This is a genomic window from Bernardetia aquimarina (assembly GCF_042180575.1).
Taxonomy (GTDB): domain Bacteria; phylum Bacteroidota; class Bacteroidia; order Cytophagales; family Bernardetiaceae; genus Bernardetia.
This window is the reverse complement of sequence record NZ_CP170094.1, coordinates 1730144-1787814: the sequence shown is the minus strand read 5'-3', so window position 1 is coordinate 1787814 and position 57671 is coordinate 1730144. Positions and strand designations below refer to the sequence as shown.

Sequence of the window (57671 nt, the reverse complement as noted above, 5' to 3'; positions counted from 1 at the left end):
TCTTTACAACAGATTATAAAGTCTTGGAAAAACGCTTTAATAAAGAAAATGCCCTTCGTTTGGAAATCACAAATGGACTTTTTGAAAAACAAGCACAACCAGTTTTATCGAAAGTGGATTTCAAAAAAGGAGATTATACTGTTGAAGAAAATGGTAGAATGTATTATGTAATTGTTGAGGAAGTTGAACCTGCGAGGGTGAAAAAATTAGAAGAAACTCGTGGTGTAGTCATTTCTGATTATCAGCAGTTTTTAGAAAAAGAATGGATTACAGAATTACGTAAAAAGTATGAATTCAGTACAGATGAAAAAGTAATGCAGGCTGTTTTATTGAAGAATAAAAAGTAAAGTTATTATTTTCATTGTAGTAGGGACAATGCATGCATTGTCCCTACACAAATACCATTAAAAAAACACCTTATTTTATTCAATTTTTTTGAATAGAATGAGGTGTTTTTTATGATGTTAAATGAAAACTATTTATTACAACAATTACTATGAAAGTTTCTCTCTATATCTTTAGCAAGTAAAATATAATCATCATCTTTTTTTTCTAGCCTTCCTGTAACTGTGAAAGTATAGCATATCATACATTTTTTTATTCCTTCTAATATATCTTTTTTACCTTCTTCATATGCAACATAAATATCTTGATTGAGAAGGTTTTTTTTAATAATTTGATTGTTAGTTTTAATATCTTGGACTAAAAATTGAGGGCGACAATCTCCACAGGCATACATTTGATAAGAACAAATGAGCGTGATATTTTCGTTTATGAGTTTAGAACAAGATGTTGCAATAATGAAAATCACAAAAAGCAAAAAAATGGGTAACTTTAGATTTGTCATAGAATATAAAATTTAATCCTCCAAAGCACTAACCAAAAATGTATTTTTCAATCCCAACCAAATCATCAAAAACACAAATGCCCATGTCAAATAAATTTCATAATAATCTCTAGTCAGTGTAAACTTATTTTCTTTGATTTCGGAACGTTCTAATTTATCAATACTAGAAAAAATTTCGCCTAAGGATTTATTACTGGTAGCTCTAAAAAACTTCCCTTCACTAATTTCTGCAATCTGACGCAGACCTGTTTCATCAAGTGTATTATCGATATACTGAACTTGTCCAAAACGATTTCTGTAAGGAACTTTTCCTTTTTTTCCGACTCCAATCGTATAAATTTTGATGCCATAACTATATGCTAATTTTGCTGCTGTGATTGGGTCAAGACTTCCTGCATTGCTTTCTCCATCTGTCAAAAGTATCATTACTTTTGATTTAATTTTCTCATTTTCTCGCATTCGGTTTGTTCCTACTCCGATGGCACTTCCAATGGCTGTTCCACCTGTTTGTATCATTCTGAAGTCTATTTCCTCCAAATAACCATACAAAAGTTCGTAATCTGTCGTGAGTGGAGCAAGACTAAAAGCATCGCCAGCAAAAACAACTATTCCGATTCGGTCTTGCAACCGTCCTTTTATAAAATTATTAGCGACCATTTTGGCAGCTTCTAAACGATTAGGTTTGAAATCCTCAATCTGCATAGATTCCGAAATATCCATCACAAGCATAATATCAATTCCTTCTGTGTAGCGTTCAGGAGGTTGTTCTGATGTTTTTTGAGGACGAGCAAGTGCAATCAAAATAAAAACTAAAAACAAACCAAAAAATATTTTTGGAACATGTCGTAAGATTGTCCAAAAATCTGATTTTAGGTTTTGGTCTGGAAAAGCCACTTCTAATTTCTGACGAAAACGCACAAAAATAAGCCATTTTAATAAAAATAAAAATGGAATTCCAATAAGTGCATATAACCAAAATGGACTTTGCCAATCAAAACTTTGAAGTGTTTCGAGTGTAAACCATTTAAAATCTAACCATTCAAAACTTGATTTATCAAACATTTTCTTTATTATTTCTTTTTTGATTTAATTTTTGATTTCTTTTTTTGACTTGTTTTGCAACAGGAGAATTATGTTTTTGAGTAAATTCATCTTCTGAGGTTACTTGCAACTCTGCCAAACGTTTTTCAAAAATATTGATGGCATAATTTTTTAGATTTTGCAAGGCAAGTTCTGTATTATTGTCTATTTGTCCACCATAAATCGCTCTATCAATTACTTTAAGGTTTTGTCCTAATGATTCATTTTTAGTCAAGCGAGAAATTTCACTTGAAGTATAAGTCGTAAAAGGTTCGTTTTTGAGCTTTTCGATATAGGCTTTCCACATTCCTAGTGTGTGGTCAGTTGCTTCTGGATTTTCAATTTGTCGTAACTGACTAGCATATTCTTGTATAAACTTTTCATGTTGGCGTTGTAGGCGTTTCAAACGATATCCTCTTCGGATACTTTCTCCAAAAAATACAAAGAATAAAATTACGATGACTACTAAAATAACGACAATCAGAGCATATAAAGGATAATTCGTAAATCTTGGAATCTCTAAAAAAGTAGTATTTTGATAAAAAGTAATACTATCTTTTTGAATCATGTTCTGTAAATTGGCTTTTGAGAGAACAAATTCGGTTTCTTTTGTCGAAACTTCTGTAAAATATTTGAGTGTATCCCCAGTCTTCTGGTCAAGAACAAATACAGGAAGTTTTAGTGTCTGAATGGTGTCTAATTCAAAAGTGCGTAGCCAATAAATAGCACTATCAGTAGCAATTCCATCTGAAGTAGTTTGTGTAGGAAAAGCATCTGTTCTGACCCACTCAAAAGGCTCAAAATTGTAATTAGAATCAGCAAAAACGACCTCTTTATTATAATTATGAGTAAAAATTACTTTGAAAGGAATGTGTTTGCCAACCTTCAAACTGTCTTTCGAAAAAGAGCCTGTAATGGTGGGCAGTTTATCATCTTGTGCAAAACTAGAAAAATTACAAAACGTAAAATTTCCAATTAAGAAAAATAAAATGAGTAGAGAAAAAAAGTGTTTTTTATTTATTTTCATATTTTATCGTTACTTTCTACGGTATCGAAACCCTTAGGGCTTTCAAAACCCTAAGGGTTTAAAGTTCAAATTCTTTCTATATTACAAACTTAACTTATAGAGTTTCTTTTTGCAATAGTTGTAATAAGGTAATAACTTTTTTTGTGGAAATGGTTTTGGAAAGTTAGTCATTTTTTTAGTATTCTGTGCTTCTTTAGCTTACGCTTTAGTGTGAGAAAAGTATTTTTCAAGATGCAACGTATAGAATCCTTTTTGTATCTACCCAAAAACTAAACTTAATTTTGTATGCCAAATTATTACCTAACGATTGATTCAAAAAAAATATTTATTTTTCTATTTTTTTTCATTGCGATTATTCAAAATACAAATGCTTTAACTCCTTCTTTTGAGCTAGGGACAGAAACTAAAAAGTATGAACTCAAAACTTCTGACACAAAAAAAGTGGCTCTTCCGACTTTTTAGCGATTATATGAATTTGACTATCATTCTCAATCTAAAATTTTGAAAGTTTCTAAACCCATACCCACTCCTTTTGAGGGTCTTAATTTTATTATTAATTCCCTCTACTATTCCGTTAGAATATCTATCTTTGAAGAAATTAATAATATCATTTTTCCAAGAATTAAACGTATTTATAAATCTATTTAGAGCCTTATGATTTATTTTTTGAGCTTCTTCTATCCATTGGTCTAGTAGTTTTTTAGCTTCTTGTTTACTCAAATCAGTATTAAATATATTTTGTAATTCCACTTTCATAAAATACACCTGTCTAAGCGTTGAGCTAAACCTAAACGCTTTAAGTAAAACTCGTCTTTCTTTATAAGTAAGGTCTTTCCATGCCTTGTATAAAAGCCATTTTATTTGCTTGAAATGAACGTTTTTATCATCTTTTCGTCGTAATTCTTTACGAATGCTATCTAGCACTTTATTACAATGCTGAAAAAAATGAAAGCGATCTATTACTACATCAGCGTTAGGAAATACTTCTTTTGCTGTATTTGAAAATCCCTCCCACATATCACAAGAAAATACTTCTATACTAGTACAAAAAACTTCGCCTTTGGATAAAAAATAGGCTTTTAAATACTCTTTATTACGGTATTCTAAAATATCCCAAACTTGACCTGTATCTAAATCTACTAAAACAACAGCATATTCCTTTTTTCCTTTTTTGTAAGCAAATTCATCAATACCTAAACGTCGAGGAAAATAATCTAGGTGTTTTTTTATCTCACGTTTACTATAGGTTTTAAAAATACCATCTAAAACATCCCAAAGTATGTTTTCTCGGATAGCTACTTCTTTGAAACTGCTATCTTTCAAACATAAATAAAGATATTTTTCCAAACGATGAGTTTGATTTTTTTGCTTAGAAACAAAACTAAAAACTTCTTGAAAGTAACGAGTACAATCTTGACAATGAAATTGACGAGAAGTTAAGTGTAAATAAACCTCTTTGTCTAAAATATTTCGGTCACGAACAATACGTTCTGAAGTAGAAGTCACTTTATTGCACTTTTTCAAGCAATTAGGACAAATAGAATCGGCTAAATTACTTTCTCCATAAATAGTTAAGCGAAGTGGAGAAGATTCTATTTTCGTTACTGAAAAATCTGAAAAACCTAATAAAATTGCTATTGTGTTAGTATCCATAGAAAGGCTAAATTAAGAAATTATCGCTAAATTGTCGGAAGAACCAAAAAAGTTTTTCAAAATACAGAGAAATCAAGTAAAAGAGCTATTTTTGAATCTAAAAGTACAAAATCGAAGACTAAAAAAAGAAAAATTTCGTTTCGAAAAAAACTTTCTATCTTAAAGCTAGTTCTAAAAAGCAAGGCAGCTAAAAAACATCGTCATAAAACCAAACAAAAAAAACAATCTAAAGGATGGAATGGTCAGCATACGGCTGGACTTATTAGTTGGGCTAGTATTCTTGTAGCAGTTATGACTTTTGTTACAGGAGGTATAATAACTGGTGTTTTATTTTCTTGTGTGGCTTTGCTTGCTTTTTTGTTGGCTTCTTCATCAAAACAGATGTCAAATAGTACCAAAATTATAATTTGGATTTTTATTGGATTACTCTTAGCTTTATTTTTTGCTTTTGAGTTTCCTTTATTGACTGAATTTATACTTTATTTGCTTTAGTTTTTTTAATTGTGCTTATATTTTTTTCAATTTAACCCCTAATTTATTTTATGAAAACTACCTTTTTAACCCTCGTTCTTTTAGTATTCGGATTTTCTTCGTTTGCTTTTATGCCTTCTTTTCCTGCTGAAAATACTTCTGAGTCAGAAAAAAACATAACTTCTGAAAAACCAAAAACTGAGTCAGAAAATAAATCAGAATCAGAAGCTAAAGCAGAAACTAAAACTGTTACAGCAAAAGAACTCAAAGAAAAGATGGAAGCTAATTATGAAGCTAACAAAAAAGATATGAGTTTTAAAGAACGTATTGCTAATAAACTTCTTATCAAAAAACTTAAAAAAGCTGAGAAAAAGCAAATCAAAGATTCTAAAGAAACAAAAATCGATAGTGGATTTGCTACTCTTCTTAAAATAATTGGTATTATCTTCATCGTAGTAGGTGTTATTGGTATTGTAGCTTCATTAGGAGGTTCTTTTGGATACGGACTTGGGCTTATTTTGGTTGGTCTTTTATTCTACTTATTGCCATCACTTCTGTAATTTGAATTTTAATAAAAAAAAGCAGTGCAATTTTTAATTAAGTTGTATTGCTTTTTTTAGTATTATTTAGTAATTATTTTTTTACCTTTTAATCCTATTATAATATGAAATTTTTTTCTATCGTATTATTTACTCTTTTAATTAATTTTTCTGCTTTCGCATTTATTCCTGCTGAAAGCAACTCTAATCTTTTATTTTCTGAAAAAAGTAAAACAGAAGCTAAAACAACAACTAAAGAAACAAAAGCAAAAATAACTTCAAAAGAGCTTATCGAAAAACTAGAAGCCAATAAATCAAACATGAACTTTAAGGAGCGTTTGGCTACAAAATTGATTACCAAAAAGCTCAAAAAACTAGAAAGAAGAAATGCTAAGAAGAACAAACGCTCTATCAAAGAATCTAAAGATGGTACTGTTCTAGGAGGTATTTTTACATTAATAGGAACAGTTTTAATTATTTTGGGAGTTGTAGGGCTATTTGTATCTACCGTAACGGCTGGAGTAGGTGCAATTATTTTAGGAATTATTTTTATTTTACTTCCTGCATTGATATAAAGGTGTAATTCTTTATTTCATTTCAGAAAAGCAATGCAATTTTTAATTAAATTGCATTGCTTTTTTTGTCGATTTTGAGTATATTCTACCAATTTATAAATAACGTTTTTAATGAATTTTTATCAAAACAAATTAGCTTTAAATAGATTTTAGACTTGAAAGTTAGTCGTGCCATACAATACAAAAAGACCTTTCCAATAAACAATAATCAGTCATGAAAATAATTGAATTACTCAAAACATTAAAAACACAATCCATACAAGGAGATTTAGAAGGAACAATAAATCAAATTCAATTTGATTCTCGTAAAATAGAAAAAAATGATATTTATGTAGCCTTGAAAGGAACAGTTGCAGACGGACATCAATTTATAAAACAAGCCATTCAAGACGGAGCAAAAGCGATTGTTTGTGAAAAATTACCTGTTTATTTAGAGAAAGAAATCACATATATTCAAGTAGAAAATACAGCAAAAGCATTAGGAATATTAGCAGGAAATTTTTACGGAAACCCTTCCAAAAAATTGCAATTAGTAGGTGTTACAGGTACAAATGGAAAAACAACAGTCGTAACAATTCTTTACAAGTTATTCAAAAAATTAGGTTATAATGTAGGGCTTATTTCGACAATTCATAACAAAATAAAAAGTCGAATTTATACTTCTACACACACAACCCCTAATCCAGTAGAACTCAATAAATTACTTGCCGAAATGGTCAAAAAACGCTGTACGCACGTTTTTATGGAGGTAAGTTCGCATGCTGTGGTACAAAAACGCATTGAAGGGCTTCATTTTAAAGGGGCAGTTTTTACTAATATTTCACATGACCATTTGGATTATCATGGCACTTTTGCAGAATATATCAGAGCCAAAAAAGGGTTTTTTGATATGCTTTCCACTACTGCTTTTGCGCTAGTCAATCAAGACGACAAACGAGGACTGGTTATGCTTCAAAATTGTAAAGCCAAACATGTTACTTATTCGATGAAATCTATGTCGGATTATAAAGTCCGAATTATGGATAGCTCTTTTGAAGGAATGCAGTTACAAATAGAAGAAAAACACAACGGAATAATAAACGGAAAAGAAACATGGACAAAACTAATTGGTCATTTTAATGCCTATAATTTATTAGCTGTTTATGGTGTGGCAATGCTTTTGGGAGAAGATGAGGATGAAATTTTGACTGAATTATCAAATATAAAAGGGGTAAATGGTCGTTTTCAGCGTTATACATCTTCATTGGGAGTTCATGCGATTGTGGATTATGCTCATACACCTGATGCACTTGAAAATATTTTGAAGACAATAAGTGAAATCAAAAAAACGCATCAACATCTAATTACAGTAATAGGTTGTGGTGGAAATAGAGACAAAACAAAACGCCCAGAAATGGCAAAAATAGCCACAAATTATAGTGATTGGTCTATTTTTACATCAGATAATCCACGAACAGAAGAGCCAGAAACAATCATAAAAGATATGTTAGAAGGTGTAAAAGAAGTAGAACCTTCAAAATACCAAACGGTAACTCTGAGAAAAGAAGCCATTGAAAGAGCGTGTAGTATGGCTGCGAAAGATGATATTATTTTGGTAGCAGGAAAAGGACATGAAACCTATCAAGAAATAAATGGAGAACGTTTTGAATTTGATGATAGAGTTATTTTGAAGGAATCTTTGGAGTAATTTTGTTGGTTAAACACAAATAGAGTAAATTAGAAATCAATCATGTATTTCTAATCTAAATTACAAAATTATGCTTCGCTTTCTTTATGGTTTTTTTATACTGTTAGGTTGTGTTTTTTTAGGTGTTGGAATCTATCAGTATTACAAAACTAAAGATTTATTGAATACTGGTATTAACACTACGGCAACTGTAATAGGCTTTGTTCGTCATTCGGAAGGTAATGGAGCTAGTTTTGCGCCTATTTTTGAATATTATACTCCTAATAAAGAAAAAAGAACTTTCAAAAGTGAAGTAGCTTCTAATCCTGCTCTTTATGATATTGGCGAAAAAGAAAAAATCATTTATGATATAGAGGACAATGAAAATGTCAAAACACTTTCTTTTTGGGGACTTTATTTATGGACGGTTGTTTTCTGTTCTGTTGCAACTCCTTTTTTGATAATTGGACTTGTATATTTTTTGCGCTTGTGGCGTTCAAAGTAATTTTTTTTTATTAAAAAAAAACTGAATAGGAGGTAATTTTAATTATTCTAATAAAATCATAGGAGTTTGTGTAATTAGTATTTCTCCGTTATTCAACTCTATTTCTATATCAAATTGGATAGAATCATTTTGAATAATATTTACATTTGGAAACCAAAATTTCAAATTAAAAGGATTATTTTTTTCAAATCTAACAGTGGTTACACTTACAGTACTGGACATGTGTTAATTTAGGTTGTATTTTGAGTTTTAGATTTTTGCACTAATTGGGTTATTATTTTTAATATTTTGTCTATAGAAGTAGCATAAAATACTACTTTTCCATATCCGATTCTAAAAACAGACTCGTAAAAGGATTCATTGTCTTTTTTTACTCTTTGTTTTGTTTTTACTCCTTCTAAGATACAGAGTAAAAAAGATGCAATTACTAATGCCATTAGAACACGAATTTTTCTTGGGTTTACCATTCCTAACTCCTCTAAATGAAATCCATTTGTTTTCAAATGTCTAAATAAACACTCTATTTTCCATCTGAGATAATAGATAGCACTAATTTTCTCCTTTGTTAAACGATATTTGTTGGTTAATAAAATGACAAACTTTTCACTTTCTTTTGCTGCTTGAGCATTATAAGAAATCACTATTTTTAGTTTTTTTGCAAAGTCAGTTTCAAATTCTTGGCTTACTAGTTTGCCTGATTTAGCTTTTTTAAGTAAGCTGTGGTATTTTTTAACTTCTAATTGATAATCTCCCTTACAAAGACGAATAATGTAAGTATATCCTTGTTCTTCTAAATACCTAAACCAAACTCTACCTTTATACTCTCTATCAGCTAAAATTGTAAATCTTTTTAAAAAAGGATATAACAATAAAGCCGATGCTAATAAACTTTTACGATGAGCAACAGTAGAACTACCTTTTCGTTCTAAATTGATCCAAAAAATAGGAATAGCCATTTTTCTATAAATAACACTTAAGACCAAAACATGATAGGTATATTCCCCTAATTGCCAAACACTACCATCCATAGCTAGATAGAAAATTTCTTTTTTTATGTCTTTTCTATTCAAAAAAGAGCCTATACTAAAAACTAGAATCAGCTTCCATAGTGTTTTTTGAACATAGACATCCAAAAAATAACGAGTAAGCCGTTTATAATGAGAATCAATTTGAACAGTAGGAGAATTTAAAAAAATACCTACTTGATTTTTTAATTTGTTTAGATTAACAGTTTCTTTTATCAGAATACAGCTAATAAGCAACAAAGTAGCGTGAACATAATGGATAGGAATATCTGAAAATTCCTTTGTATATTTGTTCAGCAGGACGGAATAGAGTTTTTTGGTTTTCACACTTCTAAATTAACTCTTTCTGTCCTTTTTTTGTCAAAAATTTAACTCATGTCCAGTACTATAGGTTACACTAGCACTATCTACTTGAGTTCTTTCTACATCAAGAAAAGAAAAAGTAGAGCGAACATGTCTATTTATTAAATTTCCTGCTGGAATTGTATCGTTCAATGGTAAAAGTGTTTTTATCTTGATAGTTGAAGGATACGTATTTTTTAGATAAACTGAGGAAGCTGCACAATCACAAGCATAAGCAGAAGAAAAAAGAGAAAAATTATTTTTGTTAATATTTGGCTGAAAGGCTACTTCTCTAGCTGTAAAATTAACATCAAAACCATAATAGTCATTTTTTGGTATTGAATTATTTTCATCAGTTCCATAAAAAGATTTTCCTGTATGTTGAGCATCAATAATATCGATAATCTCAACAGGAGTATCTGTTACTTTCCCACAATTACAATCATCAATGAAAGAGGAACAATTATAAAAACTAAAAGCGAATAAGAACAGCAAAATAAAACTTATTTTTTTGATATATTTCATGATGAATGATTTTAATAGAAACTGATTTTGATAATAATACGATTTTAGAATGGATTTTGTCGTAAAATAGCTTAGATTATTTCTTTTCTATAATTGGTTTTTATTCTCTTTGAGCCTATACCTATATAAAAAGAAAGTAGAAATTTAGATTAGAAATGAAATTATTTTATTCTAATTTTGTTTTACTTAAAAAAATCTACTCAAAATTAAACCTGCTTTTATGTCTAATTCTTTCAAATTACTAATTTCTTGTGCTGTCATTTTTCTTTTTTTACAATCTTGTTCTAGCAGTCAGAAAACAAGTGCGCCTATGAATGAAAGCTCAGAAACAACTATAAATCAAGACAAAAAAGAGCGTACAAAAGAAGATATTGCAGCAGGAGCTACATCAGAAGAAGCAGAAGACCCAACTGTGGTTGTAGAATCAAAACCCTTAAATCAAGTCATAATTCCAGAACAAAAATTTACTATTGAAAGAATTATCAGTTTGAAAGATGAGGTAAGTGAAAGTGATATTTCTAGTGAGCTTACAAGTGAAAATGAGCAATTAAGCGTTTCGAACAAACATGCAAAAGTATTATTATTTGCCAAAAAGCTACAAAAAGGAGCATATCCAATAGCAAAAAATAATCTTCCTTACGCAACTGTACATGTAATGCTCACACAAGGACAAGAAAAAATAGAGGGAGATTTAGAAAATGGAACAGTAAATCTTCTACTTTTAGATTCAGCAGGAATAACAAAAGGGAGTTTTGAAGGAACGCTCATCAAAAATAATGAGCGTTATTATATTGGAGGAAACTTTAGCAACTAATGTTGCAAATTACGGATGGTATAAGATAAATGAGGAGTTAAAAATAAATATCTTTGAACAAAAATCACAAAGATTGATTCCTCCGTAATCCGTAATCCGTAATCCGTAATCCGTAATCCGTAATCCGTAATCGAATTTAAAGCACTTCTATCATAAAATTATGATTTGTATAAATACAAGTATCAGCAGCGATTGTTAAGGCTTCTTTTACCATTTCTTCGGCTGTCAAATGTGGGGCATGGCGTTTGAGAGCAAGAGCAGCAGATTTTGCATACATGCTTCCAGAACCGATTGATTCTACATCTTCATCTGGCTCAATGACATCTCCCGAACCCGAAATATTTAAGATTCCGTCTTTATTAACGACAATCATCATAGCTTCTAATTTACGAAGGTAACGGTCTGTTCGCCAGTCTTTTGCAAGTTCTATGGCAGAGCGTCTTACATTTCCTCCATACGAATTGAGTTTTTCTTCGAAGCGTTCTAAAAGTGTAAAGGCATCGGCTGTTGAGCCTGCAAAACCTGTGATTACTTTTCCATCAGCAATTCTACGAATCTTTTTGACAGTAGATTTTGCGACTGTGTTTCCCATTGTTGCTTGTCCGTCTGCACCGATGGCAATTTGTCCATTGTGAGAAACGGCAAGGACAGTTGTTGATTTTATTTTTTGCATAGTTTTTTGTTTGATGTCGTTGGTGAGGATACCATAGCAGTAAGGTTAAAAATTTATTTGTCTTTCTGTTCCATAGGAACTACATATTGGTAGGATTTCAAGATTTTTAATACAAAATGCGACCAATATACAACTCCTACGGAGTAAATGATTTTTAACTTTTCTGTTTTTATCTACCAATATAAAACTCCTAACGGAGTAGAGGGCAAAATTTCTCCATAGCCTTACGACTATGATGAACACCAACAACGGCATAAATATTTCTTAAACCTCGTTTGATGACTGCATTTGAGTCTCAACAACGGTTCGTTTATTAATTAAAATTCTTCATTAAAATCAGTATCAAAATTGAATATTTTTCTTTTATATTCGTACTGACGACCAAAATAAACGTCTTTTACTCGGTTATCTGCTGATACTTCTTCTGGTGTTCCATTGATAAGTGGATTTCCTTCAAACATAATATAAACCTTATCACAAATAGATAATGTTTCGTTTGCATTATGGTCTGTAATAAGTACCCCAATATTTTTTTGTTTTAATTTTGCTACTAGCATTTGAATATTTTCCACAGCGATAGGGTCGACACCAGCAAAAGGTTCATCTAACAAAATAAAATTTGGATTGGTAGCAACTGCTCTAGCAATTTCGGTTCTGCGACGCTCTCCACCAGAAAGTAATTTTCCTTTGGTTTTTTGGAAACGCTTCAAACGAAACTCTTCGATAAGCTCTTCCATTTTGTCTTTTTGCTCTTGTTTAGACAAATTTCGCATTTGTAAAGGAGCAAGAATATTTTCCTCTACTGTAAGTTCTCTAAAAACAGAGGCTTCTTGTGCCAAATATCCAATTCCAAGCTGCGAACGACGAAACATAGGAAGTTTGGTAATATCTCTATCATCAAGAAATATTTTGCCACTATTGGGTTTTACAAGACCTACAATCATATAAAATGAAGTTGTTTTTCCTGCACCATTTGGACCCAAAACACCTACAATTTCGCCTTGATTTACTTCTATCGAAACGCCATTGACGACAGTTCTTCCTCCGTAGCGTTTGACTATATTTTCTGCTCTCAAAACCATAAATCAGTTACCAGTTATCAGTTACCAGTTATCAGTAAATTTCAATACAATTTCTTTGTGTAACGTGGTAGTTCTGTGTTTATAAAATATTTTCTATTCAAACTTACGAATTACTAATCGTTTTGATGCAATTCTGTTTTTACCAAAACCTTATTTTGTGAATAAATAAGTATTTTATCTCTATTTATAGAATCTTTTAAGAATTTGGAAACCGAATTGTTACTAATCAAATCTACATCAATCTTCAATTCTTTCTCTAAATCTAATTGTAATTTTATTAAATCAAATAAAGAAAAATGGGTAGCATGTTCTATCAAAAAATCTATATCACTATTTGGTTTTTGCTCATTTCGTGCGTAAGAACCAAATAAATAGACTTTTTTAAGTTTGTGTTTTTTCCAAATTTGATGTAAATTTTGTAGCATAAGTTTTTTATCTAGTTCAAGCGTCGACGCTTGAACTAGATTTTTAGATTATTCAAATAAAGCCAATTCTACCCATTCACACAAAATATGTCCTACCAAAATATGACTTTCTTGTATACGTGGCGTATCATCAGAAGGAACATTCAAAATTATATCACATAATTCTTTTAGTTTTCCTCCTTTGCTGCCTGTCATTCCTATCGTAATCATTCCAATTTCTTTGGCTGCTTCTATGGCTTTTACAATATTTGGGGAATTTCCAGAAGTAGAAATGGCTACCAACACATCGCCTTCTCGTCCCATCGCTTGTACCATTCTTTCAAAAACAATATCATAGCCATAATCATTTCCTACGGCTGTCAGATACGAAGAATTGACGTGCAAGGCTTCGGCAAAAAGTGGTTTTCGGTCTTTATAAAAACGCCCAGAAAGTTCGGCAGAAATATGTTGTGCATCGGCAGCACTTCCACCATTTCCACAAAAAAGAACTTTTCCACCTTTTTCAAAAGTTGTTTTCCAAGCCTGTGCAGCTTTCGAAATGCTTTCTAATAAAGGTTCGTTTGTCATAATTCGCTCTTTTGTAGCGATGCTTTCCTGTATGCGTGTGTTTATGAAATTTTTGTTCATTTTGTAACATTTAATTTATTTAACTCTTCTATATTTATCTAAAAATTCGCTCTTTTGTTCAATAGATAAAGAGCTATCTTTATTAACAACAGTTTCTAATTTGTGATTAAACGAATTAAATCCAACCATATACGCATTATCTATCAAAAATAATCTAGCTGCTAAATAATGTTCTTTTATTATGAGACTGTCTATGTGTTTTTCAAATGATTCCACTAATAAACCATCACAATCACATTCAGATTTTTGATAAATCTGCTTAAAATGGTAAAAGTTACTAATTACTTTTAAAGAGGTGCATTTTTTTGACTTACATTCTATCTCTTGTAGGTTATTAGCATACCAAATACTAAAACCAAATATGAAACCTATAATTAAGAGAATACTAAGAAACCAAGCTAATGGAAATGGGTAATTAACAGGCTCTTGTATTTCTTCTTTTTTAATTTTGTCTATTAAAGGAATATATAATCTGTTATTAATTCTATACTTTTTAAGTATTTTTTTATTTAACTCACCTTCATTATCATCTTGTTTGTCTATTGAAAGTTCTTTTCTACACTGTTTTATTTCTTTATCCCTATAATTAATAATAATTTCTGCGTCCTTTTTGTCTATATCAAATTTTTCTTTTAGTAATCTTTCTGTTTCCCAAAGTTCCTTATTTAATAATATCAGATTATTGTCGATAAATTCTTCTACTTCAGGCTCATATCTAGTCTGACTTCTCAACCAACTAGATAACTCTATTTCTTCTACATGGCTAATCCTAGTATTTATTATATTTTTATCTTTCTTTCTAAAGAAAAAAGTGTTTTTTGGAATATCAATACTCTTCTTAGGATTTTCTTTATCTATTTGTATAAACTCTGTTGAAAAACGTGATTTATGACCTTTAGAAGGAATATCGATTTCAATGACACAGAGATTTTTGTCGTCATAAAAGAAATTTTCTACATTTATTTTAGCCGTTATTTCTATATAATCTTCTAAACAACTGTAAACTAAGTCAGTATTAACAGACTGATTGTGTAGTCCTATTATTCGTTCTTTACCTACTAAGTCAGATGACTTGTCTGCTACGCCACACAATATAAAAGCACTTCCTTCTCTTGGAGAATTTAAAAAGGCATTTACGTCACGAGCCATTTCAACAATTTGTCGTTTGTTTTTTTTGCCATTTTCATCTTTTAAATCATAAAATTTTACTTTATAATCTAAAGTATTTGATTCATCAGGTAGATTATCAAGAATTTGCTTCCATTCTTCTTTTATTTCCATAATAGTTTTTTACAATATCTACTTATATTTTCAGTCAATAGTTCATTTTATAGACAAATTTACCAAATAAAAAACTCAAATCTGTAATACTACTTTTAAAGTTGCTACTAATGAAGGTAAAATAACAATTTTTTGAAAAAAGACACAATTATGAATGAAGTAATCCACACAGAAAAAATATCAAGGCGTTATAAAATGGGAGATGAAATTATTCACGCTCTCAAATCGGTTTCTATTTCTATTAATTTTGGCGAATATGTTGCTTTTATGGGACCTTCGGGTTCTGGAAAATCTACGCTGATGAATATTGTGGGTTGTTTGGACACGCCTACAAGTGGTTCGTATGTTTTGAATAAACGTGATGTAAGTCGTCTTTCAGAAGATGAATTGGCAGAAATTAGAAATAAAGAAATCGGTTTTGTCTTTCAAACCTTTAATCTTTTGCCTCGTGCTTCTTCTTTGGATAATGTAGCTTTACCTTTGATTTATGCAGGATATAATAAAAAAGATAGAGATGCAAAAGCCAAAAAAGCCTTAGAAGATGTAGGATTAGGAGACCGTTATCATCACAAACCAAACGAACTTTCGGGTGGACAAAGACAGCGTGTAGCCATTGCAAGGGCATTAATAAACAGTCCTAGTATTATTTTAGCCGATGAACCAACAGGAAATCTAGATACAAAAACGTCGTATGAAATTATGAGTTTGTTTGCTGAATTGCATAAAAAAGGAAATACAATTATTATGGTTACGCACGAAGAAGACATCGCAAAATATGCTCATCGTGTTGTTTTTATGCGTGATGGAAATATTGAAAGAGATGAGATTAATGAAAACCCAACACAAGTAAATATGATTAATTTGGCGAAGAAAGAATAGAATTTTTGTATTTTTGTCGAAGTATTTTATCAAACAAAATTCTTTCTCAAAAGATTATAGAGGCATTCAACAACTCTTCTTTCTATAAACAAAATAGCTATGCAAACTACAAAGACAAATATAGATGATAATAATTCTGAAAAAATAGTCCGTACAAAAAAGAATACATTAAAAGATTATTTTGCTCTGATGCCAGTCTTGACATATTTTTTTACAAAGAAAAATTCGGCAAACTTCAATATTCGTGCAATGCACACCATTAATAAAATTTCAATTACTGTTTTTTTATTAGGTATTATTTTTATTATTGTCAAAAAAATATTTCTTAATTAAATTAACCGTCGTTGAGGCTTTGCCATCAACGAGGTTTTCTTTTGCCATTGTTGGTGTCCCCACCAACGACAAAAAGAACAATAATTTTATCAAAACAGCATTCGTAATTTTTAATTCGTAATTAGCTACGCTGATTATTTCATAATTCGTAATTTTTTTGTGATATACATTCATATTCCATTCTGCAAACAAGCCTGTCATTATTGCGATTTTCATTTTAGTACAAATCTCAAACAAAAACAGGCTTTTTTGTTTGCTCTACATCAAGAAATCGAACTTCAAAAAGACTTTTTTAAAAACGCAGTTTTTCCAAACTCAGAAAAAAATATACCGTTGCTCGTGTCCCCACGAGCGACACATACACAGCCGTTGTCGGTGTCCTTACCGACGACAAAACTACAAACCATTTATTTCGGTGGAGGAACGCCTTCTATTTTAGAAGTTTCTGAATTAAAAGCTATTTTAGATAAAGTAAAATCTACTTTTGAGATTGATAAAAATGCAGAAATTACGCTTGAAGCAAATCCTGACGACCTTACTTCTTTGGATTTTTTGAAAGGACTTAGAGAAATTGGTTTTAATCGTTTGAGTATCGGTATTCAATCTTTTGAAGAATCGTTTTTGAAGTTTATGAATAGGACACACAATGCCAAAGAAGCCAAAAATTGTGTAAAATTAGCCCAAAAAGCAGGTTTTGAGAATATTAGTATTGATTTAATTTATGGCGTACAGTTACCAACAGAAAAAATAGAAGTTATAAATAATGTTGAAAAACAAAGTTTAGAACCTCATTATTTTTGGAAGAAAGATTTGGAGTTTGCTCTTTCTTTGAATGTTGCTCATATTTCTGCTTATTGCTTGACAATCGAACCTAAAACGCAATTTGGAAACAGTCTGAAAAAAGGAAAACTAAAACCGATTGATGAAGAATTTGCAGCTCAACAATTTGAAATTTTGACAGAAACATTAAAAGAAAACGGTTATATTCATTACGAAATTTCCAATTTTGCAAAGCCAAAGCAGTTTTCAAAACATAATACTGCTTACTGGCAAGATGAGCCGTATTTAGGTTTGGGAGCTTCTGCCCATTCTTACGATGGCAAAAATCGTTTTATGAATGCTGCCAATAATAGAAAATATACGGACAGCCTAAGTAAAGATAATTTGCCTCAAATTATCGACGAACTTTCTGAAAATGATAGAATAAATGAATATTTTTTGACCTCTCTTCGAACAATATGGGGGATTGACTTGAATCATTTAATCAAAAAATATTCTTACAATCTGTTAGAAAATCAATCAAAAACGGTTTCAAAATTAGTTGATGATAAAATGATTTTTATAGAAAATAATAAAATAATTTTGACAGAAAAAGGAAAGTTATTTGCTGACGGAGTTGCTTCGGATTTGTTTGTCTAAATGATATTTCCACTCATTATTTCAGATATGATTTAATTAATTTTTTTAGTTCTTCAGTTCCATATCTATCTAGCAAGTCTAATGATTTCTTTGTCAGAAGGTTTGGATTTGCTCCATTATCGAAAATCTATTGAAGCATCTTAGTATTCTTTGTATTAATAGTAGTCATAATGCTAGTGTTTAAAATCATTCCATTTTGTACATTGATATCTATGCCTTTTGAGATTGCATACTTTAATCCATTCAATTCGTTGTTATGTACTGCGTAATAAACTCCTTGATAGTTATAGTTAGAAAAGTTAGCTCCAAGAGATAATAGGTATTCAGCAGTTTTAATTTGAGAATAAGCTATTGCGTTTTCAAGGGCGACATCAATTTCAAGTTGAGTATAATTCTGTTCTAAGATAAGTTTCAATTCACTCAGCTTTCCATCTCCAGCAAGTTTTTCAATAATAGATGTTCTTTCTTCCATTGATTATAAGATTAAATATTATATTTATTTCAATATTTGATATATTAAAATTTTAAAAAATACTAAAATAATATTTTAAAATAAAAACTATTTCAAAATCTGATTAGAAAGAATATAATCCATTTTTTCAAAACTGCCTTCATTCAAAATTTCCCCAAAAAGAAACTTTCCTTCTTTTCCCAAAATCACAATAACAGGTTCGTTTGTCGTCGGAATATACAAATCTGCAAAAATAGAATTACTGCTTGGAATAATATCAGCATAAAAAGGCGTTCCTATCAAAAACTCTTCTACTTCTTTTTTCTTGTTTTCTGTAAAACCATAAAAAGTAATATTATTTTTTGAATAAATTTCGATCATTTCGTTTAGCTTTGGAATAGCTTCAATGGATTTTGTAGAAGTAGGCGACCAAAAAATAAAAACAGTCAGTTTGTTTTCTAAGTTTTCTCTCAAAATTTCATTTTCTGAAATGAGCTTAAAATTAAAGTTAGGAAAGGTTGTAAATAGATTTCTTTGCATCGTAAAACCTTCAAAAAGAGCTTGTTTTTCGCTTCTACTCATTTTTGAAAATGGATAAGCTGCACTCGGTTTCATAATTTGAGTAGTATCAATAATTTGTTTTTTATTTTTGAATGTATCAAAATCATAACTTTCAAGCTGTGTAAATTTTGCACTCGTAAAATCACCATAACGAACAAACATATTCATAATCGAATCTTGTTTTATATCTAAAGTTGAGTCAATAGAAATCTCGTTTGCTTGAAAATCATCTTGACTTTTTCTGAAAAATAGATAAATAGGTTTGGCAACCGTCGAATAAGGATTACCATAACCATTTTTAAATTCTTTTTGAAGTCCATTTTTTACCAAAAAAGTATTGGGTGCAGTCTGATAAAGAGGCGAAATATGTTGATAATTTTTGAGCCATAGTTTTCCTTCTTTAAAAATAATTTCTTTTCCTAAACCATAATTTCCTAGAAAATCTTTTGCATTTTGTGGTAATTGATACGGATTTGGAATTGGTTTAGTAATCTCTTCAAACTGCTTAAAACGCTGTCCGTATTTTCTTATATAAGTCAATTTGTGTTTCATTACACTTTCTTCATAAGCCATTTTATAGGCAATATCAAAAGTCTTGTCTATGCTCGTGGTATTATAGGCAGAAACAAAAATATCTGGCTTTATTTTCTTATTTTTTTCGTTTGAATGAATCTCAACATTTGGAATATTAAGCCAACTATATGCGCTTGTTCCTATCCGTTTTGTAATTATTGATTGTCCTTTTGTCGGTTCGCCTATGACGATTGCATTTCTATATTTTTGTAAAACTTGTACAATCCATTCAGCAGCATTGGAAGTATTTCTGTCAGTAAGAATATAGATTGGACGTTCGTAATATCGAAGTGTATAATATTTTTCATAATTTTTATCTACTTCTAAAGGATAGCCAGAGTACCAACCCCAATAATTATCTCTTTTAAAATAAGGTTTTACTTTTTCAGTTTTAGCAATTAATGAAATAGTTGGATTTTCAACTTTATGTTTGCGTGGTTTTCCATTGTCTTTTAAATATTCTCTTGTATGAAAAACTTTGGCTGTTCCCAAATTATAGGTTGTATCTGGTCGTAAAAAACGTTCTACAAACCAAAGAGGAACACTCATTTCATTAATTGTCTTATCTTTTGTGAAAAATTTACTTTCAAATTTGTAAGTAGTCGTTCCTCTAAAATCCAAAATAAGTGCATCTGTAAACAAAAATTCTTTTACTAAATCTTTCAAAAAACGCTCATCTACATAGTTAGCAGAAGGTAGAAGAGAACATTTCAAATAGCCAATATTTCCTTCTAAGATTTCTTTTTTCTCAAATCCATTTGCTAGATAATCTAAATTATGTCTTGTATAGTTATATGTTGAAATATTTCGTTCATAACTTCCTCTACGTCTTGCTCTTTTAATTATTCCTTTTCTAAATAAAGATTTTCCTTGGGCTATTCTATTATAAAAATTTTTTCTATTGTAATGTCGTAAATCCCACCAAAATCTCTCGTGGATATGGTGTATTTCTTCGGTTGATTTCTCTTTGCTTCGTTCTCCTTTCCAGTCCCAATGCCATTCGTGTTCTCTTCCACAATTACAAAAGCTAGATTTTCTATGAAAACCCTCTCCTTCAAAATCATTCCATACTCCTCCTTCTTGTGGCGCAGTATTTTCTAAAGATAAAGCCGTATTTTCATCTAACTCATACCAATAATTATTCAAATAGGCAGCATATTCTTGCAAATTATTTTCAATCAAAGAATCCAAAAAAGGATTATTTCCAATCTCTAAAATAGGTTTTCTATAAATTGAATCTGTCGTATAAAGACAAAGAGCAGAATCTAATGTAGCTTTGAATTTTTCTACTTCTTCCTTTTCTATAATTCGTTTGGGTTTGCGTTGTGCCAAAACAGAAGTAGAAAAAAGGAATACAAATAAAATGGAAAAGATAAAAAATGACTTTGAATTTATTTTTAAGAATGAGAAATACATATAGTTGTGCCTTAATTGAGAATTGATTTTGAGCTAATAATTCTACAAATCTAAGCAAAATAATTTTGTAACTAAAAATTTAGTTTTATGAATTGTATTTTTAGTTAATTTTCAATGAAACACAAAAAAATTCCTCAAAATGAATTATTCATCTTGAGGAATTATGTGTTTTGAAAGTCGTCGGTGGGGACACCGATAACGGCTAGTTGAATATATTTGAAATTAATTTATCATTAATCACTAATAATTAATCACTATTCTTAAAAGTGTTTTTTAAAGAATTTAGAATTTTTGACTTTAGAAGCCGTAGAACTTACTGTATCTTCAAACTGACTTTCTGCTTTTGCCATTCTAGTTTTGAAACTTTCTTCTTCCAAAAATGAAGGTTTTTCTTCTAAATCAATTTGTTCTTGAAGGCTTTTTGCTGCTGGCATTGCAATCCAAAGAGCCAAATAAGCCAACAATCCAAATCCATCTAAAAACAGAGTTGCTACAAAAAGTAAACGTACAATCGTTTCGTCGATACCAAAATATTTTGCGATTCCAGAAGCAACTCCAGCTACTTTTTTATCGGTCATGCTACGCATAAAACGTTTTGCTTTTCCGACCAAAGACGTTGATTGTTTTTCTTCTAACATTCCCTCTTTTGGGTCTTTCGGCATAGCGAGCCAAGCAGCACCATACAAGGGAATACCGAAACCACCACCAAGAACAGCAGCTACAAAGCCTAAGCGTACAAAAGCAGGATCAATATTATAATAATCTGCAATTCCAGCAGCTACACCAGCTACTTTTTTATCTCTTTTTTGAAGGGTAAACTTTTTGCCTACATTACGCAATTCACGTTTTGGCTCAGCTTTTTTGAGTGGTTGCCATTGGTCTTTTCTTTCGAAATAACCTAAGTCCAAATCAATTCCTTCTGCAAGAGCGATTTCTTTTGCCGTTCCTACTTGTAAGACCATCAACTCAACATCGTTTTTGTCGATTGTGCCTTTATCAATACTTAATCTTTCCAAAAGCACCTCAGCCATACGTGTTTCGATGTCTTCGATAGTCATCGAATCTTCTGGAAAACAACGTTTCAAATCCATTAAATAGGCTTTCAAAGCAGGATAAGCTGCTTGTTCGACATGAAAAGAAATAGAAGCAATATGAACTTCTAAAGTGTTGTTGATAGATGAGTTGGTGTGTAGAGGAGGCATAATAAAGTTAGAATTTAGATTTCAGAATTTAGAAGAATAAATAATTATTTTTTGCTTCTAAAATTCTTTGATGTATTGGTTTATAATTAGTTAGTGATAAGTGATAACGAAAAATTACATTTTTGAGTAAATTTATTTTTGTTAAAATTAGCATTTAGAAAAGTATTTACAATTATTGCATTACTTCTACAATCTAAATTTTAATTTCTAAATTGGTTTTACCCTGCTTGTCTTTGTTCTTGTCTATTTTGGTTTGTATTTTCTAAAATAGTAGTAGCCGAAAAAACAAGTTGATGCCAAGAATTGGTTAGTTGGTGTAAAAAATTGTGTCCGTTGTCTGTTAGTCGGTAGTATTTTCTTGGTGGTCCTCCTGTGGATTCTTGCCAAGAGTAAGTAACCAAACCCGATTTGTTCAGACGATTTAGAAGTGGGTAAAGTGTTCCTTCTACCACTAATAATTGAGCTTCTTTCAAATGAGAAAGCAAATCTGAAGCATATACTTCTTGAGTAGCAATTACACGCAAAACACAAAGTTCCAAAATTCCTTTTCGCATCTGTACTTCGGCATTTTCTAATGTAATCACATTTTTTTTGGTTAGATTTTAAATTATTTTTGTTGGAATTGAAAGAGTTTGAGATTTTTGCTTACTCTAACAATGTCCGTATGTCTTCTTATACGAAGTGTGCAGAAAAAGGTTACTATGTTATGCAAGGTAGTAGGTAAAGGAATGTGGTTTTTGATAAAAATTAACAATCAAAATAAATTTTGCAAAAAATAAATAGCATTTGCAAAAAATAATGTATATTTAGCTAACTTTGAGCAAATGTAGCTGACACTTTCTAAGTGTCATTTGTCAAGCAGAAAAAATAAAATTATGTCAAAATCAAATACGCCTTTCGGATATATCAAAACTTCTATCAATCAACCTGTTAGCATCTTAAAATATGCTATTGGTGTGATTGCGATTGCTGCTTTGGTGGCTTTTATATTTAATACTACCCAAGGTTCGGATAAAAAAGACGTAGAAAATACTTTTTTGTTGGAAGATATTCGCAAGACCAATGAAGAACATCTCAAAACGATTGCAGATTTGCAAAGAGAATTGGATGAAACCAAAAAAGATGCTGCTAAAGTAAAAGAAGAATTAATTCAGAAACAAGCGCAAATAGATTCGAAGGGCGCACAAATAGACGCAAAAGAAGGAAGTATCGGAACGCTTCAAACACAGCTTAGTGATTTGAAAAATGATAAAATGCGTTTGCATCAAATTATTGATGAGCGTGGAAGAGAGCTTGCACAAATGACAGAACGAAACAAAGAACAAAACGGACTTTTAGAAACTACACAAGATAATCTTCAAAAATCACAAGAACAAACTCGTCAAGACCAACAAGCCATCAAAAACCTTCAAGAAGAGTTGCGTGGTCTGAACGAAAAAGTAAATATTGCCTACAATCACGAAAAAGACCTTCAAAGTCAAGTAAATAAATTATTGACAGACTTGAATCAAACTAGAACAGAACTTAATCAATCAAGAATGGATTTGAGTGATGCAAAAGCAGAATTACGTATTTTGAAAGAACTCCACCCCATGAATAATAATACACCTGTTCAGCAAATAACAGTTTCTCAACCTCAAGAAGAAAGTAGCGCAAACGCCCTCAAAATGGTAGCTATCGTTTCTGTAATTGTTATGTTTATTGTTTTTGTGGTTTATATGTTGAGAGATTAGGATACAAAGTTAGAAGTATGAAGTTAGATTTTAGAAGTAGAATTAAATTTCATAATAATATGTTATTTATAGAAATTAGAAAATGAATAGTTTAGAGAATATAAAAAAAGCTATTTCTTTACAAAAAGAGTTGGACAGCCTTCGCCCATTAAGTGCAGAGCAAAATCAAAAAGTTCTACAAAAGTTTAGATTAGATTGGAATTATCATTCAAATAATATTGAGGGAAATTCACTTACCTACGGAGAAACAAAACTTTTACTTCTTCATGGACTGACTGCACAAGGGAAACCATTAAAAGACCATTTAGAAATAAAAGGACATAATGAAGCAATAGATGTAGTTTATGATTTTGTAAAAGATAAAGAAGGAATTACAGAATATTTTATTCGCTCTCTAAATGGAATGTTTATAGGAACAGAACCTACTCAAAAAAGAGCTATTGATAGTAATGGGAATGAAACCACAAGAACGATTCAAGGAGGGAGATATAAAATTCAACCTAATCATGTCAGAACTATAACAAGAGAAACTTTTTACTTTACTTCTCCAGAAAAAACGACTGATGAGGTGCAAGAATTGATTAAGTGGTACGAAACTGAAAAACTAAAAACGCAGCGCAATCCAATTATTTTAGCAGCCGAATTTCACTACAAATTTATCAGAATACATCCTTTTGATGATGGAAATGGAAGAACTGCAAGACTTTTAATGAATCTTATTTTGATGCGTTTTGATTTTCCTCCTGCTATCATAAAAACAAGTGATAAGGAAAATTACTACAATGTTTTGCGTCAAGCTGATGCTGGAAATATTACTCCTTTTATAGATTATATTGCTCAAAATATTATTTATTCTTTAGAAATAATGATTTCGGCAGCAAAAGGAGAAGATATTAGCGACCCTAATGATTTGGATAAAGAAATTACGCTTTTAGAACAGCAGCTTAAAACTGCTACGAGTGAGATTGAGGTTTTGAGAAGTAAAGAAGCAATAGAAAACATTTATAATAATTCTTTAAAAAGATTCAGAGAAGTACTTAATAAAGAGTCTAAAAAATTTGAACGATTTTATTTAGAATCTAACTCTGTGTTATGGGTACAGGGAAGTAAAGTAGAAAATGATTATTTAATTGATAAGGAGATAAACAGATGTGAAATTATTTATGAGTATAGATATTTTAAATATGACAATATGAATCACGATTACTATGATGTTAGTTTTGAAACTAAATTTGAGAGTACACATTATTTTTTTTTTAGTAAAAAAACTAAACAAGGTTTTCAAAAAAGGTATAACTCACAACTCACAGACCAAGAAATAAAAACTTTAGTAGAAGCAGAAACGAATTTACATAAAGAATTAATTGCTCAAAAAATAAAGGAATATCAGGATAAGCAACTTTAAAATCCCAAAATTTGCAATGCAAAAACAAAGTGAGTAATTTTACTATCACTTAAAATTTTGTCGTTGTCAGTGTCCTCACTGACGACTTAATTTATAAAACAACAACTCTATTATGTCAGATTTTCGTATTGAGCGTGATACAATGGGCGAAGTAAAAGTTCCTGCCGACAACTACTGGGGCGCACAAACACAGCGTAGCCGTAACAACTTCAAAATAGGCGATGAGGCTTCTATGCCAAAAGAAATTATTTATGCGTTTGCCTATCTCAAAAAAGCTGCTGCACAAGCCAACACAGAACTAGGTGTTTTGGCAAAAGAAAAAAGCGACCTTATCGGAAAAGCCTGTGAGGAAGTTTTAGATGGAAAGTTAGACCACGAATTTCCTTTAGTAATTTGGCAAACAGGTTCGGGAACACAGTCAAATATGAATGTAAACGAAGTAGTGGCTAATCGTGGACACGTTTTGCAAGGTGGAAAACTGACAGATGATAAAAAAGCATTGCACCCAAACGACGATGTAAACAAATCTCAATCTTCAAATGATACCTTTCCTACGGCAATGCACATTGCAGCCTACAAATTGGTAACAGAAAACACCATCAAAGGAGTTGAAAAATTACGTGATGCACTTCAAAGCAAAGTAGAAGAGTTTAAAGACATCGTAAAAATAGGTCGTACTCACTTTATGGATGCTACGCCTGTTACTTTAGGACAAGAATTTTCTGGTTATGTTCAGCAATTAAATAATTCTTTGCGCTGTATCAAAAATGCACTAGAAATGGTAAAAGAATTAGCTTTGGGAGGAACTGCCGTAGGAACTGGACTCAATACTCCAAAAGGCTACGACGTTTTAGTTGCCCAAAAAATTGCAAATCTTACAGGTTTGCCTTTCGTAACTGCACCCAACAAATTTGAGGCTTTGGCTGCTCACGATGCAATGGTTGAGCTTTCAGGAGCTTTGAAACGTACTGCCGTTTCGCTTATGAAGATTGCAAATGATGTTCGTATGCTTAGTTCGGGACCTCGTTGTGGTATTGGCGAAATTATTATTCCAGACAACGAACCAGGGTCTTCTATTATGCCAGGTAAAGTAAACCCTACTCAGCCAGAAGCACTTACAATGGTTTGCGCTCAAGTCATGGGAAATGATGTCGCTGTTTCGGTAGGTGGCTCAAACGGACACTTCGAACTCAATGTTTTTAAGCCTTTGATTGCTGCAAATGTACTTCAGTCAGCTCGTTTGATTGGTGATGCTTGTGTTTCTTTTACAGATAATTGTGCTGCTGGAATAAAAGCAAATCACGAGGTTATTCAAACTCACTTAGAAAATTCGTTGATGCTTGTTACTGCTCTCAATACGCATATTGGCTATGAAAAATCGGCTAAAATTGCCAAAAAAGCGCACCAAGAAAACAAAACGTTGCGTCAAGCTGCTGTAGAATTAGAATATTTGACTTCAGAAGATTTTGATAAGTGGGTTGTTCCTGCTGAAATGACTGGTTCTATGAAGTAATTCTTTGAGAGTAGTACTAAAAAAATGGGGATAAAAAAATGGGGATTAGAGAAGTAAAAACTTTTCTATTCCCTATTTGTTATTTCCGTATTCTGTTTTTTTCCTACCCTTATTTTCTCTTCCTATTTCTCAATTCCTAATTACTATGAAGCAAGAATTAAAAAACAAACAAGGAGATGTCTATTATACTGTGGAGTATTTGAAAGACCAAAATATTGTAAAATCTGTTTGGATAGGTAAGTATTTGCCTATTGAAGATATAAAGACGGCTGCTTTATTAGGTTTGTCTTTTTTTAAAAAATATAAAGCCACAAAAATATTAAATGATAATAAAAAACTAGAGGGTAGTTGGGACGAAGCCAATGAATGGATTGCTAAAAGATGGACACCTCAAGCTACAGAAGCAGGGTTGGTAAAACTTGCTCATGTTGTGGCTGACGAGATTTTGGCTAAATTTTCTGCTAAATTTATGAAAATGGAAAATGACCTACAAGACACTACTTTTCAATTAAAGTTATTTGATAATGAAAAAGAGGCTTTAGAATGGTTAGAGAAATAACATTGAAGTTTTGACTTAAAATCCAAAACCTAAAGAGCGTTCAAAAATTTCACACTTTTTTTAATAGACAGATACTTGCCTAAGTCTATTCTACTTCATTTCTTTGTGCTTTATTTTTACAAAAATACCTAATGAAACAATTATCTAAAATTATATTTTTGCTTGTTCTTATTTTTTCAACAAGCCAAGTTTTTGCTCAAACTGATTGGACAACAAGAACAGAAACACAGAAAAAAGAACTTGTCAAAAAATGGATAAATACAGAAAATAAAACGGATTCTATATTGAATAATTTAGGATATGCTTATTCAAAGGGAATAGGAATAGAACAGAGTGACAGAAAAGCATTTGAGTATTATGAAAAAGCTGCACAGAAAAATTTTGCTTTAGCTTATAATAACTTGGGCAATATGTATAAGGACGGAAAATATGTAGAAAAAGATTTGAAAAAAGCCTTAATCTATATTCGAAAAGCTGCTGAGAGCAATGAAAAATATGGAATGACTAATTTAGCTATGATGTATGAAGAGGGGCTAGAAGTAACTCAAAATATAGATAGTGCTATATTTTGGTACGAAAAAGCTGCACAATTAAATCATATTCCTGCTCAAAATAATTTGGGTTCAATTTATTTAACAGACACAACCAAACAAGATTTTGAAAAAGCACGTCATTACTTTGAAATTTGTGCAGAAAAAGGCGAACCTATCGCAATGCTTAATTTGCTTCAAATCTACAAAGGAGGTTTGGGTGTAGAAAAAGATTATGTTAAAGCAATGAGTTATGCTGAAAAAGCAGTTTTGTTGGACAATCCTATTGCTTTTTTTGAGTATGGAAATTTTTATTATAATGGAGAAGGAATAGAAAAAAATTGGTCAAAAGCATTACAATTATATGAAGAAGCTTCAAAAAGAGGTTATACATTAGCTCAAATCAATACAGCTTATATGTACGAAAATGCACAAGGAACAGAGAAAAATATAGAAAAAGCTGTTTTTTGGTATAAAGAAGCTGCCAAGACAGGAAATGAATATGCCATGAAACGCTTGAAAGAATTAGAATAAAGTTTAAATAGTTGCCTAAGTCTATCCTACTTCGTTTCTTTGCACTTCAATTTTTTATTTTAATTTTCAAAACGCTATAAAAGACGTTTTATATAATATGATTTACAATTCGTAATTAGTTTCGCAGAATAAGTATTTCGTAATCCGTAATTTCACCTATGCTACATGTATTCAAATTTGGTGGTGCGTCTGTAAAAGATGCCCCTGCTGTCAGAAATGTAAGTACTATTTTACGCTCATTTATTGACAAAAAAGACAAACTCGTTATTGTTGTTTCTGCTATGGGAAAAACAACAAATCACTTGGAAGATATTTTTAAGGCAGCCAAATCGAAACCCAAACATGAGCAGAATGACAAAGTTAAACAGATTTTAAAACAAATTGAAGACTATCATTATGCTCTTGCTGATGAACTTTTTGATGGAGAACGTGAAAAAATTGTCTATAAAATCCTTCAAAAATATATTTTTCAACTTGAAGCAACTCTAAAAGATGACGAACCTAACTGGGATAAGCATTACGACCAAGTAATTTGTTTTGGAGAGCTTATGTCTTCGGCTATTCTTTCCGAATATCTCAAAAAAGAACATGATGACAAATGTCTTTGGGTAGATGCTCGTCGTTTTGTACAGACAAACGAACGTTGGAGAGAAGGACAAATAGACTGGGAATGGTCAGAGCAGCTTATTAGAGCCGAACTTTTGCCAATGTTAGAACAGCGTTTTGTTTTGACACAAGGTTTTATTGGAGGAACAATCGGAGGAAAAACAACAACTTTAGGGCGTGAAGGTTCAGATTTTACGGCTGCCGTTTTTGCATATTGTTTACAAGCTGATGGAGTTACTATTTGGAAAGATGTTTCTGGAATTTTGAATGCTGATCCAAAAAGAATAAAAAATACTCGTCTTTTCAAACAAATCAATTATTCTGATGCTGCCGAAATGACTTATTATGGTGCAACTGTTATTCACCCAAAAACGATTCGTCCATTAGCTGCAAAGGGAATTCCTTTGTATGTTCGTTCATTTATTAACGCAGATATAGAAGGAACAAGAATTGGAAATTTTGATACAGAACCATCTATTCCGTCAATTATTGTAAAAGGAAATCAACGTATGCTTCTTTTTAAGGCTAAAGATTTGGCTGCTATCAATGAGCGTAATCAACTGGCTTATATTCATTCTGAACTCAATCGTTATACTATCAAAATCAATTTATTACAAGTTTCGGCTACTTCTTTTTCTGTTTGTACAGATAATGATGAAAGAAAACTAGCTTCTTTGAAAGAATCGTTGAGTAATGATTTTGAACTTTCTGTTTTGGACAATTTAGAACTTATTACAATCAAAAATTATGATACCGAAACTCTAAATAACTTTACAGGATTAGGAAATGCACTTATAGCACAACGTTCTGAAGATATTTTCCAAGTAGTCGTGAAAAAATAAAGTGAGAAGTATAAAGACAGATTTAAGAAGTTAGGAATTTAAAAACTGTTTTTTCTAAAACGTATTACTCTTTGAAAGGATTGTAAAGTAAAATTAAAAACAACTTTGCAATCCTTTTTTATTGAAAGAGTATATTTCAAAATTGGTCTAGCTGACTTTTTTTTGCTTAAATTTGCACTCTATTTGAAATTATTTATCGAATCATATTCATTTTATGCAGCCACAAGAAATTCCAGCGTCTTATAATGAGGCATGTAAAGCCTACGAAACAAGAAAATACGATATTGCTTTAGAAAAATTAGAAATTACTCTAACAGAAAATCCAGATTTTGCACCTGCTTTTTATATAAAAGGACTTACATATATGCAGCTTCAGGATTGGAGAGGTGCTTTTGATAATTTTAAAGCCTATTCTCAAATTACTCCTGAAAAAGGCGATACCTATTTGAATATGGGAACTGCAATGCTCAATATGAAACAACCTAGAACGGCTATTTCGTATTTTGATTTTGCTCTTTCACTAAGAATGACTGAAAACAGACCAGAGAGAGTACACCTTAATAAAGCCTTGGCATTCAGACAGATAAATGAAAACGAAAAAGCAGAAGAGTCTTTTGAAGCAGCCTTGAAAATACATCCTCATTTTGATGATGCTTTGTTGGAAATGGCAAAACTACAATTAGATTTAGAGAAAAATGAGTATGCACTTACTTATTATCAACGAGTAATTGACTTGCCAAAACAACGCAAAAGTTTTCCTCTTTGGGAGGCGTGGGTTGGTTTAGCTCTTTTACAAACAGAAGCAAAGGATTTTTCGAAAGCTCTTGTTTCGATAGAAGAAGCTACTGAATTAAATCCAAATACGATTGGTTTCTTCAAAACAAATGAAGCGTTTGACTTGCTAAGAAAAAGTGAGTATAACGATGATTTCGAAACTATTTTGGGTTAAAATAAAAATTTTCTCTTATCTAAATAGTGTACTTGTTAGAAAACAATTTGATTAAAAGGACGTTGGATAATTATAAATAATTACAAGATATACATTTTTTTAACTCAATTTTTCAACTATATTTATGGATAAGAGAACTCTAAAAACCATCACTTCAACAGTTAGTGGAGCAGAAACAGCTATTCGTTTTTTGCCAGGAGAATTACACCAAAAACCAATGTACAAAGGAGCTTTTGGAGCAGTTGCTTCCGTAACAGGATTAGTAGCTTTCGGACAAGCAATATTAAAAAAAGATGCATTTAATAAGGGCAATCGTCTAAATACAGCTATTATTCTATGCTTGAGTGCAGCAAGTGTTTTGCAAGGTGTAAAGAAAATCAAACAGGCTTATGCTCAAGAAACAGGACAATCTGATATGATAGAAGACTCTATGTCTAAAAGTTAAAAGAATTAGACTGAAAAAAAATTCTTATTTGTTGTTTACAGATAAGAATTTTTTTGTTTATAAACTTAAAGCAAGAGAAAATTTTATTTTAAATTTAACATAGTATTTACCCTTATTTTTTTATTTTTTAGAAGTGGTAGCATAATTTTTGTGTATTTTTGTAAAAAAACAATAGTTTTACTACCTTTTTATATCAGTTAGGTAATTTGATTTACTGATAAATAAAAAGTCAGATTAATAAATACCAATTAATGATAAGGTAGATAAAATTTTTTGACATTTTTTGAGTTTATTTAGTAGATAGATACTTCGATTAACAATTATTTATTCTACATTATTCAATAATAAAATTTTGAAAATGCAATTTTGTTTTTCAATTTAGATAGTTCAAGTAGCTTATTTTGAAATTGATTTTCACATATCTAATACTCTAAAAATTGCTCTATACATTTGTCTTGCTTATCAAATAGTATGACCTAAATTTTACTAATTATAGCTTGCCTTAAAATTTGTTTCTATGAAAAAAATTCTTTTTACATTTTTATTTACCTTACTTGGTGTCGCTTTTTTAGCAACTGAAGAAGTTCAGGCACAAGTAGGAAATAAATATTACTACAAAAAAACAACTCCTCGTAGAGGACCTCATAACCATCAATGGGTATGGACAAAACGCCGAGAGTATGTAAGTGTTGGTTTAAACGTCAATGCAATGAACTATTTTGGAGATATTGTGCCAAAGCCTAGTTTTTGGAGTACAGATTTACGCTTTACTCGTCCAAATATTGGAATTTTTGTTGAGAAAAAATTCCGACCTCAATTTTCAGCTCGCCTAGGATTAAACTGGGGACGACTCCTAAGTTCTGACGAAGAAACTGCAGATCCAGCAAGTCCACATGATATGTATCGTTATATTCGTAATGCTCATTTTAGAAATGATGTTTTCGAACTTAATACAACTTTTCGTTGGGATTTGATGGGTAGCGAACTTTTAAATAAAGAATTTTATCAGCGTCCAAAACAATTTGTGCCTTATGTAATGGGTGGTTTGGCTGTATTTTATCACGCACCAAAAGCAAAAGCTCCTCCGACTAAAATTGGTGGTGGTGATCCTGACTGGGGAGTTGATGAATGGACAGATTTACAACCTCTTGGAACAGAAGGACAAGGACGTGGCTCTTATACTACCGTTATACGAGGCGATTCTGTTACTAGAGATTTAGGTAAAAAATACTCTAAAGTACAAATTGCTATTCCTTTAGGTTTTGGTATTCGTAAAAAACTATCTAATCGTGTAGATATTGCCTTCGAATTTTCTTACCGTTTTCTTCTTACAGATTATTTAGATGATGTAAGTCGTAATTATGTAGATTTAGGTGTCTTTGGAGATGATGAACTTGCAAAAGCATTTCATGACCGTTCTTTAGAAGGAGATAGACCTGAAAAACTGGCTGAAATGGCTGGTAATGGTGAGCTTTATAGACTGCTAAACCGATATACTTATACAGGAGTAGATGGAAATGTTTATAATACTTTTGATGGTTTTGGAAGTGACCCTTATATAGACCCAAGTATTCGTGGAAATCAAAATGATAATGACGTTTATATGCTTACAGGATTTCATTTGATTTATATTATTCCTCCTCATGGAGTTCGTTGTCCTGTTCGTTTTAAATAAGAATCAGTAATATAACTTCAAGCAATAAAAGAATATTTTTCAAAAGTGTACAAGATTTGATTCTTGTACACTTTTTTTATAATTTTTGATGGTTATTCTAGTAAATGGCTGTAAATTTGTCAATTCAAAAATGAAGCTCTGAAAAAGAGCGTTCTAATTAATTAAGAAATAAAACTTACGATAACAGATATTATGGTGTCTATAAATTATAAATCACTTCTTTTAGTAGTATCTTTCATATTACTTTTTACTTTTTCTCAAGCTCAAGACGTAGAGTTTGGCTTTGGTATAGGTACAACAAATTATACAGGAGACGTTTCACCTTCTTATAAACTCAAAAATGCTCGCCCAGCAGGAGAGTTTTTTATTCGTCTTAATCCTACACCTGCTTTTTCGGTTCGGTTTGGTGCAATGGCAGGCATACTAAGAGCTGACGAAACTAAATCAAAAGATCCATTTTATCAACAAAGGGCAGCTAAATTTACAGCAAATATATATGAAGCCTCAGCTAGAATGGAGTATAATTTTAGAGATTATAGAGCCATGAGTGAACTCAACCGTCTTTCTCCTTATATTTTTCTAGGAGGTTCGATAGCACATATTTCTGTAAACAGTAATTATTTTGATAATCAACCTAAAGCATTAGAGTTTACTTTACCTATTGGTGTAGGAATAAAGTATATGTTGGCACATAATTACAATCTAGGATTTGAATTTGGTGCAAGACCTACTTTTACAGATGCTATTGATGGAATGATTCAAGATGGTAGTGGAGAAGAAGTAAGTAGTGTAGGTAAGTTCCAGATGACCAATTTATTTACAAAAGATATGTATTACTACACAGGAATTTCACTTAGTTTTACCATTAATAGAGTTGTTTGTCCAACAGAATTTAGGTAGCTAGTTTGATGAAGCTATTTGAATAGCTAAGATGATAAATATATTAAGTAACACTTCCTCTAATAAAGAAGTGTTATTTTTTTACCTTCAAATTTTAAGGCTATTTCTTTGAAAAATAAAGAAAAATAACGAAGTAAGTGTAAAAAATTAAAATAAAATAGCTTTTGATTTGAATTTACTGCTTAGGCTCGTTATTTTTGTCTTAAATCTTTTTCTATACTTCTTGTTCCTACTTCTATGAATTCTGTCAAAATCTTTGCTGGCTCTGCTTCTCATTATTTAGCCGAAAAAATTGCACATTCCTTTGGAAAACCTTTAGGGCTGCATAATCTTCAAGTTTTTAGTGATGGAGAAATTTGTCCTAATTATAGCGAATCTATTCGTGGTGCAGATGTTTTTATTGTTCAATCGACTTTTCCACCTGCTGATAATCTAATGGAACTCTTGCTGATGATTGATGCTGCAAAGCGTGCTTCGGCTGGCTCAGTTACAGTAGTAATGCCTTATTTTGGATATGCTCGTCAGGATAGAAAAGACAAACCTCGTGTGGCTATTGGTGCAAAACTGGTAGCCAATCTTATTTCTGCTGCTGGTGCAACTCGCATCATGACTTGTGATTTGCATGCAGGACAAATTCAAGGTTTTTTTGATATTCCTGTTGATCATCTGTATGCAACAGCTATTTTTATTCCTTATATTGAATCCTTAAAAATAGAGAATTTGGTTTTTGCTTCTCCTGATGTAGGAGGGGTAGCTAGAGCTAGAAGTTATGCTTCACAATTTCATGCAGATATGGTAGTTTGTGACAAACACCGAAAAAGAGCTAATGAAATTGCCTCTATGCAAGTGATTGGCGATGTGGAGGGTGCAAATGTGATTATTGTAGATGACCTTATAGATACAGCAGGGACAATTTCAAAAGCTGCACAAGTATTATTAGATAATGGTGCTGTTTCGGTTCGTGCTATTGCTACACACCCTGTTTTGTCTGGAAAAGCATATGAAAACATCAATAACTCACCTCTTTTAGAACTTGCTGTTATGGATACCATTCCACTAAAAGAAAAATCAGACAAGATAAAGGTATTGTCTGTGGCTGATTTGTTTGCAAAGGCTATTCGTAAAATTCACGACCAAGAATCTATTAGTACACTTTTTATATAAGTTATTGATAGATTTTTTTATGAAAATTCCTTCTTTTCTATTTTGGAGAAGAGGGAATTTGAGCTTTTAGGAGTAATTTGAATTGAAAATAGAGAAAAGAAAAATAGAAGAATATCAAAAGAAGATTCTAGCAAGAAGAATAAAGTAAAATCAACTCCCCAAGAAATTCAATAGCGAAAATAGTAAAATAAAATGAGTAGGTAGGACGTAATTTTAATAGATAACTTCGCAGATTTCATTTTTTTAATTTTAGAACAATTATTGATTTATAAGTTGAATAAAAAAATGAAGTGATTTAAAACAATAATAAATAAAAATGAAAGAACTTTATAATTATCTCAATCAATTTATAAAAATGAATGATGCTGAATGGGAGTTTTTACAAACTATCATTCAAACTCAAAAATTTGATGCAAAACAATTACTTATCCAACAAGGACAAGTTGCAAAGTCTATTTTTTTTATTAAAAATGGTTTGTTACGTGTTTTTCACTTAAATAAAGGAAAAGAAATTTCTACTTATTTTGCCTGTGATGGTCAGTTTGTTTCCACATTTGAAAGTCTTATTACTCAAAAACCTTCTATGGAATATTTAGAAGCGATTGAAGCAACAGACGTATATGCTATTTCCTATCAAAAGCTACTTCAGTTATACGAACAAAATCCTAAATTTGAGAAAATTGGACGTATGTTGGCAGAACAAAATTATTTATGTATCAAAAATAGAACATATAATTTTCAAATTCAAACTGCCAAAGAAAGGTATTTAGAGTTTATAACTACCTATCATCAAAAGATTGTTCAACGAGTAGCACAAAAACAATTAGCAAGTTATTTGGGAATAGAAGCCGAATCTTTGAGTAGAATTAGAGGGCAGTTCCTCATTACTTAACAAATGTCAATGCAAATGGACTTCAAAAATGAGAAGTTTGTCATGATTATTTATGTCATCAAACTTTAAATCATTTGTATTATGAACAAGAGAAAAATTCTTTTTAGTGTGCCTCTTTTTTTACTCGTATTTTTTTTAGTCAATTTTACTTTTCAAGCCTGCTCTTTAAAACCTAATGCTTGGTTTCCTTCTAAAGCCCCTAGTTTTGAGGGAAAATTAGCCAAAAATGAAATTTTGCAATCTACTGAATGGATAGATTTACAGGGCTGGTATGGTGCAGAAGATATTGCAGTAGATAAAAAAGGAAACTTATATTGTGGTGTTCATCGCAAAAAAACAGATTTTTCTGATGGCGCAATTTTAAAAATAGATACGGTAGGTAGAGTAACTGTTTTTTGTAAAACTGATTCTTGGGTTACAGGATTGCATTTTGATAAAGAGGAAAATTTAATCGCCTGTGATTTGGAAAGAGGATTAATTAGTGTCAATAAAACAGGGAAAATAACTATTCTGGCTTCGAAAAGTGAAAATAATAGTCCCTTTTTGATTCCTAATGATATAGATATTGCTTCTGATGGAATTATTTATTTTTCAAATACTTCTTCTACCATTAATTTTTCACGTCTTCATGCTCGTAAAATTATTTTAGAGATGCAGCCAGATGGAGGACTTTATTCTTATAACCCCACCACCAAAACAGTCAAAACACTAATAGATGGTGCTTTTTTTGGTAATGGTGTTGCAATTTCAAAAGATGAAGATTTTGTATTAATGGTGGATTTAGCAAAATACCGAGTGATGCGTTATTGGATCAAAGGTAAAAAGCAAGGCACAACAGATGTTTTTATAGACAATTTAATTGGTTTTCCTAATGGAATCGCAAGACGAAAAGATGGCTCATTTTGGTTAGGGTTTACAACAATACGAAATGAACTTTTAGACAATTTACATCCTCATACAGGCAAGAAAAAGTTGCTTTACGGTGTTCCTTTATGGCTTCAACCCAAACAAGAACCTTTTGGTATTGTGATGAATATTAGTGAAAAAGGTGAAATTTTAACTGTTTTTTATGATACAACAGGAAAAAAAGTATCAGAGTCTAGTTCAATAGAAGAACATAATGGATATTTATATTTAGGAGGAGATTTGGTAAATCATATAGGAAAATTCAAATTGCCTAACTAATTTGTTTTTTATAAAAAACAAGATACACTTTCTTTTCTATATTTTTTGATTCGAAGGTGTTTTTATCATTTTTTCTCAGACTCAATCAAAATACTTTTAGAACTGATAAGTCAGCAAAGCTAAATTTTTATACTTTACTTTATAGGAGTTAGTACAGTTATCAAGTGCATTGTCTGATACATTTGGGGCGTTCTGATAAGGTTGTTTTTTTGAAACCCATTAAGAGTCAGTATAACTATTTTAGGTTTATAGAGTTGTTTTAGCAAACACAATTTTTTTTTATTTTCAATTTTATGTTCAAAAGACCTTATCAATACATTCGTAAGACGTATTTAGCTCTTATTAATAGTATTATTTTTTTACCCTCTTTAATGGCTATTTTTTCAGTAGGGCTTTCTATTTCAATGATGACTTTTGAAAACTCAACAGTAAGTCAGCAATTAAAAGAAATTTTAAATGTTGCTTTAGTAACAGGAACTGACAATGCTCGTTTTGTGCTGAATGCCTTCATTGGAGGTATTATTTCATTGATGGTCTTTAATTTTTCAATGGTAATGGTGGTTTTGAATCAAACAGCTACGGCTTTTTCTCCTCGTGTCGTTCCAGGTATTTTGACAAATAAATCATATCAAGTAGTTTTGGGTACTTATCTAGGAACAATTTTATATTGTCTTTTACTTATTTTAAATATAGGCAAAATAGAAGATGAGGTTCATATTCCTCAATTAAGTATCTTTATAGGAATGTGTTTTGGAGTTTTATCTTTGGTTTTGTTTATTTACTTTATTCATTCTATTTCTCAATCTGTACAAGTAGATAATATTATTTTATTGATTTATAACAAGACATTTAATGAATTGAAATCAAAAGAAGTTAGTAAGTATCAAGATTATCAAACTGTTTTTGATAAGGTTTCTGACTGGCAAACAGTTTTTAGCAATCAGAGTGGCTACTTTAGAGAATGTAATAGAAAGAAGGTTGTCAAATTAGCCCAAAAATATGACCTTGAGATTTTTATTAAATTAGAGGAAGGTGCATTTTTAGTTATCGGAACACCTTTATTGAAGATAAATAGAAAAATAAGCCAAGAGGCTATTGATGAGATTTTAGAAGAATTTGTCTTTTATGACAATGAATATATCCAAGATAATTATGTCTATGGAGTCAAACAGCTTTGTGAAATAGCAACAAAAGCATTAAGTCCAGGTATAAATGACCCCGAAACAGCTATCCGAACAATTAATTATATGACTTTACTTTTTGTAGAAAAAGCTCTTCGGGAAGGTGTTTATTGTTATACAGATAAGGAAGAAAAAATACGTCTTTGGGAAGAAACTTATTCACTCTATAATTTGATGTACAGATATATTTCTCCTATTTTATATTATGGAAAGAGTGATATAATGGTAATGGAAAGGCTTTTTTCGATGGTAGAATGTTTGCTTTCTGCAGAACGAATTAAAGGAAAACTAGATATTGCAAAAATAAACTCACTTCTTTTAGAATTTCATTCTGCGATAAAAAATAATATAGAAGGTGAACAAAAAAAATACCTCAACCAAACTATTATACGTATTAACACACTACTACAAAAAAATGGATTTCAAATTCCTTTCTTTCAATAGAAGATATAAATATAGTAAAATTAGCCTTCTTAAAATTTATAGTTAAGAAGGTTAATTTTGTTATATACGAGCCAAGAGAATAAAAATTACATGAAGGATTAAGAATATTCCTAAAATTTTTCTTTTCTCAATGTTTTCTCAATGATTAGTAAGAAAGCAAATTAAAGCCTAAATCTACATCTTCAGCATATTCTTCGCCACTTTCAAGCATATCAACATCGTCTTTTTCGTAATACCAATTTACGGTAACGTTACCATTTTTAGATTTGCTATAATCTTCAAGTAAATCGAAGATTTCTAAGAAGCGACGAGAAGAAGATGTATTAAAATAGGTCATTCTGAAATTAAAAACAATTGTTCTTCCTTCCTGCTCTAAATAATTATTTAGCCATTCAAAAATGGGCTGAAAAAATTCAATAGTGTATTCGTGATACGATTCACCAGAGATTTCTAAAGCTCCAGTTTCAGCATTAAAATTAACAGTAGGGATGTAGTTTTCACCTTCGATTTGGAAGTTTTCCATACGAAATTATATAAGTTTTATGATTTATTTATCTAATCTGACAGTAATAGTTAAAAATGACTGGCTTGGGTAATCAGGATGTGGATATGCTTCTCCAATCAAAGGGTTATTGGATTTGCGTACCATATCGATTAGACCAATATTAGCACCAGGTTTGTTAGCACGTTGAGGTGCACGACGTTGTTCTTTATAATATGTTTTCAATTCATCATCATCTAAAGAATTAATGTACTGACAACGTTCCATGACGTGGTCTAATACAGAATTTTCTATTAAATTGGATGAAGAAATCAAAAAATGATCATCAGCTTCACTTACCAAAAGATAACCTACACCAATAGGTTTGTCTTCCTTTATAGAATATGATTTTTCTATGGAATGAAGGCTTACATTTTGAGAAAGCTCAATAAATATTGCAAATATCTTACGACCAATATTTGGGTCTTCTTGAGAACTTTTGCGTTTCAAACTACTCGCCAAACGAGAGAGCAAATCTTGAGAAACTACTCCTTGAAAAGCCAGCAACGTTTGATGTTTACGCATTTGGTCGTAAAAATCATATATGACGAAATCGTTATCCATACGCCTAGAATCTAGAATTAAATATAATTTTTTTGAAAAAAACTGAAACTCAAAACTCAACTCAAAATTGAGTTCAAATTAAGTTTATTAGTTCCACTCCAATAATTCAAATATACTTTAATGTAGTATCAAATACCTTATCTTTTCTTCGAAAATCATCATAAATCGGATAAGATTCACTATTTTTTCGACAAAACACTACGATTATTTAGATGATGTATCCTAATATTTAGTTTCTAAAGATAAACCTCTATAATATTTAGTATTAGAGTAAAGTATCAATAGCGAAACTAAACAAAAATTAACAGAAATAAAATCAATACATCATTTTTTTTGAAATTTATTTGATTTTACGCAAAAAATCTACATTTGATACATTATTTATGAATTGGATAGTAAAGTACGTATTTTTCTTCAAAAGAAAAAGTAAATAGTTCGGTTGTTCTTTGTTTACTGAAAATTACTTAAAAAACAAAAACCTATTCCATTGAATGCAATAGGTTTTTTTGTTGTACAAAAATATAAATTAGTTACCGAGTAATTCTATTTTAATTTTCTTCCACAAATTCTGAAATGATAGGCTGTATCTTATCTGTTTGCGTTTTATCTAAAGGAAAAAGGTGCATAAATAAAGGTTTTTTATCAACTACTCTTTTAAGTTTTAAGTCTTTGTTTTTAGCAAAAACAGTATTCCATTCTGCTCTAGCCACTTCCCAAAAATCTTTATTTTCCTTCCACCAACCTTTAGCAGACTTACAACGAGAATCATCTACCTTTTTATAGATATTCATTCCTTTTTCACTAGCAATCTTAAAATCTGCTTTATTATCTACACGCAAAACTTTATCGTTGTCTTGCTCATGCAACCAGCCTTCATTTGTAATTTCGTGGCGATTGCTACGAATCATTACATTATAATCTTTGCGTTTTGTATATTCTCTTCTAGGAAGTGGACTATCTGTAGTGTTTTCCCAATACTGACGACCATCCACATGAACCCAACTTGCAGAACCCTCATAACGTGGACTATCATCTACTTGAAATACTTTTTGTGTCCATTGTCCAGCTACTTCTGATTTTGGTTTTTGCACAAATTTCCATTGATTTTCCTTATCATACATGTAAAAATCTGTATTTTCATAGCTCCAATCTTGTCGCCAATGTTTAATAATCATAGTATCATTAGCAATCAAAAGATGTTGCATAGAAATAAAAGTAGGAGTTTCTTCCACTAGTTCAACCCACTCCAAAGCACTTGCTGTATAATTGTCATGAAACTGATAGCTTGTATCTGATGCAAACGTTTCAGCAAAATCAAAACTTACCTCATAACATCCACACATAGATTTAATAGCTTGTTTGTCCTTTGGATTTGGGTCATTATCAGAAGGAGAAGTAAAAGCAACACTCAAAATCACACTAGAAAATAAGCATAGGAATAGAACCGTCGAAAAGAGAAATTTCTTTTTCATAAAAGTATTTTTTTGTATTAAAAATAAACAATAGTAATAAATCATCAAATTGACTGCTTTAGACAGTGTTTGATGGTGCAAATTTATTCTTATTTAGATTAAATAAAAATTATTTCGCTAAATTTTTCAATATTTATTTGTAATTAGTCTAAATAAACTTAATTTTGTGTCATTAAAAATAACCAAAAAGGCTTTAATAGCCATTATAATTCTGCAAATCAAGGATTTAGCATAATTTGATTGGATTTTTTAGAAAAAATGAATCTTACTGATATTTTTTCACAACCATAAATTACTACTGATATTTTTCAATAGCCATGAAAAAAAATACTCTTTCTATTCTTTTATATTTAATTATTTTAACAGTTTTTAATCATAATTTGTATGCTCAAAAAAACAATAAAAAGCACTTGGAAATAGAGTCAGATACTTTAGAAAATAATACGAAGAACAATGAGGCAAACATCAAAACAGAAGACTTGGAGCAGGTTGTCATAACAGCTACTCGGAGTGAAAAACTGCTTTCAGAAATTCCTATTCCCATGATAATCATTGATAAAGAGCAAATTCAACAGATGGGAAGTTTGCGATTGAGTGATGTTTTGCAAGAACAAACAGGACTTACTCTTCTTCAAGAACACGGACAAGGCGTTCAATTGCAAGGTTTTGACCCAGATTATACGCTTATTTTGATTGATGGCGAACCAATAATCGGACGAACAGCAGGAACTTTAGAACTCTCACGCATTGCAGTAGGAAATATCGAACGCATCGAAATTATTAAAGGAGCAAGTTCTAGTTTGTATGGTTCAGAGGCGTTGGCAGGAGTTATTAATATCATCACAAAAAATCCGAAAGGTACAGAAGGAAGTATTTCGGCTCGTTATGGAACAAATCAAACAAGCGATTTGGCTCTTTCCTTTCAGACCAAAAAAGAAAAATTAGCCATTACAGCTTTTGCTAATCGGTATGGAAGTAATGGGTATGATTTTACACCAAATAGTTATGGAAAAACTGTTGAACCATTTCATAATTATACGTTTCAGAGTAAAATCAAATATAATTTTAGTGATAAAATAAGTCTTTCAGTTTCAGGAAGGTATTTTGAAGAAAGTCAAAAATCAAGATTTGGTGCAAGCACAGAAGTAGGAGAAGAACAAGTTTCGGGTGATGGAAAAGTTAATGATTATAACATGCTGACTAATTTGGATTGGAGAGTTACAAAAAAATGGCGTACTTATTTTAGATTTTATTATTCCAATTATCAAACAGATTCGAAACTTCTTTATGAGAATGATAATTCTGTCTATGATGAAACTTTTTTTGACCAGACTTTTCTTCGTCCAGAATTTCAAAGTGTTTATTCATTCAATGAAAAGCATTTTCTGACAGCAGGTGTTGGAAGTGTCAATGAATCGGTAAGTTCTACTCGTTACACAGATAAAAAACGCCTTCAAACCAACTATATTTTTGCTCAACATGAGTTTCTTCTTAGTGATAAATCTAATATTACATTGGGAGCTAGATTTGATTCACATTCTATTTATGGAAATCAATTAAGTCCAAAAATAGCCTCTTATTATCAAATTTCACCTAAAATTCGTCTGACAGCTTCGGCAGGAATGGGTTTCAAAACGCCTGATTTTAGACAACTTTATCTCAATTTTACGAATAATGTTGTGGGGTATTCTGTCTTTGGAACAGAGGAAATAAAACAAGGTATTGCAGATTTACAACAAGCAGGACAAATAGCAGAAGTGGTATTAAATCCTGATGATATTCAAGAAATAAAAGCAGAAAGTTCTGTTTCTTATAATCTTGGAATAAAATATACGCCAATACCAAGACTAATTCTGAAAGCTAATTTTTTCAGAAATGATGTCGATAATTTGATAGAAACGCAAGTTGTGGCTCGCAAAACAAATGGACAGAATTTATTTAGCTATACAAATCTCAATAGCATTTTTACGCAAGGAATGGAAACAGAACTGAGTTATTCAATTCTTTCTCCTTCTTCAAATTCTAGTTCTTCGCTTACTTTTTCGGCAGGTTATCAATACTTAAAAGCCAAGGACAAAACGGTTTTAAGTGAAATAGAAGACGGAAATTATTTTGCTAGAAATCCTGAAACACTAGAAACAAAGCGTCTTTCAAAATCAGATTATGGTGGACTGATGGGAAGAAGCAACCACATGGCAAATACAAAATTATTTTATCAAAATTCAAAACATGGTTTTTCGGCAAATATCAGAGCCATTTATAGAAGTAAATACGGTTTTGGCGACCGAAACGGAAATTTGATTTTAGATGCGCCAAATGAATATGTCGAAGGCTATACAACAGTTAATATTTCAACAGGAAAACAATTTTTAAAACAAAAACTCAATCTGCAAATCGGAGCAGATAATCTATTTAATTATAAAGACGAAAGTTTTATTCCAACACTTGCAGGGCGTTTGTTGTGGGTAAGAATGCAGTTTTTAATTCAAAAAAAATAATTATTATATCTAGTTCAAGCGTCGACGCTTGAACTAACAAACAAAAAAAACAATGAACTCAAAAACTATCAAAAACATCTTTTTCATCACTATTCGTCTGATTTTGGGAGGAATAATGCTCTATGGTGGCTATCAAAAATTTGCAAAACCATTGCCTGAACCTACCCAAATGATTACGCAAATTGAAACAGAAGGCAGCCAAAAACTTAGAGAAAAACCAAATATACTTGTTATCAAAAACTACATTTTTGGAATGAAACAAACAGGTTATTTTTGGCAGCTTTTAGGAATCTGTGAAATCGTTTTTGGTTTGATGATTCTGAGCCACTATATGAGCTTTGTAGGTGCGCTTATGCTTGTTCCGATTACGCTACATATTTTCTTATTTCATTTTTTTCTTGAACCTAATGACACAGCCGAACTCTTCCAAACAGGTGGTTTTTTGGCAATTAATATTATTCTGATAGCGAAAGAATACAAAAAATTTAAACCTCTTTTGTGGATAAAACCTTAGCATTCTTGTACCACAGACTTCCTAGTCTGTGAAAAAAACAATCTTTTATTTTTCCAACAGACAGGGATGTCTGTTTTACATTAACTTCAACCAACTCAAATTTTAACCAGCCATGAAAATTTTCTCTTTAAACGTAATCTTACTTTTAGCAACTTGTCTTTTTATTTTTTCTTCTTGTAAGGATGATGATAATGAAGACCCAACTCCAGAACCTTTGACAGTAGAAACAGCAAGTAATATTATTGCAGACCCAATTCAGATTGACCCAACAACAGGAATGCCAATGGGAACGACTGGAAATTTTACGCTTTTTAGTTTGCGTGAAAATAAAATTATTGCCAACACAGATAGTGCTTCTACAAAATGGGATATTGGTTTTAGAGGTTCTACAATCATTGTGAACGGTGGCGCAATCCGAACAGGACAAGGTGGCGCATATATTTTTGATGGTCTTTTTGACGAATTACAAGAAATTCCTGAAAGCCAAACATTCAATCAAGATAATTCTCCTACTGATTTAGCTATTACATCAGGTTCTGGAAAAGGTTGGTACAATTACGACCCAACTACTCATGTAATTAGTCCGATTGCAGGAAAAATTTTGGTTATCCGTACTGCTGACGAAAAATATGCAAAAGTAGAGATTGTGAGTTATTACAAAAATGCTCCTGCTGACCCAACTACTGCACCTCTTGAAGATTCAAGACATTATACGTTGCGTTTTGTGGTGCAAACTGATGGTTCTAAAAAATTCTAAGACTGTTCTGAAAAATTGAAAATATAGATTTTAATTTTTGATTCTTTCATTTTGAATATAGACAAAACCTATTTCTAGTAGAGATAGGTTTTTTTTTGGTTTAAACCTATAAGGTTTTGGAAACCTTATAGGTTTGAGTATTTATGTTTTGTATCTTGTTTTCTATTCCTAAAACGCTACTTCTTACTCAAAAAACTACTATGGAACTCCTTTATCTTTGGATTGAAGATTATAAAAATATTTACCGACAAGGATTTAATTTTAGTCCGTTGTATAAATTCGAATTTACTCCTACTGATTTTGATGAAGAAGGAAAAGTAATTGGTGGAAAATTAGAGGATAAAATGGATTTGAAAGAACGAGAAGATAAAAAAAAATTTTATAAAGATTTTTTCAAAGATGAAACAACAAAAAATACAGATTATGGAATAACAAATGTTACGGCTATTGTTGGGGAGAATGGAGCAGGGAAGAGTTCGGTTTTGGAATTTCTAAGTATAAATTCAACAAATGAATACTCTTACATTCAAATCGTTAAAAAAAATAAGCAAGTAAAAATAATTAACAATAAAATAAAAGTTGAGTCAATTTTTAGTTCAGTTTTACATTCAATAGAATATTCTATTTTAAAATATGAATACTTTACCACACCTAGTGATATTAATAGAAATTCTAATTTTAAATGGGTTCAAACATCTGTGAATCAACTTTATGATGCTTATAGTGCTGAATTATTACAAGATAATCGTAGATTAAATAGTGAAAAAGTATTTTTTCAAGTAAACTTTCTAATACAAAATAATATACTAGAAATAGATTCTTTAAATGTAAATGTAAAAAACATAGACCTATTAGATATAATGAGAAAGTTAGATGAAGAATCTATGGAATATGATGGTTCTGGATTTGAACCTTTAATCCATCAAATAAATTTAGAGAATCGGGGAAACAGAGCCAATAACTTTATTGAGTACAAAGAATATATTTTTATGTGTCTATATGAATTAATGACAACAAAAATTCACATGGTAATAGTTCAGATATTTAATGATACTGTCATTCTCTCTGAAAATGAAAGAAAAGAGTTTGAATTTATACTAGACCCAAGATATATCATAAACAAGCAAAATGATATAGTCAATTATAGGACTTATATACAAGATTATTTATTGTATTTCGAAGATTTGAATATTAAACGTCATTTTGATTTTTTTAAATATATTATTTCTCTATTTGAAATTATAGATAGCTTAGAAGAAAAGAACTATGATAATGTAAATAAATGTTTAACTCTTTACATAGAAGATAAATATACACAAGAGTTTATTGAATCATATGATAATAATTTTTATTTTTTTGATTTCGATTTAAAAAAAGACAATCAAATTCAACATTTAAGTAGAGGAGAAGATGCTCTTTTATTTCAACTTTCTACATTTCAGAATTTAGGGAAATCTAATACTAAAAATAGTATAATGATTATTATAGACGAAGGCGAATTAGGTTTACATCCCCAATGGCAAAAGCAGTATTTAAAAATCTTGCTTGATACTTTACCAAAGATATTCCCAAACAAACAAATCCAACTTATTCTAACTTCTCACTCTCCTTTTTTGGTTTCTGATTTGCCGAAAGAGAATGTTATTTTTTTGGAGAAAGGGGCAGATGGTAAATGTATTGTAGCTCAACCAACAGCAATGAAACAGACTTTTGGGGCAAATATTCATACATTGCTGACTAATTCATTTTTCATGAAAGATGGACTTACAGGCACTTTTGCACAAGATAAAATTGATGAAGTAATTAAATTATTAGATAAGTCAAAACTAGAAAAAGAAGAAATAGAACATTGTGAAATAATTATTTCAATGATTGGAGAACCGATTGTAAAAACGATGTTGCAAAAACTTTTGGATAGCAAACGCCTTCGAAAAGTAGATGAGCATGATGATAAAATAGAACGATTAGAAAAAGAACTAAGAAAATTGCGTGGATTAGTTAATCGGAAAACTAGAAAATAATAATGGTACTGATTCTTAAATGCTAAAAATACTCTATCAGTACACCTTCAAGGTGTCAGATAGTTAGGTTTTGAACTGTACTGACACTTCTGAAAGTGTCCGACAGTTTTATTTTAAAAAGACTATCAATAGTTTACAAACACGAATAAAATGATTCCAATACAACATAGAGATTTAGAGAAACTAGCGCAAAGGCATTGGGAATTAATATCAAAAAGAGACATTACTGATTTCTCTAAAACAGATTATGAAAATGTTTTGAAATGGTGTAAGGATAGAAATGTAAAATTTGAAACTCTTGTAAAGGCAAAACCTCAAGAATTAGAAAAATATGCAGTTCAATTAAAAGAAGAAAAATATTCTTCTGAAATTGAAAAATTAAAAAAACTATATGAAGATTTTGCAAAATCAACTACTCAATATGGCACAAGAAACAATCCCTACAATGCTTATCATTTAGTAAAAGAATTAGGCATTGATGTTTGTCCTTATTGTAATCGTAATTATATTCAAAATATTGATGAGAAAACTAGAAAGAGAACTTCCGAAATAGACCATTTTCATCCAAAGGAGAAATTTCCTTTTTTAGCAATTTCTTTTTACAATTTAATTCCAAGTTGTAAAGTATGTAATCATGTAAAATCATCTAAAAAAATTGACTTAAATCCGTATGATGAAAGATATTGGAATAAAGAACTTTTAAAATTTCATTTAAAAATAAAAGATTCAAAATTCTATTATGACCAAAATAGCATTGAAATAAGACTTAATCTAAAAGATGACATTATAAAATCTAATTTGAAATGTTTTTCACTACAATCTTTGTACAGTTCACACAAAGACCAAATTTTAGAACTTATCCAAAAACAAGTTACTTATCCAGATTCGTATATTGATGAATTATTCCAAAAATACGAAGGCACTTTTTTTAGAAATAGAGAAGACGTAATTCGCCATCTTTCCAACGGAATTATGGAAGAAGAAAATTTCCACCTTCGCCCCCTCTCCAAACTTACCCACGACATCGCCAAAGAATTAGGTTTGTTGGATTGATTTTAATGAACCTATTTTAACTTTTTCGTGTTTGTGCAAAAGCTTTGCCCATAGTTTAGAGTAAGCCAACCTATTTTTAATAGAAATAGGTTTTTTTATGCTATTTTTTTTAACACACTTTCACACCAAAAATCTAAACTAAAAAAAATAAGAAACGTTAGTAACTCCATAAACGCAGGAAACTTTGAAAATTGATTTAGTTTCCATAGTTTTGCAAGTGTAAATTCAGAGCTAAAGACTTAGACTGAATTTTAAACTTTTCAAACTAATAAAATAAATAAGGAGTGAACTACTAAAATGGACATATCTAATTTAGATAATACATCAAATCAAGAAGACGAATCGAAAGAGTCAAACGAAAAAGAATTGCAGGAATTTGAAGCTGTTAAGAAAACAATAGTAGAAGGAGCACAAGAACTTTTTTGGACGTACGGACTTCGCAGCGTAACAATGGACGATATAGCCAGCAAACTTGCTATGTCTAAAAAAACATTGTATCAATACATTCAAGATAAAGCAGAATTAGTTTATCTCTGTGCCGAACATCAACTTGAAAATGAGCATTGCAATATGGAAGAGGCTTCTCAAAAAGCTGAAAATGCGATTGACCAAGTTTTGAAAATTATGGAATACAACAGACAGTTTTTTCTCAATTTTCATCCTTCTCTGATTTTGGATTTGCAGCGCAGTTACCCAAAAGCATGGAAAATGTTTTTAAGGCACAAAGAAGAAAAAATTATTAAGGGAATAAAAGCAAATATGGAAAGAGGAAAAGAAGAAGGATTATATAGAGAAGATATTGACCCAGAAGTAATTGCAAGAATGCGAATGGCACAAGTCGAATCTATCTTTAATCCTCAAGTTTTTTCTCAAAAAACATATAATATCGGAGACGTACAGTTCCAAATTTTCAAGCATTTTTTATATGGTCTTGTAACTATTGAAGGACATCATACACTAACAAAAGCACTAGAAAGTGTAGAGTTTTTCAATTAAGCAACGATTTCTACTCAACTATTTTTAATTATTCAATCAACTACTTAATTATAATGTATCGATTTTTAACTTTATTTTCTGTCTTATTTTTAACTTTCCTTTTTGGAAGTGATTTAAAAGCACAAGAAAATACCCAAAATTCTACTACCACTAAAAATTTGGAAAACTATACACTAGAACAATGTATAGAATATGCCATCGAAAACCGTGTAGAAGTGAAAAATGCACAATTAGACAATCAAATTGCTAAAGCAAAAGTAGGAGAAGTTCGTTCTATCGGATTGCCACAAGTAAATGCTTCACTTTCTTTGATTGATAATTACAAAGTTCCTGTAAACTTTCTGCCTGCTCAAATCTTGAATCCACAAGCTCCAGAAGGGACATTTGTAGGTGTAGAATTTCAACCTCAATATGTAGGACAATCAAAAATCGAAGTACAACAGCTTGTTTTTAGTGGTTCGTATATTCTAGGTTTGAAGGCTGCTTCTACTTATACAGAACTTTCTGAAAAACAAATCACACAGTCAAAAATAGAAATTGCAGAATCAGTCAGTAAAGCCTATTATTCGCTTCTTATTAATAGAGAACGTTTAGAGCTTTTAAAGCAAAATTACAACAGACTTGATACTGTTTATCAACAAACAAAGGCTCTTTATGAAAATGGTTTTGCTGAAAAAATTGATGCTGATAGACTAAAAGTTTCTTCAAATAATATCAAAATGGAAATTCAGAATTTTGAGCGTTTGATAGAACTTAGTGATATGCTTCTCAAATTTCAGATGGGATTAGAACAGGAAGACAAACTGACTGTTAGTGGTTCATTAGAAAAATTAGAAATCAATGAATCTGATGCGTTAGTTGCTCAAATAAATCCAGAACAGCGCATTGAATTTTCATTACTCCAAACTCAAAAAGAACTCAACTTACTTCAAATCAAAGAATATAAAGCTCGTTATTTGCCTACACTTTCATTTTTTGCAAATTATGGTGCAAATATGGGTTCAGCAGAAACGAAAGATTTAGTTCCTTTTGCAAGTGACAGATGGGTAGCTAATGGGTCTTTCGGAATTAGTTTGAATGTTCCTGTTTTTGATTCTTTTGAGAAAAAATACTTAGTACAACAAGAAAAATTTAGACTTTTGAAAACAGAAAATCAGATGCGTGATTTTTCAAGAGTAGTAAACCTTCAAGTTGCTCAGTCACAAATTACACTCAAAAATAGCATTGACAAACTCAAATTTCAAGAAGAAAATATGGAGTTAGCCAAAGAAATTTTTAGAGTAACCAAAATCAAATATGAAGAAGGTGTAGGTTCAAATTTGGAAGTTGTGGAAGCTGAAACAGCATACAAAGAAGCTCAAACAAATTACTATTCAGCTTTATATGATGCAATGGTTGCCAAAATTGATATGCAGAAAGCACAAGGAACTTTATATACAGTTACTAGTGAACAGTAATCAGTTACCAGTTAATTTCAAAATGCAATTTCATTTCATTCTCTGTGTTCTCTGTAACTCTGTGTTTAATAAAGAAATTTGTATTTGTATTTCTCTCTAAACTCTAACCTCTGTGGTTAAAACGAAATTTGCATTTAATTCATTCAACATCAAAAAACATTCGTAATCCGTAATTTTTAATTCGTAATTGAACTATGAAATATTCTAATAAAAAAAGCTATTTATCTTTTTTGCTTGTAGCTATTCTTTCCCTTTCTTTTCTTTCTTCTTGTGGAGAAAAAGAACCTAAAACTCCAGAAGAAAAAAAGGCTGCTTTAGAGAAAAAACGCAATGAACTAATGGAACTTCAAGGCGAAATTGCTCAACTTGAAGATGCACTAGGTGAAGCTGCAAAAAAAGAAAATCCTTCAAAATTGGTAGAATCAATGCCTGTAAAATCTGAAACTTTCAATCATTATATTGAAGTACAAGGAACAGTAGAATCAGACAAAAATGTAAATATTTTGCCTGAAATGCCAGCAACGATTGTTTCTCTAAAAGTAAAAGAAGGAGATAGAGTTTCGGCAGGACAAGTAATTGCAACACTTGATGCAGGAACTTTTAACAAACAAGTAGCAGAACTTGAAACTCGCCTTTCACTTGCTACAACAGTTTATGAAAAAAGAAAACGTCTTTGGGAACAAAAAATAGGTTCAGAAATCGAATACCTACAATCTCAAAATCAAAAAGAATCTTTAGAAAACAGCATTGCTACACTTAAACAACAGATGAGTAAAACAGTAGTCAAATCCCCAATTTCGGGAACTATCGATGAAGTTTATGCAAAACAAGGTGAACTAGCAAATCCAGCTATGCCGATTGCTCGTGTTATTAATGTTTCTGATGTGCAACTTGTAGCCGATGTTTCTGAAAACTACCTTTCTGCTGTCAAAAAAGGTGATAAAGTAAAAATCTTCTTTAGTGCTTTAGGTACTGAAATGGAACAAAAAATATCTTTTGTAGGACAGACAATTAACACTGCAAACCGTACTTTTAAAGTTCAGATTGACCTTCCAAATAAAGACGGAGCTATCAAACCAAACCTTGTTGGAACTGTTAAAATCAATGATTTTCAACAAGAAGAAGCAATTACAGTTCCTACTAACTTGATTCAAATAGGAACAAGTGGAGATAAGTTTTTGTATGTTGTTAAAGAGGAAGCTGGAAAAAAAGTAGCTAAAAAAGTAGTTGTAAAAACAGGAATGTCGTATGAAGGTTCAACTGTTGTAACTGAAGGACTTTCAGCTACTGATGAAGTAATCAGTAAAGGATACAATGAAGTAGTGGACGGAGAAAATGTTCGTTTCATTAAGTCATAAAAAATAAATATTTCTCGTTCAAGCATATGCTTGGACATATTTTTTCTGCAAGCATATGCTTGCGAAACAGTAAGCACAAGATAGAATCTTGCGCTAGAGAATTAGAAATAAAACTCAAACTCATTAAAAAACCAAAACGATGAGCGAAACAAAACTAGACTCTAATAAAAAACCAGAACCTAAAAAAGAACTTGAGCAAGACACAAAATTCGAAATTTTTGGCTTGTCTAAGTTCTCCATCAAAAACTCTACGAGTGTATTCATTATTACGCTTCTTTTTGTAGCTGCAGGATGGTTTTCATATATAGTAATGCCAAAAGAGCAGTTTCCAGAAATTGTGATGCCGACGGTTTATGTCCAGACAGTTTATCCAGGGAACTCTCCTATCGATATTGAGAATCTGATTACTCGTCCGATAGAAAAAGAATTAAAATCACTCAAAGGAGTAAAGAAAATTTCTTCTACTTCAGTTCAAGATGCTTCGGCTGTCATTATCGAATTTAATGAAGATGTAGAAGTTTCGGATGCTGTCCTTGATGTAAAAGATGCTGTTGATAAAGCCAAAAAGGATTTACCGAAAGATTTAGATCAAGACCCAAATGTTTTGGAAGTAGATTTTTCTGAAATTCCGATTATGGAAATAAATCTTTCAGGAGATTTCGAACAAGCAAAACTCAAAGAATATGCTGAGTATTTACAAGACGAACTAGAAGAACTTTCGCAAGTTTCGGAAGTTGTAATTACTGGCGACCGTGATAGAGAAGTTCAAATCAATGCTGATATTTATAAAATGGCTGCTCGTAAAGTATCTTTTCAAGATATTGAAAATGCCATTCTTTCAGAAAACTTAACAGCTTCTGGTGGCGATGTTTTGACGGAAGGCTACCGTCGTTCGCTTCGTGTAGTTGGAGAGTTTAAAGATGTAAGTCAGCTTAATGGGATTATTGTAAAATCTGAAAATAATCAACCGATTTATCTCAATGAAGTTGCCGAAGTAAAAGATTCCTATGTAGAACGTTCTAGTTATGCTAGATTAGCAACAGGAAATAATTTTGAAGAAAAAGGAAGTTTGCCAGTAATTTCTTTGAAAGTAAAAAAACGTAGTGGCGAAAACCTTATTGAAGCAGCCGAGCTGATTAAAGAAGTTTTGAAGAAAGCACAAGGTTCTCATTTTCCTTCTACACTAGATGTTACGATTGTAAATGACCAATCTGAAAACATGGAAATGCAAATTTCTAACCTTATCAATAATATTATTTCAGGTGTTATCTTGGTAGTTGTGGTTTTGCTTTTCTTTATGGGACTTCGCAATGCACTTTTGGTAGGTGTTGCCATTCCGTTATCGATGCTTATCTCTTTTATGGTTTTGAATTTAGTAGGAGTGAGTATCAATATTGTTGTTTTGTTTGCCCTTATTTTGGCTCTCGGAATGCTTGTCGATAATGCGATTGTTGTTATTGAGAATACCTTTAGGTTTATGGAAGAGGGATATTCTGCCAAAAAAGCTGCCTTGATGGGTGTAAGTGAAGTGGCTTGGCCTATCATTAGTTCGACGGCTACTACCTTGGCTGCCTTTGTTCCTCTTGCTTTTTGGGGTGGAATTATGGGAGAGTTTTTGAAATATATGCCAATTACATTGATTATTGTCCTTTCTTCTTCGCTATTTGTAGGTTTGGTTATTAATCCTGTTTTCTCTACTTATTTTATGAAAGTAGAAGGAGTAGGCAAAAAAGGAATCAAAAATTGGTTGATTGCTGCCTTTGTAATGAGTGCTTTAGCAGGAGTTTTATATGTATCAGCTAGTTTTGTAGAAGGAATGACATATACGCTTCCAAACTTATTAGCTACTTTAGGGATTATTATTTTTGCAAATGTTTATCTGCTTACACCTGCTTCAAACTGGTTTCAAAACAAATTATTGACTCGTTTGGAAAATGTGTATATGAGAACTTTACGTTACCTTTTGAAAGGTTCTCGCCCTTATCTTCTAACTGTCGGAATGTTTTTTCTTTTGGTCTTGAGTTTTGTTTTGGTAGGAAATGTAGGGCTAAAAACAAGTCTTTTTCCTGATAGTGAACCCCTATTTGTTTATATGTATGTAGAAGCTCCTCTAGGAACGGACATCAAAACGACAAATGAGTTTGCAGAAACTATCGAAAAGAAAGCCTACAAAATTCTTGCTCCGTATGATGAAATTATTAAATCAATCGGAATAAATGTAGGAGAAGAATCAGGCGACCCACAAGATAATTTTGGTAGAAGTGGTGCAACACCTCACAAAGCACGTATTGCTGTTGCTTTTTATGAATTTCAGTATAGAAAAGGAATTAGTACATCTGAAATTATGAAAAAACTTTCTGCTGAAATGAAAACGATACCAGGAGTCAAAATCAAGACGGACAAAAACCGTGATGGTCCTCCAGTAGGGAAACCTGTAAATATTGAAATCTCAGGAGCTGAATATGATGTTTTGGTAAAAGAAGGCGAAAAGGTAAAACAAATGATTGAAGATGCAGGAATCCAAGGACTTGACAACTTAGTTGTAGAAGCTGAAACTGGAAAACCTGAATTAATATTGACGATTGATAGAGAAAAAGCTCGTTTGTTTGGACTTTCGACAAGCCAAGTAGCAATGACATTAAGAACAGCTATTTTTGGAAAAGAAATTTCGAAGTACAAAGACGGCGATGATGATTTTCCTATTCAACTTCGTTTGCAAGACAAATACCGTTATAATATTTCAGCTTTGATGAATCAAGTAATTACCTTTAGAGATAATCGTGGTACATATCATCAAGTTCCAATTTCGGCGATTGCTAAGATTGATTATAGTTCGTCGTATGGTTCTGTAAGACGTAAAGACTTAGACCGTATGGTGGCTGTAAGTTCTGGAATTGTGGAAGGGTATAATGCAAATGAGATTGTAGCACAAATCAAATTGCTTATCAAAAGTCATAAATTACCAGAAGGATATAGCATAAAACTGACAGGAGAGCAAGAAGAACAAGCAAAGTCAATGGCATTTTTGGCAAAAGCGATGTTAATTGCTGTTTCTGCGATTTCGCTAATTTTGGTTTCTCAGTTTAACTCTATCGTTAAGCCATTTATTATTATGGGTTCTGTAATCTTTAGTATGACTGGAGTAATGTTAGGATTGGTAATTTTCCAAATGGATTTTATTATCATCATGACTGGTATTGGTATTATTTCATTAGCTGGTGTTGTTGTAAATAATGCGATTGTACTAATTGATTATACCGACCAAGTGAGAGCTAAACGAAAGGAAGAATTAGGTCTTGATGAAGAAGAACATTTGCCTCAAACTGAATTTTTGGAAGCTGTTGTAAAGGCTGGTTATACTCGTCTTCGTCCTGTACTTCTAACAGCAATTACGACCGTTTTAGGACTTATTCCACTTGCAACAGGTATGAACATAGATTTTGTAACACTTTATTCTAGGTTTGACCCTCAATTTTATATGGGAGGAGATAATGCAACTTTCTGGGGACCAATGGCTTGGGCTGTTATCTTCGGTTTGGTGTTCGCTACTTTCCTTACACTTGTGGTTGTTCCTGCAATGTATTTGATGGCAGACCAACTTTCTGAGTGGATTAGTCCAAGTCCGAAAGCTACTGTTATTGCAGAACGAAAAGAGGATTAAGAATAATTGATTTTCTAGAAAGGTTAAAAGCCTATTCATTTTTATAAATGGATAGGCTTTTTGTTTTAAGAATGTTATTTCAATTCAAAATTATTCATAATACCAAAATAAATATTAAACTTCACTGGTGCAAGATTCTATCTTGTATCTATCTATTTCGTCAGCATATGCTGACAAAAAAGAGCGTCCAAGCAAAATGCTTGAACGAGAAATCTAAAGGGAAAAATAGATTTTATTTTGGTATAAACTACTTTTTATTTAATGCCACTTTAAAATGTTCATAATAGGTTTTGCAATAACTTGGAACTTCTCCTTCTTCATTCTCAATACTTTTTATCATTTCATATAATCCTATTTTAGTAGAAATATTGAAGTTTGCTGGAGATTTGAAGTGATGAAAAATTAGTTTTCTTAAAATTAGAGGTTTACTAAAACCATATCTTTTTTCGAAGCTATAAATAGCTTTTCTAATAATTGGATTATGTTCTTTTGAAAAATACCAATAACGTCCAGCTTCTACTATATTTCCATTTTGATATTCCAAATCAGCTATGACATCTAAAATATCTTGGTTGTGATAATATTGTTGTAAATATCCCCTTGCATGTACTAAAGCTATTTTCTTATCATATTTTTCAATAAGTCGTTGTACACGCACTAAAACAGGAGGTTTATGATTTCGTTTGTAAGGAAACATTTTCAGTAATGGATTTATATTTTTTATTTAAAACAAACCTCCACCAAAAATAATTTCATTTTGACGTTGAGAAGCATAATTCCAATCTATTCTTGAAGGAGGGTTTTTGAAGTTTTTATAAGCGAGTTGCATTTGCCTAGCAGCTTCATCTTCTGAAACTCTTCCTGTTGCCGTTCCTAATCCACAACATGCAACTGTATTAATCTTTATTTGGTTTTTAGCTTCATTGTTATGATAATGAACACTCAAAAGTAGTGCAAACATAGCTTTATAAACATTATCAGTTCTAGAAATAGTTAGTGGAACTCTCATTGTAGGTGTATGAGCAATAAATGGATGTTTATTGTGTTTGGTTTCCACAATCATTGAAGTTCCAACAGGTTGTTCTCCTCTATATTTTTCTATGATTTTTTGTTGAACTCTTTTTTCTAAGTCTGCTCCAAAATACTTAATGATAGCATAATCTACTCCTCCATCCATTAAACCAAAAGAATTAGCAGCACTTACCATACAATCAAACTCTTCTAATTCTTCAAAGTATCCATTTACTATTTCTACTTCTTTATAGTTTTTAAAAGGTTTTTTCCATTCGTTACAAAGAACAGGATTTGGGTCAATTAGGATTAGTTTTTTCATTATGAAGTAATTTAAAAATGTAAATGTTTTAATCTAGTATTCTGTGTGTTACAGAACATTGTTTTGTTTTTCTTCAAACAACTTCTATGTCTATAAGGTTGAATCTTCTAATAAATTATAATTATATTTTATGTAGAGTAAAACTATAATTTTTTGTCAAAAATAAGGACAAAAAACTTAAATTGTAGATTTAATTAATATTCTAATGGAATTGTATTTTATAATGAAATAATAAATCATATCTTATACGATTTTGATAAAATGCAGCGTTTTTATAGTATATTAATTTTTTATATTAATCATGACAGATAGTTGCATTTTTTGCCACAAAAACGAAATTAAAGTAGTATTAGAATGTTTTTTTAAAAAAAAGTACATTTAATAATACACAATTTAATTTCTTTTAAACAAAGAACATCCGAGATATAATTAAAAATAGTTATCTTTGTTTAAGATTTACGGAGTAAATCTCATTTTTAATAAAAGCAAAATATAGATTTCAAAGAATTTACAAATCATTTATTATAAAAAAAATCAAACACTTTTTTAGTGAAATTTGATAATACAAATTTTACATACTTATCCTTAAAGAAAATTAGTTATGCAAAATATGAATACAAAAAATATACATTTCTTAAAAAAAGGGGGAAGGGTATTTTTTCTTTTTCTTTTTTCTTTTTTTTTAACTCTTCAACTAAATGCTGCTGATTTTTATTGGATTGGAGGCACAGGAAATTGGAGTGACTTTGCTACTCATTGGGTTACTACTTCAGGAGGAGCTACCTTTCATACAAATGCCCCCACAGCAGCAGATAATGTGTTTTTTGATGCTAATTCGGGTGTAGCAGGTTATACTGTAACCTTAGATGTAGCAGGTGTAGCCAATAACTTTACGTTT

General features: G+C 31.1%; 57 protein-coding genes (2 of these 57 running past the window's edge). 35 read left to right on the top strand and 22 right to left on the bottom strand.

The genetic code is table 11. The features are described 5' to 3' along the window. A protein-coding gene (locus ACE193_RS07470) for a peptidylprolyl isomerase (RefSeq protein ID WP_375562378.1) crosses the window boundary here: on the top strand, positions 1-347 show its final stretch. The gene continues 2014 nt to the left of window position 1, outside the view; only the last 347 of its 2361 coding nucleotides appear in the window; its start codon lies off the left edge, out of view; it ends in the stop codon at positions 345-347. A 128-nt stretch (positions 348-475) separates the two neighbouring features. Here ACE193_RS07470 and ACE193_RS07465 read toward each other — a convergent pair whose 3' ends face one another. The 3 genes from ACE193_RS07465 to ACE193_RS07455 are packed head-to-tail and all read right to left on the bottom strand — an operon-like array spanning position 476 to position 2954. After that, positions 476-847: a hypothetical protein gene (locus ACE193_RS07465; RefSeq protein ID WP_375562377.1), complete on the bottom strand. Its 372-nt coding sequence runs from the start codon at positions 845-847 to the stop codon at positions 476-478. Positions 848-859: 12 nt separating this feature from the next. Further along, positions 860-1909, bottom strand: a complete 1050-nt coding sequence (locus ACE193_RS07460) for a VWA domain-containing protein (RefSeq protein WP_375562376.1) — start codon at positions 1907-1909, stop codon at positions 860-862. Next, the gene (locus ACE193_RS07455) at positions 1902-2954 is read right to left on the bottom strand and encodes a hypothetical protein (RefSeq protein ID WP_375562375.1); all 1053 of its coding nucleotides are present in this window, start codon (positions 2952-2954) and stop codon (positions 1902-1904) included. The genes ACE193_RS07460 and ACE193_RS07455 overlap by 8 nt, the downstream gene beginning before the upstream one ends. 285 nt (positions 2955-3239) lie before the next feature. Here ACE193_RS07455 and ACE193_RS07450 point away from each other — a divergent pair, with 285 nt between their 5' ends. Beyond that, positions 3240-3416: a hypothetical protein gene (locus ACE193_RS07450; protein WP_375562374.1), complete on the top strand. Its 177-nt coding sequence runs from the start codon at positions 3240-3242 to the stop codon at positions 3414-3416. 3 nt (positions 3417-3419) lie between these two features. Here ACE193_RS07450 and ACE193_RS07445 read toward each other — a convergent pair whose 3' ends face one another. Further along, the gene (locus tag ACE193_RS07445) at positions 3420-4607 is read right to left on the bottom strand and encodes an ISL3 family transposase (protein ID WP_375558606.1); all 1188 of its coding nucleotides are present in this window, start codon (positions 4605-4607) and stop codon (positions 3420-3422) included. A 291-nt stretch (positions 4608-4898) separates the two neighbouring features. Between ACE193_RS07445 and ACE193_RS07440 the strand changes: the two genes are divergently transcribed. From ACE193_RS07440 to ACE193_RS07420, 5 genes are all read left to right on the top strand, one after another. Continuing rightward, a complete protein-coding gene (locus ACE193_RS07440; RefSeq protein ID WP_375562373.1) occupies positions 4899-5099 on the top strand; it encodes a hypothetical protein in 201 nt (66 codons plus the stop codon). A gap of 50 nt (positions 5100-5149) precedes the next feature. Further along, positions 5150-5638, top strand: coding sequence for a hypothetical protein (locus tag ACE193_RS07435; RefSeq protein ID WP_375562372.1), 489 nt, complete (start codon positions 5150-5152; stop codon positions 5636-5638). A gap of 104 nt (positions 5639-5742) precedes the next feature. After that, positions 5743-6192: a hypothetical protein gene (locus ACE193_RS07430; protein ID WP_375562371.1), complete on the top strand. Its 450-nt coding sequence runs from the start codon at positions 5743-5745 to the stop codon at positions 6190-6192. 214 nt (positions 6193-6406) lie between these two features. Beyond that, a complete protein-coding gene (locus tag ACE193_RS07425) occupies positions 6407-7879 on the top strand; it encodes a UDP-N-acetylmuramoyl-L-alanyl-D-glutamate--2,6-diaminopimelate ligase (RefSeq protein ID WP_375562370.1) in 1473 nt (490 codons plus the stop codon). Positions 7880-7949: 70 nt separating this feature from the next. Beyond that, positions 7950-8363, top strand: coding sequence for a DUF3592 domain-containing protein (locus ACE193_RS07420; RefSeq protein ID WP_375562369.1), 414 nt, complete (start codon positions 7950-7952; stop codon positions 8361-8363). Positions 8364-8405: 42 nt separating this feature from the next. On the opposite strand, the gene ACE193_RS07415 is transcribed toward ACE193_RS07420, so the two are convergent. From ACE193_RS07415 to ACE193_RS07405, 3 genes are read right to left on the bottom strand one after another with little or no spacing between them, the layout of a single operon-like run. Continuing rightward, positions 8406-8585, bottom strand: coding sequence for a hypothetical protein (locus ACE193_RS07415; RefSeq protein WP_375562368.1), 180 nt, complete (start codon positions 8583-8585; stop codon positions 8406-8408). Between the two features lie 8 nt (positions 8586-8593). Beyond that, the gene (locus tag ACE193_RS07410) at positions 8594-9715 is read right to left on the bottom strand and encodes a transposase (protein WP_375559008.1); all 1122 of its coding nucleotides are present in this window, start codon (positions 9713-9715) and stop codon (positions 8594-8596) included. A 33-nt stretch (positions 9716-9748) separates the two neighbouring features. Further along, positions 9749-10255 carry a hypothetical protein gene (locus ACE193_RS07405; RefSeq protein ID WP_375562367.1) on the bottom strand — a complete coding sequence of 169 codons (507 nt, stop codon included), beginning with the start codon at positions 10253-10255 and terminating at the stop codon, positions 9749-9751. Between the two features lie 220 nt (positions 10256-10475). On the opposite strand from ACE193_RS07405, the gene ACE193_RS07400 reads away from it, so the two are divergent. After that, complete coding sequence (locus ACE193_RS07400) at positions 10476-11069, top strand: hypothetical protein (protein ID WP_375562366.1); 594 nt, start codon at positions 10476-10478, stop codon at positions 11067-11069. A gap of 136 nt (positions 11070-11205) precedes the next feature. On the opposite strand, the gene hslV is transcribed toward ACE193_RS07400, so the two are convergent. The 5 genes from hslV to ACE193_RS07375 form a co-directional block, all read right to left on the bottom strand. Further along, the gene (gene hslV, locus ACE193_RS07395) at positions 11206-11742 is read right to left on the bottom strand and encodes an ATP-dependent protease subunit HslV (protein ID WP_375562365.1); all 537 of its coding nucleotides are present in this window, start codon (positions 11740-11742) and stop codon (positions 11206-11208) included. Positions 11743-12059: 317 nt separating this feature from the next. Beyond that, positions 12060-12824 carry an LPS export ABC transporter ATP-binding protein gene (gene lptB / locus ACE193_RS07390; RefSeq protein ID WP_375562364.1) on the bottom strand — a complete coding sequence of 255 codons (765 nt, stop codon included), beginning with the start codon at positions 12822-12824 and terminating at the stop codon, positions 12060-12062. A 113-nt stretch (positions 12825-12937) separates the two neighbouring features. Next, positions 12938-13249: a nucleotidyltransferase family protein gene (locus ACE193_RS07385; protein WP_375562363.1), complete on the bottom strand. Its 312-nt coding sequence runs from the start codon at positions 13247-13249 to the stop codon at positions 12938-12940. A gap of 48 nt (positions 13250-13297) precedes the next feature. Further along, on the bottom strand, positions 13298-13876 hold the full coding sequence (locus ACE193_RS07380; RefSeq protein WP_375562362.1) for an SIS domain-containing protein: 579 nt from the start codon (positions 13874-13876) through the stop codon (positions 13298-13300). A 15-nt stretch (positions 13877-13891) separates the two neighbouring features. After that, the gene (locus ACE193_RS07375) at positions 13892-15157 is read right to left on the bottom strand and encodes a hypothetical protein (protein WP_375562361.1); all 1266 of its coding nucleotides are present in this window, start codon (positions 15155-15157) and stop codon (positions 13892-13894) included. 150 nt (positions 15158-15307) lie between these two features. Here ACE193_RS07375 and ACE193_RS07370 point away from each other — a divergent pair, with 150 nt between their 5' ends. Together ACE193_RS07370 and ACE193_RS07365 are read left to right on the top strand one after the other, a co-directional pair. Next, positions 15308-16036, top strand: a complete 729-nt coding sequence (locus ACE193_RS07370; protein WP_375563348.1) for an ABC transporter ATP-binding protein — start codon at positions 15308-15310, stop codon at positions 16034-16036. Between the two features lie 99 nt (positions 16037-16135). After that, positions 16136-16369: a DUF6728 family protein gene (locus ACE193_RS07365; RefSeq protein ID WP_375562360.1), complete on the top strand. Its 234-nt coding sequence runs from the start codon at positions 16136-16138 to the stop codon at positions 16367-16369. On the opposite strand, the gene ACE193_RS07360 is transcribed toward ACE193_RS07365, so the two are convergent. Continuing rightward, positions 16325-16585, bottom strand: a complete 261-nt coding sequence (locus ACE193_RS07360; protein ID WP_375563383.1) for a hypothetical protein — start codon at positions 16583-16585, stop codon at positions 16325-16327. The genes ACE193_RS07365 and ACE193_RS07360 overlap by 45 nt on opposite strands. Between ACE193_RS07360 and hemW the strand changes: the two genes are divergently transcribed. Beyond that, positions 16529-17788 carry a radical SAM family heme chaperone HemW gene (gene hemW / locus ACE193_RS07355; protein ID WP_375562359.1) on the top strand — a complete coding sequence of 420 codons (1260 nt, stop codon included), beginning with the start codon at positions 16529-16531 and terminating at the stop codon, positions 17786-17788. The genes ACE193_RS07360 and hemW overlap by 57 nt on opposite strands. 127 nt (positions 17789-17915) lie before the next feature. On the opposite strand, the gene ACE193_RS07350 is transcribed toward hemW, so the two are convergent. The 4 genes from ACE193_RS07350 to ACE193_RS07335 form a co-directional block, all read right to left on the bottom strand. Further along, positions 17916-18260 carry a hypothetical protein gene (locus ACE193_RS07350; protein WP_375562358.1) on the bottom strand — a complete coding sequence of 115 codons (345 nt, stop codon included), beginning with the start codon at positions 18258-18260 and terminating at the stop codon, positions 17916-17918. Between the two features lie 87 nt (positions 18261-18347). Further along, positions 18348-20789 carry a S41 family peptidase gene (locus tag ACE193_RS07345; protein WP_375562357.1) on the bottom strand — a complete coding sequence of 814 codons (2442 nt, stop codon included), beginning with the start codon at positions 20787-20789 and terminating at the stop codon, positions 18348-18350. 260 nt (positions 20790-21049) lie between these two features. Continuing rightward, positions 21050-21991, bottom strand: coding sequence for a PspC domain-containing protein (locus ACE193_RS07340; RefSeq protein WP_375562356.1), 942 nt, complete (start codon positions 21989-21991; stop codon positions 21050-21052). A gap of 218 nt (positions 21992-22209) precedes the next feature. Beyond that, on the bottom strand, positions 22210-22575 hold the full coding sequence (locus tag ACE193_RS07335) for a PadR family transcriptional regulator (RefSeq protein WP_375562355.1): 366 nt from the start codon (positions 22573-22575) through the stop codon (positions 22210-22212). A 291-nt stretch (positions 22576-22866) separates the two neighbouring features. Here ACE193_RS07335 and ACE193_RS07330 point away from each other — a divergent pair, with 291 nt between their 5' ends. The 14 genes from ACE193_RS07330 (at position 22867) to ACE193_RS07265 (ending at position 38548) form a co-directional block, all read left to right on the top strand. Then, positions 22867-23724, top strand: coding sequence for a hypothetical protein (locus tag ACE193_RS07330; protein WP_375562354.1), 858 nt, complete (start codon positions 22867-22869; stop codon positions 23722-23724). Positions 23725-23806: 82 nt separating this feature from the next. Next, positions 23807-25129: a Fic family protein gene (locus tag ACE193_RS07325; protein WP_375562353.1), complete on the top strand. Its 1323-nt coding sequence runs from the start codon at positions 23807-23809 to the stop codon at positions 25127-25129. Between the two features lie 112 nt (positions 25130-25241). Continuing rightward, positions 25242-26642 (top strand): class II fumarate hydratase, encoded by a 1401-nt coding sequence (gene fumC, locus ACE193_RS07320; RefSeq protein ID WP_375562352.1) that lies wholly within the window; start codon positions 25242-25244, stop codon positions 26640-26642. Between the two features lie 145 nt (positions 26643-26787). Then, complete coding sequence (locus tag ACE193_RS07315; protein ID WP_375562351.1) at positions 26788-27201, top strand: hypothetical protein; 414 nt, start codon at positions 26788-26790, stop codon at positions 27199-27201. A gap of 131 nt (positions 27202-27332) precedes the next feature. Beyond that, a complete protein-coding gene (locus tag ACE193_RS07310; protein WP_375562350.1) occupies positions 27333-28265 on the top strand; it encodes an SEL1-like repeat protein in 933 nt (310 codons plus the stop codon). Between the two features lie 158 nt (positions 28266-28423). Beyond that, entirely contained in the window at positions 28424-29713 is a 1290-nt protein-coding gene (locus ACE193_RS07305; RefSeq protein ID WP_375562349.1) for an aspartate kinase, read from the top strand. Between the two features lie 214 nt (positions 29714-29927). Next, positions 29928-30662: a tetratricopeptide repeat protein gene (locus ACE193_RS07300; protein WP_375562348.1), complete on the top strand. Its 735-nt coding sequence runs from the start codon at positions 29928-29930 to the stop codon at positions 30660-30662. A 124-nt stretch (positions 30663-30786) separates the two neighbouring features. Further along, entirely contained in the window at positions 30787-31107 is a 321-nt protein-coding gene (locus ACE193_RS07295) for a hypothetical protein (protein WP_375562347.1), read from the top strand. Between the two features lie 517 nt (positions 31108-31624). Next, entirely contained in the window at positions 31625-32782 is a 1158-nt protein-coding gene (locus ACE193_RS07290) for a DUF6089 family protein (protein ID WP_375562346.1), read from the top strand. Between the two features lie 192 nt (positions 32783-32974). Continuing rightward, complete coding sequence (locus ACE193_RS07285) at positions 32975-33682, top strand: DUF6089 family protein (protein ID WP_375562345.1); 708 nt, start codon at positions 32975-32977, stop codon at positions 33680-33682. Positions 33683-33919: 237 nt separating this feature from the next. After that, a complete protein-coding gene (locus ACE193_RS07280) occupies positions 33920-34846 on the top strand; it encodes a ribose-phosphate pyrophosphokinase (protein ID WP_375562344.1) in 927 nt (308 codons plus the stop codon). A gap of 316 nt (positions 34847-35162) precedes the next feature. Next, entirely contained in the window at positions 35163-35738 is a 576-nt protein-coding gene (locus tag ACE193_RS07275) for a Crp/Fnr family transcriptional regulator (protein WP_375562343.1), read from the top strand. An 81-nt stretch (positions 35739-35819) separates the two neighbouring features. Beyond that, a complete protein-coding gene (locus ACE193_RS07270) occupies positions 35820-36923 on the top strand; it encodes an SMP-30/gluconolactonase/LRE family protein (protein ID WP_375562342.1) in 1104 nt (367 codons plus the stop codon). Positions 36924-37216: 293 nt separating this feature from the next. Beyond that, entirely contained in the window at positions 37217-38548 is a 1332-nt protein-coding gene (locus tag ACE193_RS07265) for a DUF2254 domain-containing protein (protein WP_375562341.1), read from the top strand. 145 nt (positions 38549-38693) lie between these two features. Here ACE193_RS07265 and ACE193_RS07260 read toward each other — a convergent pair whose 3' ends face one another. The 3 genes from ACE193_RS07260 to ACE193_RS07250 all read right to left on the bottom strand — a co-directional run bounded on the left by ACE193_RS07260 (position 38694) and on the right by ACE193_RS07250 (position 41125). Beyond that, positions 38694-39071 (bottom strand): DUF1987 domain-containing protein, encoded by a 378-nt coding sequence (locus ACE193_RS07260; RefSeq protein WP_375562340.1) that lies wholly within the window; start codon positions 39069-39071, stop codon positions 38694-38696. A gap of 24 nt (positions 39072-39095) precedes the next feature. Beyond that, a complete protein-coding gene (locus ACE193_RS07255) occupies positions 39096-39653 on the bottom strand; it encodes a SiaB family protein kinase (protein WP_375562339.1) in 558 nt (185 codons plus the stop codon). 548 nt (positions 39654-40201) lie between these two features. Further along, the gene (locus tag ACE193_RS07250) at positions 40202-41125 is read right to left on the bottom strand and encodes a DUF6607 family protein (RefSeq protein WP_375562338.1); all 924 of its coding nucleotides are present in this window, start codon (positions 41123-41125) and stop codon (positions 40202-40204) included. 317 nt (positions 41126-41442) lie between these two features. Here ACE193_RS07250 and ACE193_RS07245 point away from each other — a divergent pair, with 317 nt between their 5' ends. The 9 genes from ACE193_RS07245 to ACE193_RS07205 all read left to right on the top strand — a co-directional run bounded on the left by ACE193_RS07245 (position 41443) and on the right by ACE193_RS07205 (position 55440). After that, positions 41443-43623: a TonB-dependent receptor plug domain-containing protein gene (locus ACE193_RS07245; protein ID WP_375562337.1), complete on the top strand. Its 2181-nt coding sequence runs from the start codon at positions 41443-41445 to the stop codon at positions 43621-43623. A gap of 52 nt (positions 43624-43675) precedes the next feature. After that, complete coding sequence (locus ACE193_RS07240; protein WP_375562336.1) at positions 43676-44137, top strand: DoxX family protein; 462 nt, start codon at positions 43676-43678, stop codon at positions 44135-44137. A 112-nt stretch (positions 44138-44249) separates the two neighbouring features. Continuing rightward, complete coding sequence (locus ACE193_RS07235) at positions 44250-44894, top strand: HmuY family protein (protein WP_375562335.1); 645 nt, start codon at positions 44250-44252, stop codon at positions 44892-44894. A gap of 200 nt (positions 44895-45094) precedes the next feature. Continuing rightward, the gene (locus ACE193_RS07230; RefSeq protein ID WP_375562334.1) at positions 45095-46915 is read left to right on the top strand and encodes an AAA family ATPase; all 1821 of its coding nucleotides are present in this window, start codon (positions 45095-45097) and stop codon (positions 46913-46915) included. A gap of 150 nt (positions 46916-47065) precedes the next feature. Continuing rightward, on the top strand, positions 47066-47968 hold the full coding sequence (locus tag ACE193_RS07225) for a hypothetical protein (RefSeq protein WP_375562333.1): 903 nt from the start codon (positions 47066-47068) through the stop codon (positions 47966-47968). A gap of 297 nt (positions 47969-48265) precedes the next feature. Further along, on the top strand, positions 48266-48964 hold the full coding sequence (locus tag ACE193_RS07220) for a TetR/AcrR family transcriptional regulator (RefSeq protein ID WP_375562332.1): 699 nt from the start codon (positions 48266-48268) through the stop codon (positions 48962-48964). 53 nt (positions 48965-49017) lie between these two features. Beyond that, positions 49018-50421 carry a TolC family protein gene (locus ACE193_RS07215; protein ID WP_375562331.1) on the top strand — a complete coding sequence of 468 codons (1404 nt, stop codon included), beginning with the start codon at positions 49018-49020 and terminating at the stop codon, positions 50419-50421. 194 nt (positions 50422-50615) lie between these two features. Beyond that, entirely contained in the window at positions 50616-51779 is a 1164-nt protein-coding gene (locus ACE193_RS07210; protein ID WP_375562330.1) for an efflux RND transporter periplasmic adaptor subunit, read from the top strand. Between the two features lie 139 nt (positions 51780-51918). Then, positions 51919-55440 carry an efflux RND transporter permease subunit gene (locus ACE193_RS07205; RefSeq protein WP_375562329.1) on the top strand — a complete coding sequence of 1174 codons (3522 nt, stop codon included), beginning with the start codon at positions 51919-51921 and terminating at the stop codon, positions 55438-55440. Positions 55441-55687: 247 nt separating this feature from the next. On the opposite strand, the gene ACE193_RS07200 is transcribed toward ACE193_RS07205, so the two are convergent. Both ACE193_RS07200 and ACE193_RS07195 read right to left on the bottom strand, forming a co-directional pair. Further along, on the bottom strand, positions 55688-56137 hold the full coding sequence (locus ACE193_RS07200; protein ID WP_375562328.1) for a DUF6584 family protein: 450 nt from the start codon (positions 56135-56137) through the stop codon (positions 55688-55690). Between the two features lie 27 nt (positions 56138-56164). Continuing rightward, positions 56165-56773, bottom strand: coding sequence for a macro domain-containing protein (locus ACE193_RS07195; protein WP_375562327.1), 609 nt, complete (start codon positions 56771-56773; stop codon positions 56165-56167). A gap of 610 nt (positions 56774-57383) precedes the next feature. Here ACE193_RS07195 and ACE193_RS07190 point away from each other — a divergent pair. Beyond that, positions 57384-57671, top strand: the 5' end (the start) of a protein-coding gene (locus ACE193_RS07190) for a T9SS type A sorting domain-containing protein (protein ID WP_375562326.1). The gene runs 11151 nt beyond the window's last position; only the first 288 of its 11439 coding nucleotides appear in the window; its start codon is at positions 57384-57386; its stop codon lies beyond the right edge, outside the window.

Coding starts and splice junctions, on each gene's coding strand:
- ACE193_RS07315 (WP_375562351.1), top strand. CDS start 26,788: ATGAAGCAAGAATTAAAAAACAAACAAGGAGATGTCTATTATACTGTG.
- ACE193_RS07220 (WP_375562332.1), top strand. CDS start 48,266: ATGGACATATCTAATTTAGATAATACATCAAATCAAGAAGACGAATCG.
- ACE193_RS07440 (WP_375562373.1), top strand. CDS start 4,899: ATGACTTTTGTTACAGGAGGTATAATAACTGGTGTTTTATTTTCTTGT.
- ACE193_RS07295 (WP_375562347.1), top strand. CDS start 30,787: ATGGATAAGAGAACTCTAAAAACCATCACTTCAACAGTTAGTGGAGCA.
- ACE193_RS07420 (WP_375562369.1), top strand. CDS start 7,950: ATGCTTCGCTTTCTTTATGGTTTTTTTATACTGTTAGGTTGTGTTTTT.
- ACE193_RS07265 (WP_375562341.1), top strand. CDS start 37,217: ATGTTCAAAAGACCTTATCAATACATTCGTAAGACGTATTTAGCTCTT.
- ACE193_RS07205 (WP_375562329.1), top strand. CDS start 51,919: ATGAGCGAAACAAAACTAGACTCTAATAAAAAACCAGAACCTAAAAAA.
- ACE193_RS07300 (WP_375562348.1), top strand. CDS start 29,928: ATGCAGCCACAAGAAATTCCAGCGTCTTATAATGAGGCATGTAAAGCC.
- ACE193_RS07345 (WP_375562357.1), bottom strand. CDS start 20,789: ATGTATTTCTCATTCTTAAAAATAAATTCAAAGTCATTTTTTATCTTT.
- ACE193_RS07360 (WP_375563383.1), bottom strand. CDS start 16,585: ATGAAAATCGCAATAATGACAGGCTTGTTTGCAGAATGGAATATGAAT.
- ACE193_RS07415 (WP_375562368.1), bottom strand. CDS start 8,585: ATGTCCAGTACTGTAAGTGTAACCACTGTTAGATTTGAAAAAAATAAT.
- ACE193_RS07255 (WP_375562339.1), bottom strand. CDS start 39,653: ATGGATAACGATTTCGTCATATATGATTTTTACGACCAAATGCGTAAA.
- ACE193_RS07430 (WP_375562371.1), top strand. CDS start 5,743: ATGAAATTTTTTTCTATCGTATTATTTACTCTTTTAATTAATTTTTCT.
- ACE193_RS07275 (WP_375562343.1), top strand. CDS start 35,163: ATGAAAGAACTTTATAATTATCTCAATCAATTTATAAAAATGAATGAT.
- ACE193_RS07380 (WP_375562362.1), bottom strand. CDS start 13,876: ATGAACAAAAATTTCATAAACACACGCATACAGGAAAGCATCGCTACA.
- ACE193_RS07385 (WP_375562363.1), bottom strand. CDS start 13,249: ATGCTACAAAATTTACATCAAATTTGGAAAAAACACAAACTTAAAAAA.
- ACE193_RS07330 (WP_375562354.1), top strand. CDS start 22,867: ATGTCAAAATCAAATACGCCTTTCGGATATATCAAAACTTCTATCAAT.
- ACE193_RS07245 (WP_375562337.1), top strand. CDS start 41,443: ATGAAAAAAAATACTCTTTCTATTCTTTTATATTTAATTATTTTAACA.
- lptB (WP_375562364.1), bottom strand. CDS start 12,824: ATGGTTTTGAGAGCAGAAAATATAGTCAAACGCTACGGAGGAAGAACT.
- ACE193_RS07375 (WP_375562361.1), bottom strand. CDS start 15,157: ATGGAAATAAAAGAAGAATGGAAGCAAATTCTTGATAATCTACCTGAT.
- ACE193_RS07340 (WP_375562356.1), bottom strand. CDS start 21,991: ATGCCTCCTCTACACACCAACTCATCTATCAACAACACTTTAGAAGTT.
- ACE193_RS07210 (WP_375562330.1), top strand. CDS start 50,616: ATGAAATATTCTAATAAAAAAAGCTATTTATCTTTTTTGCTTGTAGCT.
- ACE193_RS07285 (WP_375562345.1), top strand. CDS start 32,975: ATGGTGTCTATAAATTATAAATCACTTCTTTTAGTAGTATCTTTCATA.
- ACE193_RS07465 (WP_375562377.1), bottom strand. CDS start 847: ATGACAAATCTAAAGTTACCCATTTTTTTGCTTTTTGTGATTTTCATT.
- ACE193_RS07365 (WP_375562360.1), top strand. CDS start 16,136: ATGCAAACTACAAAGACAAATATAGATGATAATAATTCTGAAAAAATA.
- ACE193_RS07200 (WP_375562328.1), bottom strand. CDS start 56,137: ATGTTTCCTTACAAACGAAATCATAAACCTCCTGTTTTAGTGCGTGTA.
- ACE193_RS07215 (WP_375562331.1), top strand. CDS start 49,018: ATGTATCGATTTTTAACTTTATTTTCTGTCTTATTTTTAACTTTCCTT.
- ACE193_RS07460 (WP_375562376.1), bottom strand. CDS start 1,909: ATGTTTGATAAATCAAGTTTTGAATGGTTAGATTTTAAATGGTTTACA.
- hslV (WP_375562365.1), bottom strand. CDS start 11,742: ATGCAAAAAATAAAATCAACAACTGTCCTTGCCGTTTCTCACAATGGA.
- ACE193_RS07260 (WP_375562340.1), bottom strand. CDS start 39,071: ATGGAAAACTTCCAAATCGAAGGTGAAAACTACATCCCTACTGTTAAT.
- fumC (WP_375562352.1), top strand. CDS start 25,242: ATGTCAGATTTTCGTATTGAGCGTGATACAATGGGCGAAGTAAAAGTT.
- ACE193_RS07425 (WP_375562370.1), top strand. CDS start 6,407: ATGAAAATAATTGAATTACTCAAAACATTAAAAACACAATCCATACAA.
- ACE193_RS07250 (WP_375562338.1), bottom strand. CDS start 41,125: ATGAAAAAGAAATTTCTCTTTTCGACGGTTCTATTCCTATGCTTATTT.
- ACE193_RS07280 (WP_375562344.1), top strand. CDS start 33,920: ATGAATTCTGTCAAAATCTTTGCTGGCTCTGCTTCTCATTATTTAGCC.
- ACE193_RS07370 (WP_375563348.1), top strand. CDS start 15,308: ATGAATGAAGTAATCCACACAGAAAAAATATCAAGGCGTTATAAAATG.
- ACE193_RS07405 (WP_375562367.1), bottom strand. CDS start 10,255: ATGAAATATATCAAAAAAATAAGTTTTATTTTGCTGTTCTTATTCGCT.
- ACE193_RS07455 (WP_375562375.1), bottom strand. CDS start 2,954: ATGAAAATAAATAAAAAACACTTTTTTTCTCTACTCATTTTATTTTTC.
- ACE193_RS07450 (WP_375562374.1), top strand. CDS start 3,240: ATGCCAAATTATTACCTAACGATTGATTCAAAAAAAATATTTATTTTT.
- ACE193_RS07225 (WP_375562333.1), top strand. CDS start 47,066: ATGATTCCAATACAACATAGAGATTTAGAGAAACTAGCGCAAAGGCAT.
- ACE193_RS07240 (WP_375562336.1), top strand. CDS start 43,676: ATGAACTCAAAAACTATCAAAAACATCTTTTTCATCACTATTCGTCTG.
- ACE193_RS07400 (WP_375562366.1), top strand. CDS start 10,476: ATGTCTAATTCTTTCAAATTACTAATTTCTTGTGCTGTCATTTTTCTT.
- ACE193_RS07305 (WP_375562349.1), top strand. CDS start 28,424: ATGCTACATGTATTCAAATTTGGTGGTGCGTCTGTAAAAGATGCCCCT.
- ACE193_RS07445 (WP_375558606.1), bottom strand. CDS start 4,607: ATGGATACTAACACAATAGCAATTTTATTAGGTTTTTCAGATTTTTCA.
- ACE193_RS07350 (WP_375562358.1), bottom strand. CDS start 18,260: ATGGAAGAAAGAACATCTATTATTGAAAAACTTGCTGGAGATGGAAAG.
- ACE193_RS07195 (WP_375562327.1), bottom strand. CDS start 56,773: ATGAAAAAACTAATCCTAATTGACCCAAATCCTGTTCTTTGTAACGAA.
- ACE193_RS07325 (WP_375562353.1), top strand. CDS start 23,807: ATGAATAGTTTAGAGAATATAAAAAAAGCTATTTCTTTACAAAAAGAG.
- ACE193_RS07435 (WP_375562372.1), top strand. CDS start 5,150: ATGAAAACTACCTTTTTAACCCTCGTTCTTTTAGTATTCGGATTTTCT.
- ACE193_RS07290 (WP_375562346.1), top strand. CDS start 31,625: ATGAAAAAAATTCTTTTTACATTTTTATTTACCTTACTTGGTGTCGCT.
- ACE193_RS07235 (WP_375562335.1), top strand. CDS start 44,250: ATGAAAATTTTCTCTTTAAACGTAATCTTACTTTTAGCAACTTGTCTT.
- ACE193_RS07270 (WP_375562342.1), top strand. CDS start 35,820: ATGAACAAGAGAAAAATTCTTTTTAGTGTGCCTCTTTTTTTACTCGTA.
- ACE193_RS07230 (WP_375562334.1), top strand. CDS start 45,095: ATGGAACTCCTTTATCTTTGGATTGAAGATTATAAAAATATTTACCGA.
- ACE193_RS07310 (WP_375562350.1), top strand. CDS start 27,333: ATGAAACAATTATCTAAAATTATATTTTTGCTTGTTCTTATTTTTTCA.